Below are 57,671 nucleotides of genomic sequence, written 5' to 3'. Positions count from 1 at the left end.
GCATGTCTACGGTCCGCACATCTTCCATACGGATGACGAGGAGGTCTGGACCTACGTCAACCGGTTCCAGACGTTCATGCCCTACAAGAACCGTGTGAAGACGACGGTGGACGAGCAGGTGTTCTCCCTGCCGGTCAACCTGCACACGATCAACCAGTTCTTCGGCAAGACCTTCCGGCCGGACGAGGCCCGCGCCTTCATCGAGGAGAAGGCCGACAAGACCATTTCGGACCCGCAGACCTTCGAGGAGCAGGCGCTGCGTTTCGTCGGCCGCGAACTCTACGAGGCGTTCTTCAAGGGTTATACCGAAAAGCAGTGGGGCTGCTCCCCGACCCAGCTGCCGGCGTCGATTCTGAAGCGACTTCCGGTGCGCTTCAACTATGACGACAACTACTTCTTCCACCGTTTCCAGGGCATGCCGGAAAACGGCTACACGGACATGGTGGCCGGCATTCTCGATCATCCCGGCATCACGGTTCACCTCGGGACACGCTTCGACAAGGCGCAGAACGGTGCCTACGATCATGTCTTCTATTCGGGCCCGCTCGATGGCTATTTCAATTATGAATTCGGACGGCTCGGCTATCGCACCCTCGATTTCGAGCGCTTCACCTATGAGGGCGACTATCAGGGCTGTGCCGTCATGAATTATGGCGATGCGGATGTCCCTTACACCCGCATCACCGAGCACAAGCACTTCTCGCCATGGGAAAGCGTAGCGGGTTCGGTCTGCTACCGCGAGTTCTCGCGGCTCTGCGGCGAAGACGACGTGCCGTTCTATCCGATACGGCTGGTCGAGGAAAAGCAGCTGCTCGCATCCTATGTCGAGCGGGCCGAAGCGGAAGGCGCCGTGACCTTCGTCGGTCGCCTCGGCACATACCGCTATCTCGATATGGATGTAACGATCCGGGAGGCCCTGGATACGGCCGCACTCTACCTGAAGAAGACGGCCGATCAGGCGCCGGTTCCGGCCTTCCTGCATTCGCCGCTTTGACCTGTCCACTCACTGCCGACCGCCGCTCTGGGGCGGTCGGGAGATAAGGGTCGCCCGGCTTAGGCGCGCCCTTCGACCGCGTCCACGGGCTGGTCCTGATCGAGACGCTTCGGAACCCACAGGCAGACGGGCACGATAAGGATCGTCATCAGGAACATCACCAGGAATGTGACGTGGAGGGCTGCCTGCAGCGCCAGGCGCACCGGCGTGGCGTCGATGGCGGCGGCCGCCGTTCCGTCCAGCAGGCCGCGCAACTGTTCGGGTGTTATCGCACCCATGCCGCCGGCATGGGCGAGGCCATAGCTCAGCACGGCGCCGAGAATGGAGGCGCCGAGCGTGCTGCCGAGATTGCGGGAAAACACGTTCGAGGCCGTGGCGCTGCCGCGCTGCGACCAGCCGACGCTTTCCTGGGTGATGACCAGCGCGCAGATGTTGAGCAGCCCCATGCCGACGCCCATGATCAGCGACCCCGCCCCGGCCTGGGCCGGCGAACTGTCGGGCGTAAGCAGCAAGAGCAGCGAGGCGCCCGCGGGTATGACGAGACTTGCAACGATCATGATCGGACGCAGCCCGAAGCGGGGGAACATGCGCGAGGCGAATGTCGCGCCCGCCGGCCAGCCGATGAGAAGCATGGTCAGCGCGAAGCCGGCGACCAGCGGCGACCGATCCAGCACCGTCTGGACATACATTGGCAGAAACGTCGTCAATCCCATGATGGCCATGCTGGCAAAGAAGATTGCGATGTTCGACGCCGCGATCGGTCGGCGCAGCCAGAGGTCGGGCGCGACCATCGGGGCTTCTGCGCGACGCTCCTGCCAGAGGAACAGGCCGAGGCTCGCGACGAAGACCAGCACCGCCACGATGGTATAGACCGGCGTTGCCGCCTCCACCTCGGTCAGCGCCACCATCAGCGCGGAGATGGACACGGCGAAGAGGACCGCGCCGAGAACGTCGATGGAGGCCGTGCGCACCTGCTTTTCCTCGTGCAGGAAGCGCATGAAGCCGAAGGCGGCGAGAATGCCGACCGGAATGTTGATCCAGAAAACCCAGGCCCAGGGCAAGGCGTGGATGATGAAACTGCCGAGCAGCGGCCCCACGACCGCCGACAGCGCCCAGACGCTTGCCAGATAGCCCTGAACCTTGCCGCGCTCGCGACCGGGAAACAGATCCCCGACGATCGTCATGGCGACCGGCTGGATGGCGCCGGCGCCGACGCCCTGCAGCAGCCGGAAAGCGATCATCGACGGCATGGACCAGGCAAAGCCCGCAAGCAGCGAGGACAGCAGGAAGACGGCGATGCCGAAAAGCACGATCGGCTTGCGGCCGTAGATATCCGACAGCTTGCCGAAGACGACGGTCGTTGCCGTCTGTGTCAGCAGAAATGCGGAGAACACCCAGCTATAGAGGTTGAGCTGGCCCAGTTGCGCGGCGATCTGCGGCATGGCGGTCGAGACGATCGTCGCTTCGATCGCGATCATCGCCATGCTGGCCATGATCGCGGCAACGACGAGGCCGCGATGAACAGGTTTTACACTCATCAAATCGGTTCCGGAGCGCCTTGCCCGGCGCGATGGGAGAAAGTTCGGCGGTCGAACGGCCGTCAGTCGCACGACGCCTGCGCGGAAGTCCTTGAAGGATGCCGGCGCGTCGTCGGTCGGGATCCGATCCCGCATCCCTGAACTGGACCGATCACCTCCGGGGGTCAAGCCCGATCGTCTGTAAAACTTACGGTTTTCTCCAGGTGGTCGGTGCAGACGGTCGGTCTGGCGATTGGCTCGCGAACGGCAGGTGTGGTTTCCGCGCCACCACGCCGCGAAGGCGCGCGCCTTTGCAATCCGGCAAGGCGACATCAGGCTCAAGCAAGCCAAAGCCGGTACCCGAGGAGGCAACCGTCGCGTTCACGGAGTCCTTTCTCCTGCGCGTGCGGAGGGTGGCCTTGCCCGTTGGCAGGGCTGGGCATCGATCGAAATCGGTACCCGTCACGTGTGGGGATTGATGCCATGACGACAATTGCTTCCGGCCTGAGCGTCTCGCAGATCCGATCGATGTCGGCGCCTGCGGTTGCGGCCTGGACGACGGAAGATGTCAGCTCCCTCTCCACGCTTCAGATCCGGGCCCTGTCGTCCACGCAGATCGCCGCTCTCGACGTTGAGGATGTGGAGGTTCTCAGCACCGAGCAGCTCAACGCCATCTCGCGTGCCGCCATCGTCGGCCTGACCCTCGATCAGCTGAGCGTTCTGCACAAGGCCGGCATCGAGGCGCTCTCCTCCACACAGGTCGGCGGGATGACCTCGACACAGATCGGCGCGTTCACGGCCGAGCAGGCGGAGGCGCTGACGCCTGCGCAGATCAAGGCGATGACCAGCGATCAGCTCGCCGCCCTGAGCCAGGAGGATCTCGCCACCTTCTCGACAGCCGATATCAACGCGATCTCGAGTTCCGCCATCCGCGGCCTTCAGCTGGACGTGCTTTCGTCCCTGACGACCGATCAGATTTCGGCGCTGAACACCGGCGCCGTCGCGAGCCTCACGACCGACCAGATTGTCGCCATGAGCCGGGATCAGGTCGAAGCGCTGACCTCGCCGCAGGTCTCGGTCCTCGGCTCGCTCCAGCTGGCCTCGCTCGGAGCCGAAGATGTCGAGGCTTTGTCGCTTGAGGATATCGGCGCGATCAACACGCGGGCCATCACCGGTCTGCAGATCGCCAACCTCTCGGCCGAGCGGCTTTCCGCCCTGACGTCCGGACAGGCCGGCGCCCTGAGCGGCGCACAGCTGGCCACGCTGAGCACGGAGCAAATTGCGACCCTCTCCCCGGTCCAGATCAACGCTTTGGCCTCCCGGTCCCTCGCATCGCTGTCCGCCACTCAGGTGGCTGCCTTGAGCACGGACCAGATCGCCGCTTTGTCCTCACTGCAGGTGAAGGCCTTTACCTCGACCCAACTCGCCGCTCTCTCGTCCGACGGGCTGGGCGCCTTGTCGACCGCCGCGATTTCCGCCCTCACCGGCCAGGCATTTGGCGGCGTTCGCACGGATGCCATTCCCGGTCTGACGACCGCGCAGGTCGCGGCGCTCGGAACAAGCGTCATCAGCGCCCTCACCAGCGGGCAGATCGGGGCGCTCGACGGTGCGCAACTGACGGCCCTGACACCCGTGCAGGTCAAAGCCCTCGGCACGATCCAGCTCGCCGCGCTCGACGCCGGCGACATTGCCAATTTCTCACCGACCGACATCGCCGCCATCAACGGCCGGGCGGTGCAAGGCCTCAACACCACCGTCGTCGCAGCCCTGTCGGCGGCGCAGCTCGCCGCGCTCAGCACCGCGACCGTTTCCGTCCTGACGAGCACGCAGATCAACGCGCTGACGACCGATCACCTCGCAGCGATGCTGCCGGCACAGATCGGTGCTCTCGGCGCCGCACAGATCACCGGCTGGGGCGTCAACCAGTTCGCCGCCCTCTCCAACGCCCAGATCGCAAAGCTCGGCTCGCAGGCGCTGGGAAGTCTGACCACGCAGCAGTTCGGAAGCCTGAGCGCCGAACAGACGGCCGCCCTGACATCGAGCCAGACACGGGCGCTGACCGCGACCCAGATGGCGATCCTCGGCGAAACCACGCTCCCCTCCTTCTCCCCGTCGGCCCTGGCCGGCCTTTCGACCTCCGCGATCAAGGGCCTTCGCGCCGATGCCATCGGCTTTCTGTCCACCGATCAGATCGCGGCGCTGACGTCCGGTCAGACCGGCGCCCTGACGACGCAGCAGGTGGCGGCGCTGAGCACGGAGCAGGTCGCGGCTCTGACCGCCGTACAGATCCGCGCACTCGCCGCGGCGCAGGTCGCCGTCTTGAGCACGGACGCCGTTCTCACCTTCTCCAACGAGGACATGGCCGCGATCACCAACCGGGCGATTTCCGGTCTTCAGACGGGCACGCTTGCCGCGCTGTCTGCGGCCCAGATCGCGGCGTTGAGCACGAGCGCGGTCGCCAGTCTGACCACGTCGCAGATCAACGCGCTGCAGGCGGACCAGGTCGCTGCCTTCTCATCCGACCAGCTCAAGGCGCTCACAGCCCTTCAGCTTTCGGCCTTTGGCGCGGATGATCTCGCCGCCATCATCCCGGACAACATCGGCGCGATCTCCAAATCGTCCCTTTCGGGGCTGACGACGGAGGTTGCCGCAACGCTTTCGGCCGCGCAGATCGAAGCCTTGACGACGGCCCAGGTTTCCAGCCTGACGAAGGTGCAGCTTGCCGCAATGGGAACGGCGCAGATCGAGATCCTGTCGCCGACGCAGATGGCCGCGCTCAGTGCCGTGCAGCTTTCCGCTTTGAGCGAAGAGGCCCTGGCGACGCTCTCCACGGATGATGTCGCGGCGCTCACGACGTCCGCCGTGCAGGGCGTCAACATCGCGAACCTCTCGACCAGCCAGGTCGCGGCACTCACGACCGCGCAGGTCGCGGCTCTGCGCGCCACGCAGGTTGCGGCCTTGTCCTCCGAGCAGATCGGTGCGCTCTCCACCGCGCAGGTCAGCGCGCTCAGCGCCGGCACCATTCCCGTGCTGACGGCCGGGCAGATGACCGCACTCAGCACGGCGCAGCTTTCAGCCCTCGGCACCACGCAGGTCGCACAGTTGACCGCGCAGCAGTTCTCGGCACTCGACGCGGGCGATCTCGCAGCCTTTTCGACGACGCAGATCGCGGCCATCGGCAGCCGCGCCGTCCCCGGCATCAGTGCCGAGGTCATCGCCACGCTCGACACGGCGCAGGTCGCGGCCTTGGGAACGATAGCCGTCGTCAGCCTGACCACGGCGCAGGTCGGGGCGCTCGGCACGGCACAGGTCGAGGCACTCTCGGTCACGCAGGTGCGCGCGCTCACCTCCGCGCAGCTCGCCGCGCTCGGGGCCGACGATCTCGCGACGTTCTCGACGGCAGACATTGCCGGCATCAGCGCGACGGCCATCACCGGCCTCAGTGGCGACGTGATGGAAACGCTGACCACCGCGCAGATCCGCGCCTTGAGCACGGACGCCCTCGCCAAGCTGACCGCCACCCAAATTGCAGCGATGGGCCCCGGCCAGATCGGCGCCCTTTCCGTGTCGCAGGTCAAGGTTCTGAGCGCCGCGCAGATGGGCGCGGTGGAGGTCGAGGACATCTCGGCCTTCCCGACCGCCAACATCGCGGCTCTTGGCAGTCTGGCGCTGTCGGGCCTCAGCGGAGATGCCGTTGCCGCGCTTTCGACAGCGCAGATTGCCGCACTCGGCACGGCGACGCTTCCCGGCCTGTCGACGGCGCAGTCGTCGGCCTTGACCACCGCGCAGCTCGCCGCCCTTTCTACCGCGCAGGTCAAGCAGCTGACCGCGAGCCAGGTCGCCGTGCTCTCGGACAAGGTCTCGGCCTTCTCGACCGATCAGGTTGCGGCGATGACGGTCGCCGCGATCGGCGCTCTCAGTGCCGATCAGATTGCAGCGCTGATGGATCCGCAATTGGCAGCGCTGACCTCCGCTCAGCTCGGTGCGATGACGTCCCAGCAGATGGCCGGTCTCAGCACCGCGGATATTCATGCGCTCTCCTCGCAGCGCATCGGATCGCTGAGCAGCAGCGCGATCGGCGGGCTTTCGAACGCGCAGGTCAAGGTTCTCGAGACGGATCAGCTTACAAGCCTTTCGACGCGTCAGATCGCGGCGCTGGGATCCACCCAGATCGGCGTGCTCGCGACGTCCGCTGTCGCGGTTCTCTCGACCGCGCAGATCGCGGCGCTGTCCAGCGGGGCGGTCGCCGGATTTACCTCGCAGCAAATGGCCGTTCTGACCTCGGCCCAGGCGGAGGCGCTGACCAGTGCGCAGGTGGGGAATCTGACCTCGCGCCAGGTCTCCGTGCTCCAGTCCGACGGCATCTCGACTTTCTCCACGAAGGATATCGCGGCCATCACGTCCGGCGCCATCGCGGGGCTGACAACCGACACCATCGCGGCACTTACCACCGCCCAGATGGGGGCCTTAAGCGCCTCGAGCGTGAGTGGCCTCACCACCCGCCAGCTGGCAGCATTACGGACGGACCAGGTGGATGCCCTCACCCGCCTTCAGATCGCGGCGCTGAGCTCTGTCCAACTGGCCGCCCTCTCGTCCGATGCCATCGCGACGTTCTCGACGCGCGAGATCGCGGCGATCGATCCCGCAGCCGTCGTCGGACTGTCCACGGACACGATCGCCTCGCTCGGCACCGACAAAATCGCAGCGCTCAGCACGGCCGCCGTCGGAGCGCTCAGCTCCCGCCAGATCAACGCCTTGAGCGGTGATCAGGTTTCGGCGATGACGCGCGCGCAGCTTGGCGCCCTGACCGCACGGCAGACGGCCGTGCTCGACGCCGACGACATCCAGGCCATCGCGGCGGCCAATCTCGGCGCGCTGTCGTCCGACGCGATGTCCGGGCTCGGCTCCGACGCGGTCGCCGCTCTTTCGACCGACCAGATCGCCGCCATCAGCCCGGCCGGGATCAGCGGGCTCAGCACCCTGCTTGTCGCGCATCTCAGCAGCACGCAGGTGCAGGCGATGGGAACCGGCCAGATCGCCGCCCTGAGTTCGCGACAGGTCGCGGTCCTCGCCACCGCCGATGTCGCAACCCTGACGACGACGCAGATCGCCGCGCTCAGCGCGGCCGGCGTCGCCGGACTGACAAGCCAGCAGATCGGCGCTCTGAGCGCCGACCAGGCCGAGGCGCTGAACGCTGTCCAGATCGCCGCGCTCGGCTCGCGGCAGCTGGCCGCGCTCGCAACGAGTGGCCTTGCCCGTTTCAGTCTCAGCGATATCGCCGCCATCTCCTCGACGGCCGTCGCCGGCCTTTCCACGACGACGCTCGCGTCTCTCACGACCGATCAGATTGCAGCCTTCAGCCCCGGCAGCGTCCCCGGCCTCAGCAGCACACAAGTCGCGGCACTCACCAGCGACCAGTTGGACGTTCTCACCACCGCGCAGATCGCGGCTCTCGGGTCGAAGCAGATCGCGGCACTGACGACCGCGTCCGTTGCGCTTCTCTCGGCACGCCAGATCGCAGCCCTGAGCGCCGACGGGGTCGCCGGCCTCAGCAGCGCGCAGATCGCGGCCCTCAGTGCAGAGCAGACGGCAGCCTTCACCCCGACGCAGGTCGCGTCCCTCAGCTCCGCGCAGGCGGCGGCGCTCGCCATCGACGATCTCGACGGCTTCTCGACCGCCGATATGGCCGCGTTCGGCTCGGCGGCGATCTCCGGTCTCTCCACGACGGCGATCGCTTCGCTGTCCAACGAACAGGTCGCAGCGCTGAGCCTCTCCGGCGTGGCCGGCCTGACCACGGACCAGATTGCAACCTTGCAGAGCACCCAGATCGAAAGTCTCACGACGGCGCAGATCGGGGCGCTGTCTTCCAAGCAGGTTTCAGCCTTTGGAACGGAGGATATCGCCGTTCTCTCGCCCGCGCAGCTCAGCGGATTGTCGAGTGCCGGGATCATGGGGCTTCCGCTTGCCTCGATCGCCGGCCTGAGCGAGGATCAGGTCCTGGCCCTGACGCCGGTTCAGGTGGGCAGCCTGTCCTCGCGGCAGCTGGCGGCGCTCAGCACCGATGCTCTGGATCATCTCGGCACGGCGCAGATCGCGGCGATCGGATCCTCGGCGATCACGGGTCTCTCGACAGCGGCCATCGCGTCTCTCTCCGTCAGCCAGATCGCAGCGCTCGGCACGGCCGGCATTGCGGGGCTCGGCACCACGCAGATCGCGGCGCTTGGCGTCGATCAGGCGGAGGCGCTGACCGGCGCGCAGATTGCGGTCCTGAATTCCGCACAATTGGCCGCCCTCGGGCAGGATGACATCGACAGTTTCACCACCGGCGACATCGCATCCATCAGTTCGACGGCCGTCACCGGACTGTCCTCCTCGATGCTCGCGACGCTGACACCGCAGCAGATCGCAGCCTTGAGCACGGGGGGCATCTCCGGTCTCGCCACCACGCAGATTGCCGCTCTCACCTCCGGCCAGATCGAGGCGCTGAGCCTCGCACAGGTCGGTGCTTTGACATCCGGCCAGGTCGGTGCCCTGAAGACCGCCGATATCTCCACGCTTTCCGACAGCCAGCTCGGTGCCTTGAGCACCAAGGGGCTTGCCGGTATCAGCAGCAGCCAGGCAGGAGCGCTGAGCCCGGCGCAGATGGAACTTCTGACGACCAGCCAGATCGCGGCCCTCAGCTCGGATGCGCTGTCGGGTCTGACGACCGATAGCCTGGAAACGCTGAGGCCCGCCAAGATCTCGGCGCTGGGCTCCACGGCCGTGAAGGGCCTGCCGACCGCCTTCATTGCCGGGCTCACGCTTTCCGAGATCGCCGGCCTCGGCACGGGCACCATCGCCGGACTGACGAGTGCGCAGCTTGGCGTGCTGAGCACCGAGCAGGTGGATACGCTGACGAGCAGCCAGATTGGCGCCCTCAGCCAAAGCGGGCTTGCGGGCCTGACCACCACGCAGCTTGCGACCTTCTCGACCCAGGAGCTTGCGGCGATCGCACCGACGGCGATCAAGGGATTGGGCACGGCGCTCGTCGCCACCCTGTCTTCGGGCGAGATCGCAGCATTGACGATCAGCCAGGTCGCAGCGCTCGGCTATAGCCAGGTCAGCGCGCTGACGCCGACACAGATCGGAATGCTCTCCACCTCCCAGGTCGGCGCTTTCGGACTGATGCAGGCAGCAGCGCTTGGTTCGGAAGATCTCGTGCGGCTTTCGCCGGAGCACATCATCGCGCTCGGCAGCAGCGCCATCTCCGGCCTCAGCACCCGGGCGATTGCGGGCCTGACGGTCGCGCAGGCGGAGGCTTTCACGCCCGGCCAGATCAATGGCATGACGACGGCGCAGCTGCAGGCCCTGACGGACGTCGCGATCAACGCCCAGTCCGGCTCCCCCTCCAGCTTCAGGGTCGCCCAGGCTCCGGAGGCGTCCAGCGCGCAGACAGATCCGGCCGCGACGTCCGACGCGCCCGGCGCAGACAGTGCCTCGCTCATCATGTCCATGCTGAGCGTCTGATCCGCAAATCAGGCGGCGCTGCCGGAGGGTGGCGCAGCCACCGCGTGTCCAAAGCGATACGCGGTGTGAGACACGCTGGACACGCGGTTCCGGAACCGACATCCCGATGTTTTCATCGCGATTCTGCACGTCATGTGCCGAAGACACGCGCGCGCGTACTGACGATCCCTCACATCCTGTATCAAGCGCCTTTCCTGGCGCAACAGCGGTCTCGCGGTCTGTCCTGACAACTGCGCTTCTTCCAGATCCCAGATTGACAGTCGAGGTAAGACGTCATATCTCTTGTGTCGGACTTGCGGAACGGAATGCTGCTGGGAGGCAGCATGTGGAGGAAACGATGCATCGCATGATCAAGACCCTTTCGACGATCCTTGTCGGCTCGACGCTGCTGACGAGCCCGACTTGGGCGGAAACGCCGCCGAATATGCTGGTTGTCGGCTTTTCCATGAGCAATATCCTGACGCTGGATCCGGCTGCGATCACCGGCAAGGAGACGGTACAAGTTCTCGCCAACATATATGATAACCTTGTTGCGCTGGATGCTGTCAACCGCGCGCAGGTTGATCCGCTGCTGGCCGAAAGCTGGACGGTCAGCCCCGATCATTCGGCGATCACCTTCAAGCTCCGATCCGGAGCGACCTTCGCCTCCGGCAATCCGGTCACTTCGGCAGACGTCGTCTGGTCGCTGAAGCGGTTGATGACCCTGAACCTCGCCCAGGCTTCCTTCCTCAAAACGCACGGCTTCACTGCCGCGAATGCGGACAAGAGCTTCACCGCGCCCGATGAGCTGACCGTTGTCATCACCTTGCCGAAGAAGGTCGATCCGCAGATCATCGTCCAGACCTTGGGCATCGTCGGCCCCGGCTCGGTCCTCGACAGCAAGACCGTGATGGAGCACGACAAGGCGGGCGATCTCGGCGCCGCCTGGCTCACCAACAATTCCGCAGGGTCCGGCCCGTATGCGCTCGGCCAGTGGCGCTCCAACGAGCGCGTCATTCTCGACCGTAACGAGACCTATTGGGGCGAGAAGCCCAGCATGAAGCGCATCATGATGCGGCACCTGGCGGAGTCCCAGAGCCAGCGGCTGATGCTGGAAAAGGGCGATATCGATATCGCCTACTCCATGTCGGCCGCCGACCTGAAGGCGCTTGAGGCCAGCGAGAACGTCAAGGTCCAGACGAATGGCGGCAGCGGATTCTACTATCTCGCCGTGTCCATGAAGGATGAGAAGTTTCAGAAGCCGAAGGTCCGCGAGGCCTTGCGTCATCTGATCGACTACCAGGGTCTGAACGATACGGTCCTGCCCTATTTCGGACGCCTCCGGGATCGCCCGATCCAGACCGGCCTGTTCGGGGCCCTGCCCAATGCCGGCTACAAGCTGGACGTGGAGAAGGCGAAGGCCTTGCTGGCGGAAGCCGGATATCCCGACGGATTCTCGACGACGCTCCGGGCGATTTCCGACGCGCCTTTCATGAATGCGGCGACCGCCATCCAGGCGACGCTGGCGCAGGGCGGCATCAAGGCCGAGATCATCACCGGCAGTGGCGACCAGATCTATGGCGCGATGCGCGAGCGAAAGTACGAGCTGCTCGTCGGCCGCGGTGGCGGCGGCCAGTTGCCGCACCCCGACAGCAACCTGCGCGCCATCGTCTACAATCCCGACAATGCCGATGAGGCGAAGCTGACCAATTTCCAGGGCTGGCGCACGGCCTTCTACGACGAGAAGATCAACGGCATGGTCGATGCTGCGCTGGTCGAGCCGGACAAGGCCACGCAGGTCAAGGATTACGAGGCGATCCAGACCTACTATGCCGATGTCGTCCCGGCCATCCAGCCCTTTGCCGAGGTGGTCGACAGCGTCGGCTACCGCGCCGACATCAAGGGGCTGGCGCTCAATCCGTCCTGGTCCACGCGGCTGCGCACGGTGACGAAGGAGCGCTGAGGCGGCTCGGCGGCGTCCCGCACGTCGCGTCCGTTGTCTCACGCCCTGAACCACTTCGCATTGCCCTGAACCACTTCGCGTTGCAAGGAAGAAGCAGTCATGAACAATGCGCGCTTTTCGGCTTTCGGCAGGCAGGCGGGGACCATCCTGGTCACCCTGATCGGCCTTCTGATCCTGACCTTCTGCATCGGGCGGCTGATGCCGGTCGATCCCGTGCGTGCGATCGTCGGTGAAGAGGCGGACAGGGCGACCTACGAGATGGTCGCCGAGCGGATCGGCGCCAACCTGCCGCTCTACCAGCAATTCTTCAAATATGTGAGCGACCTGCTGCACGGCGATTTCGGCGTCTCGATCCGCACCGGCCAGCCCGTCATCAACGACATCCTGCATGTGATGCCGGCCACGATCGAGCTGGCGACCTTCGCCATCATCGTCGGGGCCGGCCTCGGCATTCCCTTGGGCATCCTCGCCGCCGTGCGTCGCAACAAGCCGGTGGATCACGTTATCCGCTTCCTGACGCTGATCGGCCACTCCATGCCGATCTTCTGGACCGGCATGATCGGTCTCATCGTCTTCTACGCCGCGCTCGATCTCGTCGGCGGCGGCGGTCGGTTGTCGGACTACTATATCGGCCTCGTGCCGGAGACGACCGGCTTCCTGTTGATCGACTCGCTTCTGGCCGGGGACTGGGACGTCTTCTGGGACGCGGTCAACCATCTGCTCCTGCCGGCCAGCATCCTCGGCTACTCCTCCATGGCCTACATCACCCGCATGACCCGCAGCTTCATGCTGGATCAGCTGAACCAGGAATATGTGACCACCGCACGGGTGAAGGGCCTCTCGAAAAGCCGCACGATCTGGCACCACGCCTTTGCCAATATCCGCGTTCAGCTCGTCACCATCGTCGCGCTCGCCTATGGCAGCCTGCTCGAAGGGGCCGTGCTCATCGAGACCGTGTTTTCCTGGCCGGGCTTCGGCCAGTACATCACCAACAACATGCTGGTGGGCGACATGAACGCTGTGATGACCTGCGTCCTGCTGGTGGGTGTCATCTTCATCGGGCTCAATCTCCTGTCCGATGCGCTCTACAAGATCTTCGACCCGAGGACGCGCTGACATGACGACGAAATCCATCGACATCGGGACCGCAGCCATGACCGCTTCGCGTGAGAAGACCTACACGGCCTGGAGCCGCCTGCTCCGTGTTCTCAGGGAATTGCTCGCCAATCCCTCCTCCGGCTTCGGCCTCGTGGTCATCGCGATCCTGCTGGTCACGGCTCTGCTGGCACCCTGGATCGCGCCTTACGAGCCGAACCTGATCAACCTCAGCCAGGCTCTCCAGCCGCCGTCGGCCGCCCATCTCTTCGGAACCGACGAACTCGGGCGCGACGTCCTCAGCCGGATCGTTCACGGCTCGCGCATCAGCCTGACGATCATCACCATCGTCTCGGTCATCGTCGGCCCGCTGGGTCTGCTGGTCGGCACCACCGCCGGCTATTTCGGCGGCTGGTATGATACGGTCATGATGCGGATTACCGACATCTTTCTGTCCTTCCCAAGCCTCATCCTGTCGCTCGCCTTCGTGGCCGCCCTGGGTGCCAGCCTCGAGAACGCGATCATCGCCATCGGCCTGACCGCCTGGCCGCCGATCGCGCGGCTGGCACGGGCGGAAACGCTCACCTTCCGCAATGCCGACTATATCTCCGCCTCCCGCATGCAGGGTGCCTCGAAGCTGCGCATCATCGTCAAGTCGATCATGCCGATGTGCCTGCCGTCGGTGCTCGTCCGCGTTACGCTCAGCATGGCGACCGTCATCCTGACGGCGGCGGGCCTCGGCTTCCTCGGCCTCGGCGCCCAGCCGCCCTTGCCGGAGTGGGGCGCGATGATCGCCACCGGTCGCCGCTACATGCTTGACAACTGGTGGCTGGTCGCGTTCCCCGGCGGCGCCATTCTCGTCGTCAGCCTCGCGTTCAATCTGCTCGGCGACGGACTGCGCGATGCGCTCGACCCGAAACAGGGCCACTAGGAGGCGATGATGGAAACGCAGATGGACAACCGAAACCCCCTCCTCCGCGTCGAAGGCCTGCGCGTCAGCTATCGCAACGGACGGACCTATACACCGGTGGTCAAGGGCGTCTCCTTCGATCTCGGACGCGAGCGCCTCGGGATCGTCGGCGAGTCCGGCTCGGGCAAATCGACCATCGGCCGCGCGCTCCTGAAGCTGCTCCCGACGGCGCGGATCGAGGCGGAGCGGATGGAGTTCGAGGGTACGGATCTCCTGGCCGCGACCGAGCGTCAGATGCTTTCGATCCGCGGCCAGCGGATGTCGATGATCCTTCAGGACCCGAAGTTTTCGCTGAACCCGGTGCACAAGGTCGGCGACCAGATCGCCGAGGCCTATCGCGTCCACAACAAGGCGTCCGCTCAAGCGGCCCGCGAGAGGACGCTCGCCATGCTTGAGGCGGTGAAGATCCGCGATCCCGAGCGGGTTTACGGTCTTTATCCGCATGAGGTGTCCGGCGGCATGGGCCAGCGCATCATGATCGCCATGATGCTGATCCCCGAGCCGCAGATCATCATCGCCGACGAGCCGACCTCCGCGCTCGACGTCACGGTGCGCATGCAGGTGTTGAACATCCTCAACGAGCTCGTCACCAACAAGGGCATCGGCCTGATCATGATCAGCCACGACCTGAACCTCGTGCGCAATTTTTGCGACCGGGTGCTGGTCATGCGCCATGGCGAGGTGGTGGAGGAGCGTGCCGCGCGCGACATGCAGAACTGCGTTCACCCCTACACCCGCGGCCTCCTGGCCGCCCAGCCGCATATCGGGGGAAGCCGTCGCCCGCTGCCCGTTCTCAACCGCGAGCCGCTTGTACGCACCACACGGGAGGCCCAGCCATGAATGCCATCGATGTCAGAAACGTCTCGATCGATCTCGGCTCGGGCGCGGCCAAGCGGCGGATTCTCGGAGATGTCGCGTTTTCGGTCAAGCCGGGCGAATCCTTCGGGCTCGTCGGCGAATCCGGCTCCGGCAAATCGACCATCCTGCGCTGCATCGCCCGGCTTCTGACGCTCTGGGACGGTGCGATCGAGATGGAGGGCACGTCGATCAAGGACATGCCCTTCACGGACTACTGCCGCATGGTGCAAATGGTGTTTCAGGATCCCTACGGCTCCCTGCATCCGCGCCAGTCGATCCGTACGGCGCTGCAGGAGCCGCTGCGCATCCACCGCATGGACCGGCAGTTGGAGCGGATGGAACGGGCGCTGACCGATGTCGGGCTCGATCCGGCCTTTCTCGCCCGCTACCCGCATGAGCTTTCCGGCGGCCAACGCCAGCGTGTGGCGATCGCGCGTGCCCTGATCCTCGAGCCGCGCATCCTGCTTCTGGACGAGCCGACCTCCGCCCTCGACGTTTCGGTGCAGGCCGAGGTGCTGAACCTGCTTGCGGATCTGCGGACACGGCGCAATCTCACCTATCTGTTCGTCAGCCACGATCTGGCGGTCATCGACCATATGTGCGAACGACTGGCGGTGATGCAACATGGGCGTGTCGTGGAAGTCATGGATCGCTCGGTGCTCTCGACGGGCAAGGCAAGCGACCCGTACGCCCGTGAATTGATCGAAGCGAGCCTTGCCTACGACCAGGCCGTCTGACGGTCGCTGCCTTTTGGAGGGACCTGAACAATGACCATGGACGCCGACAATCCCGCCTCGTTTCCTCCCGCCGCGCGCCGCCGGGAGACGTTGAGTTCCCAGGTGGTCCGCACCCTTGCGGACCGCATTCGGCAGGGCGACTATTCCCGCGGCTCGCAATTGCCGACAGAGAAGGTTCTGATCGACGAACTCGGCGTCAGCCGGACGGTGATCCGCGAGGCGATCGCCAATCTGCGAGCGAGCGGTCTCGTTTCCATCCAGCACGGGGTCGGCGCTTTCGTGCGCGACGATGCCGGCGTTCCCCCGTTCCGCCTTTCGAACGAGCGTCTGACGATGGTCGAGAACCAGCTGAAGGGCCTCGAATTGCGCATCGGCATCGAATCCGAGGCGGCGGCCCTGGCGGCCGAGCGCCGGACACAGACGGATCTCGACGCCATGACCGCGGTCTGCGACGCAATGGACAAGGCCATCGAGCACATCGCCCGCGACAGCCAGACCGATTTCGAATTCCATTGCGCCGTCGCGAAAGCCAGCCAAAACGAGCATTTCTTCGGTATTTTCAACTATCTCGGCGAGACGCTGATGCCCCGCATGCGGCTGCAGACTCACAATGTCGAGGATGCCGTGTTTCAGGCGAACCTCGCGCGGGTCAATACCGAGCATCGACTGGTGCTCGCAGCGATCGCGCGGCGCGATATCGACGGTGCGCGACTGGCGATGCGGCAGCACCTGACCGTCAGTCGCGACCGGATGATCGAACGCATGCGTCTCGGTTGATGATCGACGATGAAAATATGCCGGATCTCGCAAGGCGCCTGCGGGACAGGAACAGCTTCGCCTGGAATTTCGATCCCGACATATCCGACGTCGCGACATGGCAGAGAGAGAAGCGCGCCGCCGTGCGCCGCGCCCTCGACATCGAGACGATCGCCACACCGTCTGCAAGCGTTCTTGCCGAATGGGATGACGGCGGGCTTTCTGGCCAGCATCTGCGCATCGGTTTCTCGAACGGAGAGACGGCGGACGCCTACTGGCTGCGCCCGCAGACGCGAGGCCCGGCGCCGGGAATCCTGCTTCTCCATGATCATGGCTCCTCCTTTTCCATCGGCCGGCAGAAGCTGATCCGGCGGCCCGACGAGGAACACGATGCCGCCGTGCAGTCAGCCGACTGGGCCCGGCGCCTCTACGGCGGTCGCCACCTCGGCAATGCGCTGGCCCATCGGGGTTACAGCGTCCTTTGCGTCGATGCTCTGGGCTGGGGCGGCCGGGCGGGCACGGGTTACGAGGGACAGCAGGCTCTGGCTGCAAACCTCATGCAGTTCGGCCAGTCGCTCGCGGGTGTCTTGTTGAGGGAGGATCTGGAAGCGCTCGAACTCCTCCGGCATCTCGACGGCATCGACCCCGAGCGGGTGGCGAGTTTCGGCTTTTCGATGGGCGGCGCCCGGGCCTGGCAACTGGCAGCCCTGTCGTCCGGTGCGAAGGCCTGTGTCGCCGCCGGCTGGATGGGCACACTTTCCGGGCTGATGCAATCCGGCAGCAATCAGTTGCGCGGTCAGTCGGCGTTCTACCTGCTGCATCCGGCCATCGCAGGCCGGATCGACTATCCCCATCTCGCGGCCCTTGCCGCCCCGAAGCCGGCCTTGTTTCTCAGCGGCCGCGACGACCGGCATTTTCCCGAAACCGTGGCCACCGACGCCTTTCGCCAGATGCGCGGCATCTGGGATGCCACGCGTGCATCGGAGGCGCTCCAGACGCGGATGGTGCCGGGTGGCCATGTGTTCGATGTTCAGCCACAGGAGGACGCGATCGACTGGCTCGACCGCGTCCTTTGACCCTCAGGCGACGAGGTTGGCGTTGATGAAGTCGAAGTTGATGTCTTCGCCGAGGCCCGGCTTGTCGGAAATGTGAACATAACCGTCCGCGTCCATCGGATCGACCAGACCGTTCAAATATTCGAAGCCATCGTCGTATTCCAGGAAGGGATGCAGAAGCCCGCGCTCGTACCAGTTGGCATTCTTCGAGCAGGCGGCAACGATGAGGTTCGGCGCACCGTTCCCATGGATTTCGCAGTTCATGCCGAAGGATTCGGCCAGATGCATGCATTTCATCGCCGGGCTGATGCCGCCGACGTCGTGAACGCCGGTCCGCAGGATGTCGCAGGCCTTGGTCGCGATCCATTCCGCGCGGCTGAAATGCTTGCCGCCGGCACTTTCCGGACCGAGAACCGGAATATCGAGGTTTTCGGAGAGCCACGCGTAGGACATCGAGCTCTGCTCGTCCATCGGCTCCTCGATCCAGTCGAAGCCGAGCGCTTCGAGGCCGCGGCCAAGCTTCAGGGCGTCTGTGCGGGTGTACCAGTGGAAAGCGTCGATCATGAGATGGATATCGGGACCAACGGCTTCGCGCACGGCCGCACAGGCCTTGAGGTCCATATTCACATCCGGCGCCCAGGAGACGGGCGGCATCCATGTGTGCAGCTTGATGCCCTTGTAGCCCCGCGCGACGAGCTTTTCGCCGAACCGGCCATAATCCTCCGGCGTTGACAGGCCATTCTCCAGCTCGTCGCCGCACATGATCGATCCATAGGCGAGCATTTTCTCGCGATAGGTGCCGATCAGCTTGTGCACGGGCATGTTCAGCTTGCGCCCGGCGAGATCCCAGAGCGCGCAATCGATGATCGCCAGCGTCCGGTCGGTCAGCTGTGCGGCGCTGCCGCGCTGCCAATGCGCCAGCTCCTGCCAGAGCCGCTCGCGCGCGAACGGATCGGCGCCGATCAGCACCTTCTTCACGAATTTCTCGATGATATGCGGCCGAACGACCTCCGGCGCCGCGAAGCAATAGCCCTCACCCCCCTCGTCATCGACGATGGTCAGGAGCGCAAGGTTCACCTTGTGCGCCGGTCCCGGATGGGCGTGACCCGCTGTGTCCTGATGGCGATAGGTGGTGTGGGCAAAGATGCGCACATGAACGTCGACGATTTTCACGAAAAATTCCTCCTGGGATAAGCGTGGCGCGGTCGCTGGAACGCCGGCGTCAGGCCAGCGTGTAGGCTGTCTTGACCACGGTGAAGAATTCGGCGGCATAGCGCCCCTGCTCGCGCGGGCCGAACGACGAGGCCTTGCGCCCGCCGAACGGCACGTGGAAATCGACGCCAGCCGTGGGGAGATTGACCATGACCATCCCGGCTTCCGCATTGCGTTTGAAGTGGGTCGCGTGCTTCAGGCTGGTCGTGGCGATGCCGGCCGAAAGGCCGAAGGGGGTGTCGTTGGAGATGGCGAGCGCGTCGTCGTAATCCTTTGCCCTGATGACGCTGACCACCGGGCCGAAGATCTCCTCGCGCGAGATGCGCATCTGGTTCGTCGCCTCGGTGAAGAGCGTCGGCTGCAGATAGAAGCCGGGCGTGTCGCGTGTCAGCACCTCGCCGCCGAAGGCCAGTCGCGCGCCTTCCGTCTTGCCGATGTCGATATAGTCGGTGTCCTGCTTCAACTGCCGCTCATCGACGACAGGGCCGATATGCGTGCCGGGTTTCATGGCGTTGTCGACCGTCAGGGTCTTCAGCCGCTCGGTCAGAGCCGCGACGAAGCGGTCGTGAATGCCTTCGGTGACGATGAGCCGCGACGACGCGGTGCAGCGCTGTCCCGTCGAGAAGAAGCCGGAATTGGCAGCGGCCTCGACCGCGACCGAGAGGTCGGCATCGTCCAGCACCACCATCGGGTTCTTGCCGCCCATTTCCAACTGGAACTTGCGGTTATGCTCGATCGATGCGAGGGCCACCCGCTTGCCGGTCCCGGTGGAGCCCGTGAAGGTCAAGCCGGAGAGATCGGGGCTGTCGAGCAACGCCTGACCGACAACGGAGCCGCGCCCCATGACAAGATTGAGCACGCCCTTTGGCAGGCCTGCGCGGTTGAGGATATCCACGATCGCCCAGGCGCAGGCGGGAACGAGATCCGCGGGTTTGAAGACGACTGTATTGCCGTAGCAGAGCGCCGGCGCGATCTTCCAAGCGGGAATGGCGATCGGAAAATTCCAGGGCGTGATGATCCCGATGACGCCGAGCGGCTCGCGCGTGACCTCGACGCCGATCCCCGGCCGGGCGGACGGCACGGTCTCGCCGGCCAGCCGCAAGGCCTCGCCTGCGAAGAAATCGAAGATCTGTGCGGCGCGCGTCACCTCGCCGATGGCCTCCGGCAGGACTTTGCCCTCCTCCCGCGCCAGAAGCGCCCCGAGCTCTTCCTTGCGGGCGAGGATCTCGTCGGACGCCTTTCGCAGGATCGCATGGCGCTCCAGAATGCCGGAGCGAGCCCATGCCGGAAAGGCAGCTTTCGCGGCGGCGATGGCCTGCTTCGCATCGTCGGCATTGGCCTGGGCATAGAGCCCGACCACATCGTTGGTATCCGACGGGCTCAGGTTCTGGGAGGCTTGCGAGCCGACCCACTCGCCGGCAATCAGATTCTGGTAGATGGTCATGCTCGTCTCCTCCTGAAATCGGCTGGGGCGACGTGTTCCGCTCCCAGCCTGGGCTCGCACGCGAACGGCTAGCCGACGTCTAGTTATCATATAACTGACGTATGTCATCCTATAATGCTTTGGTGAGACGTCAATAAATTTCTTCCTGACCGCGCGCCCCATGGCCTATCTTCGTGATAAGACGAGACGAAACAGAGCGTTCGCGAAGCGGGGATTCTTGAAGAGATCGGACCACGACATCAAGGCAACGCCCGTCCGCAAGGGCCGGAACCTCGTCGCCACGGTGAGCCAGAGGCTGCGCGCGGCCATCGCCGAGGGACGGCTGAAGCCGGGTGAGAAACTGGCGAGCGAGAGCGGCCTGACGGAAGAGCATCAGGTCAGCCGAACCGTCATCCGCGAGGCCATCGCCTCTTTGCGGGCCGATGGCCTTGTTGAAGTGCGCCACGGCGTCGGCGTCTTCGTGCTCGCCCCGCAGCCCAAGGCGCCCGGTGCGTTGCAGGGCGTCGATCCGAACCGGGTCTCGTCCATCATCGAGATGCTCGAGGTTCGCGCAGCGATCGAAATCGAAGCGGCCGGTCTTGCCGCCGGCCGCTGTTCGCCCGCGCAACAGGAACTCATTTTCGAGGCGCTGCATGTCATGAATCAGCAGATCGCTTTGGGCACGGCCACCGTAGAGAGCGATCGTGCCTTTCACCTGGCGATTGCCGACAGCACCAACAATCCGCGCTTCCGGGAGCTTCTTCAGGCGATCGGGGAGCAGATGATCCCGCGCTCGCTTCTGGGCAGCGACCGGTCGGACGCGACATCGGCCGATTATCTCTCCCAGATTCAGCATGAACACGAGATCATCGCTCGCGCCATCGCCGACCGGGATGAAGCGGCCGCGCGCGATGCGATGCGCCACCATCTGAAGGGAAGCCAGCAGCGCTATCGGGCGATGATGCGCAACACACGCGGCTCGACCTGAGCATAGATCATACAAGTGTTGACAGAGATAATATCTCTTGCTAGTTTTCTCTCAGATGCAACATTTGGAGATGACTGCCCGTGTCCTTGGATCCCCTCGAGTTGAAGCAGGCGCTTGGCGCCGGCCTTCTGTCCTTCCCCGTCACGCCGTTCGGCGCCGACGGGCTCTTCAATCGCAAGGCTTATGAGGCGCATGTCGGCTGGCTCGCAGGCTTCGACGCGACGGTCCTCTTTGCTGCCGGCGGAACCGGCGAGTTCTTCTCGCTCGAGCCGTCCGAAATCCCCGACATCGTCGCTGCCGCCAAGGCGTCGGCGGGCGCGACGCCGATCGTCGCCGGCTGTGGCTACGGCACGCGCATGGCAATTTCCATCGCCAAATCTGCCGAAAAGGCTGGTGCCGACGGCATCCTTCTGTTGCCGCACTATCTGATGGATGCGAGCCAGGAAGGCCTCTACCAGCATATCAAGACCGTCTGCCAGTCGGTCTCCATCGGCGTCATGGTCTACAATCGCGACAATTCGATCCTGACCGCGGACACGCTGTCGCGCCTCTGCGACGCCTGCCCCAACCTTGTCGGCTTCAAGGATGGTTCGGGCGACATCGCACTTGTCCGCCGCATCACGGCAACGATGGGCGATCGCCTGACCTATCTCGGCGGCATGCCAACGGCCGAACTCTTTGCAGACGCCTATCTTGGCGCAGGCGTGACGACCTATTCCTCGGCCGTCTTCAACTTCGTGCCGGCGCTCGCCCAGAAATTCTACACCGCGCTTCGGGCCGGCGACCTCGAAACCACGAACCGCATCCTGATCGACTTCTTCTACCCGTTCATGGATATCCGCAACCGGCAGAAGGGCTACGCCGTCTCGGCGGTCAAGGCGGGCGTGCGGCTGATGGGCTTCGATGTCGGCCCTGTCCGCGCGCCGCTGACCGACCTGACGGCCGAAGAGGTCCGGATGATGGAAGCGCTTTGCGAGCCCTATCGCAACATGCCCGCGACGGCCCAAGCCGCGGAGTAAGCCGCGGAGTAGCCAAGATACAGTGCATGAGGGCCCCGGCAATGCCGGGGCTTTCGTGCGTTGTGGAGAAATGAGATCAGCGACGGGGCGCGTTGCGGAAGACGATGCACGCACTGCCGGCCTTGCGCACGATGGCGCAAAGGGCATCCGCCGCGCGACGGGTCTCGCGGCCGATCCGGGCTGCGTAGCGCGGACGATAGCCGAAATTGCCGCCGCGCTGGAGGACGACAAGCGCGCGTTCAGCATTGTAGGGCGCCGGCAGCCGGGCCACGGCCAGCGTGAAGAGCTTCATCGCTGTTCCGGGATTATAGTGGCCGGCCAGCTGGACACCCCACGGCGCCCAATCGGCAGAGCCTGCAAGGACGGGATCGCGGATGATGCGGCTGGTCGCAAGCGCAAGACAGGCATCCGCAAAGGGTTTGTTCGGGTCGAGAACCGGTGCGGCGGTGGCGGGCGGACTGGTTTTCCAGGTTTCGGCGGGATGGCCGGTGATGGCGAAGACATAATCCTGGGTCTCCAGCGGCAGCCGGCCCGTGGCGAGAAAGCGCGAGAGCCCGCCCTCCCCGGCATTATAGGCCGCCGCGGCAAGCCCAAGATTGCCGAACCGCAGGCGGAGTTCCTGCAGATAGGCGGACGCCGCATCGAGCGACTGGATGACGTCGAAGCTGTTGCCGAGCCCGCGCAGGCGCGCCGTGCCCGGCATGAACTGGGCGATGCCCTCGGCCCCCTTCGGACTGACGGCTTCGGGGCGGAACAGGCTTTCGCGCCAGAGCAGCCGCGCGAAATAATCCGGCGGAAGATCCGAGCGTCGGGCGAAATGCTCGATTGCGCCGCAGAGATCCGCATTGAAGCTTGCCTTGCGGATGCAGAGCGAAGGCGCGGCCGCGCCACCGTCGTAGAGGCATCCGGCGTCCCGGTCCTCCTTCGTCTGCGCGACGGCGTCCGTCCCTTGCCCGGCAGAGACAAGGGCGGCAAGCAGCAGCGCGGAAGACGCGCCTATCTTGACGCGGGCAAGCGAGGCAGCGTTTGCCCTGCGCTCCCGCCACGTCGCCCTCCCCCGCTGTGCAAGCATTGCAAGCCTCAGCGGGTCATGAGATCGTGCCAGGCAAGACCGTCGCGGGCGAGGAGATCGGCCGCGGCATCCGGGCCGAGCGAGCCGGGAACGTAAAGCTCGGGCTTGCCGCCTTCTGCCCAACGGTCGAGGAACGGCTGCACGGCACGCCAGCCGGCTTCCACCGCATCCGCGCGCTGGAACAGGGTCTGATCGCCGGTCAGGATGTCGTAGAGCAGGGTCTCGTAGCCGTTCAGACGACCGATATCGAACAAACCGGCATAACGGAAGTCCATCACCGCCGGCTCCACCGCCACGCCGATGCCCGGTCGCTTGATCAGCATATCCAGGCTGATGCCCTCGTCGGGCTGGATCTGGATCACGATCCGGTTCGGCGGCAGATGGGCGTTTCTCAGGCGGGGAAACTGTGCGAACGGCACGGGCTTGAAGGTGACGATGACCTCCGTGTCCCGCACGGACAGCGCCTTGCCGGTGCGCAGGTAGAAGGGTACGCCGGCCCAGCGCCAGGTGTCGATCATCAGTTTCAGGGCGACATAGGTCTCGGTGGCGCTGTCCGGTTTCACATCGGGGGTTTGGCTGAAGGCGGGGATCGTCCGGTCGCCGAGCGTACCGGACGTATAAGCGCCGCGCACGCTGTTTTCGGCCGCCTCCTCCGGCTCGTAAATCCGGATCGCGCGCAGCACCTTAGCCTTCTCGTCGCGCACGGCTTCCGCATCGAAGCTGATCGGCGGCTCCATCGCCACCATGGAGAGGAGCTGGAACAGATGGTTGGGCACCATGTCGCGAAGCGCGCCCGTTCCGTCGTAGAAGCTGCCGCGCGTACCGACGTCGACGGTTTCCGCCGCCGTGATCTGGATATGATCGATGCTGTCGCTGTTCCACAGCTTCTCGATCATCATATTGGCAAAGCGCAGCGTCATGATGTTCTGGACCGTCTCCTTTCCGAGGAAATGGTCGATACGGTAGACCTGTGTTTCCGAGACGCGGGCGAGGATGCGCGCATTGAGGGCTTTGGCCGAAACCGCGTCGTGGCCGAACGGCTTCTCGATCGCGATGCGGCGAAACGCGCCGTCGCTTTCCGTCGCCAGGCCGTGATCGGCAAGCTTCTCGACGATATCGCCGAAGAAGCGCGGCGGCACGGCCAGATAGAAGACCGCATTGCCGGTCAGTTCCGCGGCGAGCTCGGTGTAGATCTGGTCCGCCGTGAAGTCTCCGGCGCGGTAGTGCAGTCTCGGACGAAGGCTCTTCCAGGCATCCGCGCGCTGGGCGTCGCCCGCACCGAAATGGTCTGCGCCGAAAGTCTCCAGGCCGGTGCGCAACATCTCGTCGTCGCCGACATCCTTGCCGATGCCGAGAACGATCGTCGACGGGCTGATCAGGCCTTCCCGCTCCATGTTGATGAGCGCGGGTACGAGCAGGCGGCGGGTGAGGTCTCCTGTCGCGCCGAAGATAACCAGTGTGGCGGGCGGTGCGGGATCGAGATTGCCGAGGGCTGCGCCTGAATTGCTATCGGCGGTCTGCTGAACGCGGGCTGTCGGTGTGGTCACACGGGGTCTCCTTGACGGGTCGCAGCCGCACCGGCAACCGGCAGGCTGCTCGTACGGTCGATGCGAGAGATAGGGCGGACAAAACCGGCTTCATCGGGCGATTGGCGGGAAAGGCAGGAAAGGCAGGCGTTGACTGAATCAGTTCTATCGATATGAATTGAAAATGCATCGGGTCAGCGTGGAGTGGAATGTCGTGAGCCGTAATTTTCTGGTCGTCGATCCCGAAGAGAACCAGGCCGTGCTCAAGGGGCTGGCCTCTCCGGCCCGTGTTTCGATCCTGAAACTGTTGCAGAATAAGGGTCCGATGAACGTCAACGACATCGCCGACGTGCTGCAGTCGCCGCAGTCCAGCGTCTCGATCAACATCCAGATGCTGCAGGAAGCCGGGCTGATCCGCACCGAAACCATCAAGGCGCGCAAGGGAAACCAGAAGATCTGTCACGCACTCTATGACGAAATCCTGATCGTCCTGAAAAACGATATCAAGGAAACGGAACAGGATTCCATCGAAGTGTCGATGCCGCTCGGCCTTTATACGAGCTTCGAGGTCTCCGCGCCGTGCGGACTTTGTTCGGTGGATGGCATCATCGGACTTCTCGATGTCCCGAGCACGTTTCTGGACCCCGACCGCATGAAGGCCGGCCTGATCTGGTTCACCCGAGGCTATGTCGAATATCAGTTTCCCAACAATGCGCGCCTTGCCAATACCGAGATCCGGGAGCTGGAATTCGTTCTCGAACTCTCGTCCGAGGTTCCCGGCACGAGCGCCGACTGGCCGTCCGATATCACGCTCGCCGTCAACGGCGTCGATGTGGCAACCTGGACCTCTCCAGGGGATTTCGGAGATAAAAGAGGGGTTTACACGCCGGATTGGTGGAAACTGAAGGGCTCGCAATACGGCAAGCTCAAGAGCTTTCGCATCAATGACGAAGGCTCCTATGTCGATGGCATGCGCATTTCGGACATCCGCCTCGCCGATCTCAAGCTCGAAGTCCATCATTCGATCCGGCTTCGGATCGGCGTTCTCGATGATGCCAAGCACCCCGGCGGCATGAATATTTTCGGCCGTGGATTCGGCAACTACGATCAGGATATCCTGCTGCGTCTCCGGACAAGAAAGTAAGTTACGACTTTCGCACTGCACAACACTTTCCGCTTGACGCTCCGTCTCCGCTCCGCTTAATTCATCTCAAATCATGATACATATCATGAAATATGAATTACTCGGGAGGACGGCATGAAGGCGACGGTTATCGCCCATAGCAAATTCACGATCTCGGAGATCGACCCGCGGCTCTATGGCTCGTTCATCGAGCATCTCGGCCGCGCCGTCTATACCGGGATCTACGAGCCGGACCACCCGACGGCCGACGCCGATGGCATGCGACGGGACGTCATAGACCTCGTGAAGGAGCTGCAGGTTCCGATCGTCCGTTACCCCGGCGGCAACTTCGTTTCGGCCTACAATTGGGAAGACGGTATCGGCCCGCGCGCGGAGCGTCCCGTTCGGCTCGATCTCGCCTGGCACACCTCGGAGAGCAACCAAGTCGGCATTCACGAATTCGCAGACTGGTGCGAAACCGTGGGTACGGAGATGATGCTCGCGGTCAATCTGGGATCGCGCGGCCTCGACGAGGCCCGCAACTTCCTCGAATATGTCAATCACGAAGGCGGAAGCACCTGGAGCGACAAGCGACGCGCCAATGGCCGCGAAACGCCCTTCGACGTCCGTCTCTGGTGCCTCGGCAACGAAATGGACGGCCCCTGGCAGATCGGCCACAAGACCGCCGACGAATACGGACGTCTGGCGCATGAGACGGCAAAGGCGATGCGCGCGTTCGACAGCCGGCTCGAACTCGTCGTCTGCGGCTCGTCCAACGCCCACATGCCGACCTACCCGCAGTGGGAGGCGACCGTGCTGGAGCATACCTACAACGAAGTCGATCACATCTCGCTGCACATGTATTTCGAGAACCGGGCCAAGGATACGGCGAGCTATCTCGCCCGCAGCCTCGAACTCGACACCTATATCGGCACGGTGGCCGGTGTCATCGCCTATGTAAAGTCGAAGAAGCGGTCCAAGAAGGACGTCTATATCTCCTTTGACGAGTGGAACGTCTGGTACCACTCCAAGGAGCGGGACAAGGTGATCCTCGAAGGTCACAGCGGCTGGCCGGAAGCGCCGCCGCTGCTGGAGGACGACTACAACTTCGAAGACGTGCTGCAGGTCGGCTGCATTCTCAACACCTTCATCAACCGCGCCGACGTGGTGAAGATCGCCTGCCTCGCGCAGCTCGTGAACGTCATCGCGCCGATCATGACGGTGCCCGGAGGCCCGGCCTGGCGCCAGACGATCTTCTACCCCTATTATTACGCTTCGGTCTATGGTCGCGGCACGGCGCTGAAGCTGATGGTGGACAGCCCCACCTATGCGGTCGAGGACATCGGTGCGGTCCCCTATCTCGATGTCTCCGCCGTCCATGACGCGGCATCGGGTCATGTCACTTTCTTCCTCGTCAACCGGCATCTCACCGAGGCGCTTGATCTCGATGTCGGGCTGCTCGAATTCGGATCGCTGTCGATCGTCGAGGATCAGGTCATCGCCCATGCGAACCTCGGCATCACAAACACGGCCGAGGCGCCCGACACGGTCGTGCCGGTCAAGGGCGAAGGTGCGTCCTTTGCTGACGGCCGCCTCACGGCATCGATCGCGCCGCTCAGCTACCGGATGATCCGGCTGAAGGCCTGACGCAAGGGCAGTCCCGGACCGGAGGAGGAAACCCGGTCCGGTGACGCGAAATGACGGCAGTTTGGGTGGATGGTCGGGCGGGAACCCGCGCCGTCGCCGGGAGGACATGATGCAGACCTGTGTTTTAGACGATGCCGGCAGGAGGCTTGCATGACCGCGCAGATCGAGATCGACGGCGTCACGAAACGCTATGGCGCAATGACGGTGCTCGAAAACCTCTCGCTGTCCGTCGAGGCCAACGAATTCATGGTGTTTCTCGGCCCGTCCGGCTGTGGAAAATCGACGCTGCTGCGGATGATTGCCGGACTGGAAAGCGTTGACGAGGGCACGATCTCGATCAATGGCGAGCGGATCGACACGCTGCCGCCCGGCCAGCGCGGCATCGCGATGGTGTTCCAGTCCTATGCTCTCTATCCGCACATGACCGTCGCCGACAACATGTCCTTCGGCCTGAAGAATATCGACGTGCCGCAAGGTGTCATCGATGCACGCCTCGCGGAGGCCGCCCGCATGCTGGAAATCGGCCATCTGATGGAGCGCAAGCCCGGCCAGCTTTCCGGCGGGCAGCGCCAGCGCGTCGCCATCGGTCGCGCGATCGTCAAGGAACCGAAGGCCTTCCTGTTCGACGAGCCTCTGTCGAACCTCGATGCAGCCCTTCGCGTGCGAACCCGCGTCGAGCTCGCCCAGCTGCGCAATCGCGTGAAGTCGACCATGATCTTCGTGACCCACGACCAGATCGAGGCCATGACGCTCGCCGACCGGGTGGTGGTCATGAACAACCGCAAGATCGAGCAGATCGGTACGCCGATGGACATCTATCTTCGGCCGGAAAGCCGGTTCGTCGCGACCTTCGTCGGCTCGCCCACCATGAATTTCATGCCCGTGACGCTGTCGGAAAAAGGCGGCTTTCTGGTCGCGAGGCTTTCAGACGGCGCGGAGCTTGCCACCACGATCCGCGGCGATGGCGTGACCGCGGGCGAACAGACGCTCGGCATCCGCGCCGAAGCCGTCCGCCGCGCAGAGCCCGGCGCCATCAACACCGTCCCCGGTCGGGTCGAGGTTCTGGAACGGCTCGGCGACCGCACGCTCCTCTATGTCAGGCTGCGGGATGGCAGCATGATCGTCGCCGAAGATATCGGCATGAGCCGCGTCGCCATCGGCGACGAGATCGCGCTCTCGCTCGACGGCACGCGCACGCATCTGTTCGATGCCGAGGGCCGCGCGCGTCATGCGGAGGACATGAGCCATGGCTGATCTCGCCCTCGCCCGCAAAGCCGAGACCACGGAAGCTGCAACAGGGCGTCGGCGGGTCCAGAACGTCAACGCCCCGCTCTGGCGCAACGCGATCTTCGTCGCGCCCTATCTGGTGTTCTTCGTGCTGCTGCTCCTCGTCCCCTTGTTTTGGGGCATGTGGATGAGCCTGCACAAGGCGGATGCCTTTTCCACCGGCCGCTTCGTCGGACTTGCCAATTACACCCGGCTCTTCAACGACCGGATCTTTCTGCAGGCCATCGGCAACACCTTCTATTTCGTCCTCCTGACGGTTCCTGCGCTCGCGCTGATCGGCCTGCTTCTCGCGTTGGCACTGAACCGGCAGACGCGCACGGCAGCCGTGCTGCGAACCATCTTCTTCGCCTCGTCCGTCTTGTCCGTCACCATCGTCACGCTCATCTGGCGCATCGTGTTCGTCCCGGGCTTCGGGCTCCTGTCCACGGTCTATGGCTGGTTCGGTGCGACGAGCCCGGCCTTCCTGTCCGATCCGAAGCTCGTCATGATCGCCATCGCCATCGCCACGATCTGGTGGTGCATCGGCCTGCCGATGATGCTGTTTCTCTCCGCGCTCCAGCAGATCCCCGGCGATATCTACGAGGCTGCGGCGCTCGACAATGCCGGACGCTGGCGGACCTTCCGGTCCATCACCTTCCCCTCGATCAAGCGCACCTTCGTTCTCGTGGTCGTCATCCAGATCGTGCTGCAGTTCCAGCTCTTCGGGCAGGCGCGGCTGATGACGAATGGCGGACCCAACAACGTGTCCACGCCGCTCGTGCTGTACATCTACGACGCCGCCTTCAAGCGGTGGGATCTCGGCCTCGGCGCTGCGGCTTCCGAAGTCCTGTTCGCTCTCATCCTCATCGCCGCCATGATCCAATACGCCGTTTCACGCCGAAAAGGAGAGGACGCATGAGCGCGACGACAGCCTCCCCCGCGCCGACGACCGCTGGCGGTCCCACGGGAATGGTCGGTCGCAGCACGGGCGATCGCATCATCCTCGCGCTCACCATCGCCACGGCCGTCATCATGATGGCGCCGCTGGTTTGGGTCGTTGCTCTGTCTCTCAAGGACAACAAGGAACTGATGGCGAGCATGAACGCCGTGTTCCATGCGCCCTATACGCTGCAGAACTACCTGAACATCCTCACCACCTCTTCGGTCTTCCGGTGGATTCTCAATAGCCTCATCGTTTCCGGCGGCGTGACGCTGGGGACGCTGGTGCTCTGCTCGCTCGCCGGTTACGGCTTTGCCCGGCTCAACTTTCCCTTCCGCAACGCGCTGTTCGTGATCGTGCTCGTCGGTCTCGCCATTCCGGAACAGGCCGTGCTGATTGCGCGTCACCAGCTCTTTTCCTGGGTCAAGCTGCACAACACCTATCCGGGCCTGATCCTGCCCTGGCTGTCGGCGCCGTTCGGCGTGTTCCTGATGACGCAGTATTTTCGCGCGATCCCGAAGGAATTGGACGAGGCGGCCCTTCTCGACAATGCCAGCCGCTTCAAGATCTTCTGGAAGGTGCTGTTGCCGCTGACGGTGCCCGCCCAGGCGACGCTCGGCATCTTCACCTTCCTCAGCGTCTGGAACGACTATTTCTGGCCGCTGATCTCGGGCACGAAAAAGGAAATGTACACGCTGACCGTCGGGATCGCCTCGACGCAGACGAATTTCGCGCAATCCGAGGGCCTGGGCTTCCTGATGTCGCAGGCGGTGTTCGCCAGCGCGCCGATCCTGATCCTGTACCTGTTTTTCCAGAAGTACATCGTTACCGCCGTATCCGGTGCTGCCGTGCGGTGAAGAGACTGCCCGGCCTCGAGGATAAGAGGCCGGTAAACGCAATCATGACATGGAGGAGACACGCATGATGCATGTATGGAGGACGTCTATCCTGGCGGCGGCTTCGGCCCTTGCCGTGATGGCGGCGACGCCGTCGTTCGCAGCCACCGAGCTCAGCCTGCAGCGCTTCTTCGGCGCGTGCGATGCCGATTTCGGCAGCAATACCGATGTGGCCAAGGCCGTCGGCGAATGCGGGATCATCACCTCGATGATCAACAAGTTCAACGCCGACAATCCCGACGTCCACGTTTCTGTGACGACGGTGGAATGGCCGGGCTACGACCAGCTCACGGCGCAATTTGCGGCCGGCGATCCGCCCGATATCGTCTCCATCCACCATTCCGCCCTGTCGGACTACCAGTCCAAGGGCCTCCTGATGCCGCTCGACGAGGTTCTGGCCTCGGTCGGCGTCAAGCCGGGCGACTTTACCGATGCGGCGCGCGGCGGCGTGACCAAGGATGGCCAGATCTACGGCCTGCCGATCGACAACTGGACCATGCTCTATCACATCAACATGGACCTGTTTAAGCAGGCGGACCTCGTGAATGCCGACGGCACGCCGAAACTGCCAACCAGCGTCGACGAACAGCTGGCGCAGGCCAAGCAGTTCCGCGAAAAGACCGGCAAGCCCTACTTCGTACAGAACCTCGCCAACGAGGTGGCGCTCTATACGCGAAATTTCTACACCTACCTGTTCCAGCAGGATTCCGACTTCTTCGCCGATCCGCTGAAGGTGAAGCTGAAGACGCCGGAGGCCAAGAAGGTCCTGGACATGTACAAGGCCATTTACGACCAGGGCGACACCACCAAGGATATGGACTACGCCGCCAGCATCAACGCCTTCCTCGCCGGTGAAGGTGGCGTCCATCTCAACGGCACATGGGTGATCGGCGACTACACTGCGTCGTCGGAGACGGCGGGAACCGCGCTGAACAAGGGCGGCTATGCCGTCTATCCCTATCCGCAGCTGTTCCCCGGCAAGAAAGCGCAATATGCCGACGGCCATGCCTGGGGCATTTCGCAGAAGGATCGCTCGCCCGAAGAAGTCGCTGCCATCGGCAAGTTCCTGAAATTCTTCAAGGACAATGATTTCGAATGGTCGCGGACGGGGCATCTGCCGGCGGTCAAGGCCGTCTTTGAAATGCCGGAGTTCAAGGCTCTGCCGCACCGCGATACCGTCGCGCCGATCGCCACGCTCGGCACGGCCCTGCCGTCGACCGTCCAGCGCCAGTTCGCTATCCAGGACATCATCGGCCAGGAAATGAACGCCGCGATGACCGGCCAGAAAGACGTCGATGCCGCGCTCGGCGATATGGAGAACCGCATCAACGATCTGCTCGCCAATCTGTAGACGCCGGACGACATCCATAGACCTCGACGGCGTCACTCCCTGCCGAAGAGGTCAAGGCCCGCCGCTTTCCCTGAAGCGGCGGGTCGTTCGCATGCCGGGTGCCATTCGTCCGTAAATCGGGCATAACGCTGTGCACCCGACAGGAAGATGGAGAAACGATGGGCAGCGCGCGAGACAGGAGTAACCGGCATTGGGGTCTGCGTGTCGGCTTGTCGCTCTTCTATGCGGCCGCAGGCATCCTTCATCTCGCCTGGCCATCCCCGTTCCTGACGATCATGCCCGGCTTTGTGCCGAAGCCGGACGTGGTCATCGCGATAACGGGCATTTGCGAGCTTCTCGGCGCGATCGGCCTCTGGTTCCGCGCGACCGAGCGGCCTGCAGCAGTCGGCCTCGCGCTCTATGCCGTTTGCGTCTATCCGGCGAACATCAAGCACGCCATCGACGGCCTGACCGCGATCGATGCGGGCATATGGCCCTGGTTCTACCACGTGCCCCGCCTTGCACTGCAGCCGGTGCTCGTCTGGCTGCCGCTCTTTGCCGCGGGCATTCCGCGCTGGCCGTTTCGCGACCGAAATCAGGCGGTCTGACGGATCAGGGTTTGAGCGATGGGCTGAAGGCGAGAAGGCTCAGGATCTCGAACAGCATCTGTGCGCCGGCCTGGGCGGTGTTGGTGGTGCTGTCATATTGCGGCGCGACCTCGACGACGTCGCCACCGACGAAATTGACGCCTCTCAGGCCGCGCAGCAATTCCAATGCCTCCCGCGTCGTCAGGCCGCCGATCTCGGGCGTTCCCGTGCCGGGTGCAAAGGCCGGATCGAGACTGTCGATGTCGAAGGAGAGATAGGTCGGCCCGTCGCCGACGATCGCGCGCGCCTTATCAATAATTGCGCCGATGCCGAGACCGTTGATCTCTTCGGCGTGGATGACGGTCATGCCGGCATCATAGGAAAACTCCCAGAGATATTCGGACGAGCCGCGAATGCCGATCTGGATCACCCGCGTCGGATCGAGAACGCCGTCGAGAACCGCATTCCGGAACGGGCCGCCATGGTGAAACTTGGTGAGATCGTAGGCGCCGCCCGTGTCGCAATGGGCGTCGATATGGATCATGCCGACCGGCCGATCGCGCCCGACCGAGCGCAGAATGGGATGGGTCACTGAATGGTCGCCGCCGACCGAGAGCGGCAGGATGCCCCTGCCGACGATCCTGTCGATATGCTGCTCGATGTCTTCGTGGCTCATCTCCAGCCGGTAGCGGCTGCGAAAAGGCACGTCGCCGATATCGGCGACGCGCAGCTCGTGCACCGGCGCGACCTCAAGCACATGATTGTAGGGGCCGATCCGCTCGATGGTTCGCAATGCCCGCGGCCCGAAGCGGGAGCCTGTGCGGTTGGTGACGCCGAGATCCATGGGAATGCCGAGCAGGGCCACCTGCAGCGCGTCGAAGGCCTCGCTTTCGCCCGGCTCGACGAGAGGTGCCGACAGCAGCGTCGGGATCCCGGAATAGGGTGCGGCCCGCGTGCCGCTTTCGGAGAAGATATGCGCGGCCACGCGGCGAAAGCGGGGATCGCTGATCTCGCCACCATGCCCGGTCGCATATTTCTCGCGCAGTTCCCGCAATCTCTGTTCGGTCAAGGTCATCCCGGCGCTCCCGTGTTACAAGAGCCTGACGCTATCGTCGCGCGCCGGCAATTCAACCGAAATCGGGCGCGCGTCTGCAGGAATGCTCAGGCCGCCCGCGCATGGTGCGTGTCGTCGTCCTCCAACAGGCGGAAGCGGGCGACGAGGCCGGCGAGCATGTCGATATCCTCGGCAAGCTGGAGCGTGGCGGCATTGGTCTCTTCCACCATCGCGGCATTCTGCTGGGTCATCTGGTCGATCTGGTTGACGGAGCCATTGACGGATTCGAGCGATGTCGACTGGTCGCGGCTCGACAGAGCGAGGTGATCGACATGGCCGGCGATATCGACGATCTGGTGGGCGATCTCCATCAGGGCGCTGCCGGTCTGCTCCACGAACTGCGAGCCCGTGGCCACCTCGGCAGAGGATTTCGAGATCAGTCCACCGATTTCCTTGGCGGCCAGCGCGGAACGCTGCGCAAGGTCGCGGACCTCCTGCGCGACGACCGCGAAACCCTTGCCCGCCTCGCCTGCCCGCGCCGCCTCGACGCCGGCGTTCAGGGCGAGAAGGTTCGTCTGAAAGGCGATCGCGTCGATCGCACCGACGATCTGCCCGATCTTGTCGGAAGCCTCGCGGATGCGCATCATGGCCGAGATCGCATTCTGCACGATGCCGGAGGAGTTGTCGGCATTGCGCTTGGCGCGCTGGACGATGCCCTGGACGTCGTTGGCGCGGCCAGCGGCCGTGCGCACGGTGGACGAGACCTCATCGACCGCAGCCGAGGTTTCCTCGAGCGCTGCCGCCTGCTGCTCGGTGCGCTTGGCGAGATCGCCGACGGCATCGGCCATCTGCTGGCCATTGTGATGGATGGCACTGGAGATATGGCGGATCTCGCCGAGCGTCTCCCGCAGCCCGCCCACGGACGCGTTGAAATCGTTGCGCAGACGATCGAGATGCGCCGCGAAGGGCGTGTCGATGGTGAAGCTCATATCGCCACGCGCGAGGCGCGACAGGGCCTGCGCCAGCGTGTCTACCGCAAACTGCACCTCGCGTGCCGCGTCCTGGCGCTCCGCATCGCTGCGCAGCCGGTGGGCCTCGGTCTCGCGGCGCGTCGCCTCCGCCTGCTCTTCCATCGATACCTTGGCGAGCGCGCTGCCTTTGAAGACAGACAGCGCACGCGCCATGTCGCCGATTTCATCGGAACGGTTCTCGCCTGTGATCGACGTATCCAAAGCACCATCGGCGAGCCTGCGCATCGCCGCGGTGATCTGTCCGATCGGTCCCTTCAGCGTCATCACCAGCGCCGTTCCGGCGAGAAGCGCGATGAGGATGCCCACAAGCGTGGCGCCGAGCGAAATGGTATTGGCCTGCTCGCGCTCGGTCCCGGCGCTCTGCTTCTGGTTTTCGGCGAATTCCGTGAGCAGCGTCCATGTCCCGTCGATCTGCGCCGCCGCGGCATCGAATTCGGAGCGCTGCTTCTGCGACAGAGCGAGGAGCGCAAGGGCGTTCGCCTCCAAAGACGTCAGGGCCGGCTTCGCCTTTGCCGGAAGTTCGGCGAGGACCGTATCGCCGGGAACGGCGGTGGCAAGGCCTTCCACCTCCTTGCCATAGGCATAGAGCGCTTGCTGCACCTTCTTCACGCCGCCATCATCGGGAACGGCGGCAAGCTCGGCGAAGACGACGCGGATCTGGTTGGCATTGCCGACGATGGCGCGCAGCTTGTTGCCGACGCGGTCAGCCTTGGCGATCTCGCCTTCCGCAGCGGCAAGCGCCGAGACGGCGTTGCGAAGCGCGTCGTCGGACGCCGTCTTGATTGCGGCTCCGGCACGATCGAACGATGTCATCGCGGTGAGGAGATTGCCGGCCAGCAGCGGATCGGCACCAGCCTTTGCAGCGGTGTCGCCGAGCGCTGCGATCTCGGGCTTCACTGCATCGACGGCGGGGAGCGAGACTTTGCCGAGCGCCTTGAGCGTGGCTTCGAGTGCGGTGGCGACCGCCGGCAGGCCCGTCTTGACGATCTTGATGCGGTCGGCATCGCTGGGTGCTGCACTCGCCTGCTTCGCAAGCGCCTGGGCGGCAGAACCGAGAGCGCCGACCTGCAGCGCCGTCTTCAGATCGGTCTTTGCGGATTTCTCGATGGTCTTGGCGCCAGCCAGCAGAACGAAGGCCTGCTTGCCCGCGGCCGCCTGCACGGCAAGCAACGCCTCGGTGCTGGCGCCGACCTCGGTCGCGATCCGTTCGCGATCGGTTTGCAACCCCCACAGGGTTTCGATATTGGCGGCGATCGTGGCCGATTGGGCCAGCGCCTCATCGAGGCGGGTGACATCGGTTTCCGCGCGAAGGCCGTCCGCCATCGTCTTGAGGTCGGCGATTTCGTCGTTCAATTCTTTGCGTGCTGCATCGTGCGTTTCCGCCGAGGGCTGCAGAAGAAAGCGCGACATGGCGGAGAAGACCTGCTTGAAGCCGCTGAGCGATTGGAGGACGCTATTGGAGATTTCCATGCGGCCCTGGAGCAGGCCGGAGGTGTAGAGACCCGTCACGCCGACGGCGGTGATGCTCAGCACGAACGGCGTAAGCAGTACCAGCACCTTGGTCTGGATCCGGATCCGAGACATCAAACGATCGATCATGAAAGGCTCCCCTACCCCTGGGCTCTGACCGATGGATCGGTTTCTCCCGCGGGCATCCTCTCAGATGCAGATTAAAACATAATAAAACACTTACCATTCCGAAGCCCATTCCCGGGCCCCTTGCGCGACTGGCGGACACCGCGACGTGTTGTCCATGGAAAGGGATTTTGACATTGCGGCGCAGGGCGGTTCCTGCCATTGCGGCTGTGCCGGATGCCTTTTCTCTGCAAAGGCTTTCGCGACGGGAGGGCCAGATGGTTTCAGACGTGAGCACAAAGGGACCGCTGACCGGCATCGCGCTGGCCTCGGCCGGCTATGCCTGCTTTGCCCTGCAAGACGCCATCGTCAAATGGCTGGTGACGGATTATGCCGTGCCGCAGATCCTGTTCTTCCGCAGCCTCGTGATCGTCGCCATCACCGGCGTCCTCGTCCGCGTCCGCAAACATCCGTCCGCGCTGCAAAGCCCTTACCGCAAGACGCTGGTGCTTCGCGCCGCGCTGATGCTGGTCGCCTGGCTGCTGTTCTACAATGCCGCCCGGTCGCTCGGCCTTGCGGAACTGACGACGCTGTATTTCTCGGCGCCGATCATGGTCATGTTCCTGTCGATCCTGGTTCTGAAGGAAACGATCGGCGCGGGACGCTGGATCGCCTGTATCGGCGGCTTCATCGGGGTGGTCGTTGCGGCTAATCCCACCCATTCCCCGAACCTCGTGCCGGCCGCCATGTGCGTCGTCGCGGGCTTCTGCTGGGCCTGGAGCACCATTCTCGTGCGTCTGGTCAGCCGCAGCGAATCCACCCTGACGCAGATGTACGCGACGAGCCTTCTGTTCGGTCTCGCCTGCGCGCTCTCGCTCCCCTGGGTGTGGACGACGCCGGATGCGGCAGGCTGGGGCCTGCTGCTTGCCCTCGGCCTCATCTCGACCATCGGCCAATACCTGCTCTATGACGGGTTCCGCTACGCCCCGGCCTCGGCGATTGCCCCTGTCGAATACACGGGTCTCATGTGGGCCTTCGTCTACGGATATCTCATCTGGGCGGAGATCCCGGCGCTGAACGTCTTCATCGGTGCGCTGCTGATCGTCGCGTCAAGCGTGCTGCTCATCGTCTGGGAACGACGGGGGCAAGGCCCCCGCCGCAGGCGTTCGGCGGCCTGACCGGATCAGCCCTGGATGAAGGCGAGAAGGTCGGCGTTGAGCACGTCCGCGTTCACCGTCAGCATGCCGTGGGAGAAGCCCGGATAGGTCTTCAGCGTTCCGTTTTTCAGGAGCTTGATGGCCTTCAGGGCGGCATCGGCAATCGGCACGATCTGGTCGTCCTCGCCGTGCAGCACCAGCGTCGGCACTGAAATGGCCTTCAAGTCGTCCGTCTGGTCGGTTTCCGAGAAGGCCTTGATGCCGTCGTAGTGGGCCTTGGCGCTGCCCATCATGCCCTGGCGCCACCAGTTGCGAACCACGGCTTCCTGCACCTGAGCCCCATCGCGGTTGAAACCGTAGAAGGGACCGGCCGGCACCTCGTGGAAGAAGACGGCGCGGTTGGCAGCGAGCGCCGAGCGGAAACCGTCGAAAACCTCCAGCGGCAGGCCTTCCGGATTGCCTGCCGTCTTCAGCATCAGCGGCGGAACCGCTGACACCAACACGGCCTTGGCCACGCGTCCGGCCGGTTCGCCATGCTTGGCCACGTAGCGGGCGACTTCGCCGCCGCCCGTGGAATGGCCGATATGGACGACGTTCTTCAGATCCAGCGCCTCGACGACGGCAAAGGCGTCGGCGGCATAGTGGTCCATGTCGTGGCCGTCGGACACCTGTGCCGAACGGCCGTGGCCCCGGCGGTCATGGGCGACGACGCGAAAGCCCTTCGAGACGAAGAACAGCATCTGCGCGTCCCAATCGTCCGACGACAGCGGCCAGCCGTGGTGGAACATGATCGGCTGGGCATCCTTCTGACCCCAGTCCTTGTAGAAAATCTCTGTACCGTCCTTGGTGGTGATAAAGCCCATGGTGGTCTCTCCTTCAGATGCGCTCGGCTTGCGGGGTCCGCCGCAAGAGCGGTTTCATCAATCGGCAGCAGGCGGGCATCGTCCCGGACAATGCCCAATTGCTTTTTACGCCAGAAACGCATCTTTGAAAGCCACGGCTGACGGTTTAGATCCCGTTCTTTGCGGCAACGCACAATTTTCCCGACCCAAACACATCCGCGGAAGGCTTGCCTAACCTTTCTTGGCCAGCTGCATCAGTGCGACCTGCTGCTGCAAGCGGCGCTGTGCCTGATCGACCACGACGGCCACGATGATGACGATGCCCTTGATGACCATCTGCCAGAAGGACGAGACGCCCATCATCACGAGCCCGTCCGAAAGAATGCCGATGACGAAGGCGCCGATGATGGTGCCGCCGATCGTGCCCCGCCCGCCTGACATCGACGTGCCGCCGAGGACGGCTGCCGCGATGGCATTGAGCTCGAACGAGTTGCCGGTTGCCGGATGCGCCGCCATGAGTTCGGACGAGATGACGATCCCGACGATCGCGGCGCAGAAGCCGGAAAACATGTAGACGAACATCTTCACCCGGTTGACCCGGATGCCCGACATGCGCGCCGCCCGCTCATTGCCGCCGACGGCGAAGATCTGCCGGCCGAGCGGCACGTAACGTGCGAAATAGGCGGCCGCGAGCGCGACGACGATGAGGATCCAGATCGACACCGGCAGGCCGATGATGCGGCCCGAACCTAGGAAGCCGAAGCCTGTGGTCGCAAGCTCCGGCTTGCCGACGAGGTTCGGAAACGTCTGCCCGTCCGACGACAGCAGCGCCAGACCGCGAGCGACATAGAGCGTGCCGAGCGTGGCGATGAAGGGCGCGACGTTCAGCCGGGTGATCAGCAGCCCGTTGACCGCGCCGATCAGGATGCCGACCGCCAGCGTGATCAGGCAGACCTCGACGATATTGAAATATATCGTGTAGCCGATCTGCAGATCGATGCCGTTGAGGATGAGCCCGCCGGCCACCATGCCGCAGAGCCCGACGATGGAGCCGACCGAGAGATCGATGCCGCCGGTGATGATGACGAAGGTCATGCCCATGGCGAGAAACGCGTTCAATGCCACGTGCTTCGACATCAGGATGATGTTGGCGGTCGAGAGGAAGTTCGGCGCGAAAGCCGAGAAGAAGGCGATGACGGCGAAGAGCGCGATGAACGTCCGCAGCTTCATCAGCGTCAGGAGAAGCGAGCCGCTGTCTGCCGAGGCTGCCGGTGTGGTCGTGGTGGCCGTCGTCATGGCGCGTGGTCTCCGCTGGTCTGTGTCGATTTGTGCCCGATCGATGCCGCCTGCACGATCGCCTCCTCGCTCGCATCCGCCCGATCGAGGATGGTGGTGATGCGGCCGTTGCTCATCACGGCGATCCGGTCCGACAGCGCCATGACCTCTTCGAGGTCGGAGGTCGAAAACAGGATGGCGAGCCCCTCGCCCGCCAGCCGGCGCATGGTGCGGAAGACGTCTGCCTTCGCGCCGACATCGATGCCGCGGCTCGGCTCGTCCATCAGCAGAACTTTGGGCTTTGTCATCAACGCCTTGCCGATGACGACCTTCTGCTGGTTGCCGCCCGACATGGAAGTCACGTCGAAATCCGGATTTGGCGCCTTGATCGCGAGATCCCGGATCGCGTCCGCTATGGCGGACCGCTCGCGCTCGCCTGTGATATGGAACTTGAAGCGCACGAACCGGTCGAGGCTGGCAAGCGTCAGGTTTGCGGCGATCGACAGAACCTGCACAAGGCCTTCGCGCTGACGATCTTCCGGGATCAGCGCCAGCCCGCGCTTGATGCGCGTCGGAGTGTCGCGCGCAGCGATTTCCGCGCCATCGACGTAGATTCGGCCGGTGGCATGCGGGTGCTGTCCCATCACGCACTCGAAGAACTCGCTGCGTCCCGCACCCATCAATCCGTAGATGCCGAGCACTTCGCCGGCCCGCACGGAGATCGAGAGGTGATCGACCGCAAGGCCACCGGTTCGCCGCGCGAGCGAGATGTCTTCGGCGCGGAAGGCTTCGCGACCGAGCGTATGATCGACGGATTTGGCGAAATCCTTGGCATCCGAGCCGATCATCGAGCGCACGATCCAGCGTGTATCGATGTCCTTGACGAGCGCCTGACCGGTGATCTGCCCGTCCCGCAGCACGGTGATGTGGTCGCCGATGCGCATCAGCTCCTCCAGCCGATGCGAGATGTAGACGATCGCCACACCCTGCGCTTTCAGCTCGGCGATCACCTTGAACAGGATATCGACTTCGGCAGCCGACAAGGCCGAGGTCGGCTCGTCGAGAATGAGGATTCGTGTGTCGAGCGAAAGCGCCTTGGCGATCTCGACCAGTTGCTGCTGGCCGATCGGCAGGTCTTCCACCATCGTCTCCGCACTGATGCCGGCGTCGAGCCGGTCGAGGAAGAGATTGGCCTTCTCGATCTGGGCATTGTGATCGATGCCTAGGAACCCCCGGACGATCTCGCGCGTGGCGAAAATGTTCTCCGCAACGGACAGGTTTCCGAAGAGGTTGAGCTCCTGGAACACCATGCCGATGCCGTGTTTCTGCGCATCGGCCGGAGAATGAAACTCGACCGGTTTCGCGTCGAGGAGAATACGCCCGAGCGAGGGACGCTCGACACCGGCGATCATGCGCATCAGCGTCGATTTTCCCGCGCCGTTCTCACCGACGAGCACGTTGACCGCACCCCGACGCAAGGAGAGAGTGGCATTCTTGACGGCGACGATGCCGGAATAGACCTTCGTCACATCCTCCAGCTGGAGGATGATGTCGTCCTGAGCGTCGATGCTGGAAGGAGAGGCCATGCTGGAATGAGAGGCCATGGTCATGGGCTCAGCGTCATCGTCACGGGCGTCAGAAGCGGCAGCTGGCCTTTGGCCGGCACGGGAAAAGCGCCGACCGCCTCCACCTTCCGGCCTTCCAGCCCCTCGCGCGGCAGCGCTTTCAGCACATCCTCGTTCAGGCGGGCGTTGAAGGCCTTGCCGAATTCGGCCCACTGGATCTGGTTCTTGAACTGGTTGAAGCTGACGAAATCGAGGCTGTCGCGGATCGCCGTGCCCTTGATGACGGGGCCGATCTGGATCCGCACATCCGCCTTGCCGTCGCCGTCGATATCCGTGTCGAGATAGCCGGCGCGCGACCCGGTCTCCGCCTTGACGACGCTGCCCGAGAGCTTCGCGGCATAGGTCCAGGGGGCGTTGCCCTCCTTTTCCTTGTGACCATATTTTGCGGCGGCGGCATCGGGATCGGACCCGATCAGCGCGGCGACATCGCTGTAAGGTCCGGCTTTGGAGGTGAGATAGGGCACCACCTTCGGCGCCCAGAGTTCGGTCGCCTGCCGCTCGGGATTGAAGCCGCCGCTTGCGGCCTCCGCAGCCTCTTCGGCCGTTGGCGTCTTGATGATCTTGCAGCCGGGCAGGACCATCAGGATGGCCGAGGCAAGGCACAGCGCGGCAGCGGCGGTGAAACGCGGCATTCCGTCAACTCCGGATGTAAAAAGGTGCGGGCGGCGCGTGAGAACGAACCGCCCGCTTCAGGAAAGTGCGATCAGTTCTTGAGCGCGAAGGTCTCAAGCTTGTCGGCGTTCTCGGCGTTGATCAGCACGCAGTCCATCAGCTGCTTTTCCTCGGCGGGTCCCTTGCCGGTCTTGATGTAGGCGTCCGCCTGCTCGACGGCCATCTGGGCCTGTGCATAGGCCGGCTGCATCACGGTCGCCTTGATGCCGCCTGCCTTGATGCTGTCGCGGACATCGTTGGAGCCGTCGAAGCCGACGACGATGACGTCCTTGCGGCCGGCGGCCTGCAGCGCTGCGATCGCGCCCATCGCCATCGTGTCGTTGCCGGCGATCACGCCTTTGATTTCCGGATTGGCCTGCAGGATGGTCTCCATCTTGGAGTAGCCTTCCGTCTGGCTCCAGTTGGCGGACTGCTGCGCCACCATCTTCAGGTCCGGATATTCGTCGATGATATCGTGGTAGCCCTTGGACCGGATGCCGGCGTTCAGGTCGGCCTCGCGACCGAGCAGCTCGACGTAATTGCCCTTCTCGCCCATCAGCTTGACGAACTCTTCGGCGCCGAGCTGGGCACCCTGATAGTTGTTGGAGACGATCTGGGAGACGGCGACGCCCGTTGCATTGATTTCGCGGTCGATCAGGAAGGACGGGATCTTCGCATCCTTGGCCTTCTGCACGGCGGCGATCGAGGCTTCCGAACCGGCATTGTCGAGAATGATCGCCTTGGCGCCGCGACCGATGGCGGTATCGATCAGCTGCGACTGCTTGTTGGCGTCGTCGTCATGCACGAGCACGAGCGTCTCGTAGCCGAGTTCCTTTGCCTTGGCTTCCGCCCCGACGGCTTCGGCCTTGAAGAACGGGTTGTCGTGGCTCGGCGTGATGATCGCGATGAGATCGGCCGCGTAAGACGGCATGGCCGTTCCGAGCGCGAGAACGCCGGCGAAGGCGGCAAGGGTCAGTCTGCGTGTGAGTTTCATGTGGTCCTCCCGGTTATCGTTTGTTAAGCGGCCCCGCCTCCCTGCGGGCCCGTATTCGCTGGACGACGGTGCCGCCTTGGCGCGACACCCGTCCGTCCCGTTTCTGGCGCTTAAGTGATCCGCCGAATGCTCTCGGCGATTTCCTGCGGCTCGAAGACGTTCTTCCAGTCGTCACGCATAAGCGCGGGGATGCCGAATTCGATCGCCTTGTTGCAGGCATCCGAGAACACGCCGTCCACTTCCTTGAAGATGACGGCGCCGAGCACGTTCATGTGGCCGAGCAGGAAGTCGCGCGCCGCCTGTNATGCGCTGGAGCAGGCACTTCATGATCGGCGTCCTGCTCATGGCGGTGGCCTCGCCTTGTTGCAGGCATCCGAGAACACGCCGTCCACTTCCTTGAAGATGACGGCGCCGAGCACGTTCATGTGGCCGAGCAGGAAGTCGCGCGCCGCCTGTTCCGGCACGCCGCGCTTCACGCATTCGTCCAGCGCCTGGCTCATGACGACGAGCAGCGAGGCGCAGACCGTTTCCGACAGGCCGGGCTCGAGGATCGCCATCTGCTCGACCGTCACCCGGTGCGAGCGCATCACGGGCGCCCAGATGGTTTTCGCCACCTCTTCGCCGAGCGCATAATGCTCCTCCGGCCCCTGCATCAGCGCGGAGACGATATGCTGCTTGGCGGCGATGCCGCCGAAATGATCCTTCTTCGCCGCCATCTCCGTTTCGTCGTTGAAGATCGGGGGATGGCAGGGATGGGTGACGAAATAGGTGATGTCGNGCGCAGACGGTTTCCGACAGGCCGGGCTCGAGGATCGCCATCTGCTCGACCGTCACCCGATGCGACCGCATCACCGGCGCCCAGATGGTTTTTGCCACCTCTTCGCCGAGCGCATAATGCTCTTCCGGCCCCTGCATCAGCGCGGAGACGATATGCTGCTTGGCGGCGATGCCGCCGAAATGATCCTTCTTCGCCGCCATCTCCGTTTCGTCGTTGAAGATCGGGGGATGGCAGGGATGGGTGACGAAATAGGTGATGTCAGCCCGTTCCGGCAGATGGCCGGCAAAGGGGGCGGCGGCATCGAGCACGACGACCATGGTGCCCGGGGCGAGCCTGTCGATGATCCCCGAGGCGACCTTGCCGATGGCCGTGTCGGGAACCGCGAGAACCACGACCTCGGCACCCTCGAGCGCCTCCTCCACGGGAAGGCAGGTGAGCCCGAGATCGGCTTGCAGCCGCGCGCGCCCGGCGTCGCTCACCTCCACGGGGCGGATGTCGAAGCGCGAGCCGATGAGGTTGCGGGCAAGCCGCGTGCCCATTTTGCCGCCGGCGCCGAAAAGTGCGATCGATGTCATGTGTGTTGATCCCGTTTTGTCGCGAGGATGGCGGCGAAGATGCTGAAGGCCCGGATGTGCCCGATGAGGTTGCGGGCAAGCCGCGTGCCCATTTTGCCGCCGGCGCCGAAAAGTGCGATCGATGTCATGTGTGTTGATCCCGTTTTGTCGGAGCATCTAACGGCAACTGGTATAATGAGTCAATGATCATTTCACATGATGTCGCCTTGCAAACGGAACCGACGTTCACGCACTTACGCAGACAGGCGGATCCGGCTAAATCACGTAATGCCGGCTTTGGGCCGCACGTCATATCGGACGGATTGTCATGCTCGTCTTTCTCGACTTCGAAGCCTCGTCTCTCGGCAAGAAGAGTTATCCTGTGGAAGTTGCCTGGGTTTTCGAAGACGGGACCTCCCGCTCGCATATCCTTCGGCCCGCGCCCGACTGGACCGACTGGTCGATCAAGGCGGAACGAATCCATGGCCTGACACGCCGGCGCCTCCATGAGGAGGGCGTGCCCGTAACGGATGTTGCGAACGAAATGCTCGAAACGCTTTCGGGACATGCCCTCTATGCCAGCGCGCCCTCTTGGGATGGGAAATGGCTGAGCGTGCTGCTGCGTGCCGGCGGACTGCCACGACACGCTTTACGGCTCGCAAAATCCGACGATGTCTTTCTGGAGCACGCCCGGCAGATCATGGACGGGACGTTTACGCGACGCGAGATCGCCGATTTCGTGAAGGGCATGATCGAGCAGACCGAGCCGGAACAACCCGTACACCGGGCGCTTGCGGATGCAAGGCTGGAGCAGACGCGGTGGCGCGCCATTCGGGAAGCCGCAGCCAATGCGGTCGAGGCGCGCGGACGTCTGGCGCTTTAGCGAAGACCGTCAGGCGACTGCGCGGGCCTGTTCCGGATGCAGGTCGGACAGTCGCTCGTTCTCGGTGAAGACGCGGTTTCTTCCTGCGAGCTTGGCGCCGTAGAGCGCGCGATCGGCGCGGGCCACGACCTCATAGATGCTGAGATCGCCGAGGCGTGTTTCCGCGACACCGAAACTTGCGGTGACCGGACCCGTCTGCGACCAGTCCGCTGATCCGATCCGCGCCTTCAGAGCCTCTGCAACGTGAACGGCCGCGGCGATCGTGAGATCTGGGAGGAAGAGCACGAACTCCTCGCCACCGAACCGCGCGAGAACGGTATCCGCCGCTTGTCCGGCCGCCAAAAGGCGTGCGAGTTCGGCGATGACGTCATCGCCGGCAGCATGTCCGTGCCGGTCGTTGATCCGCTTGAAATGGTCGATGTCGCAGACGATCACCGCGCCCATGGGCGTTTTCCGCCCGGCCAGGCGGTCGAAACCGCGGCGGTTGAGAAGCCCGGTCATCGAATCCCGGTCGGCCACGTCCTTGTAGCGACCGATCACCTCCAGCGTCACGCAGCCAAGTGCCGCAAATGCCAGAAGGAGGCCGATGAGGGTGCCCGTAACCTGCATGAAGAAGGCGTAGGGCGACGCCAGAAAGGTGTCGAAATCGGCCGGATTTTGGTTGAGAAGCGTCATGACGATGTTGCGCACCAGCGCATCCAATATGACCATGAACGCCGCTGCGAGAAGCAGGCGCTCCGCGACACCGCGCGCGTGGCGCAGGACGGCAATGGCCGGCACGGCGAGGCAGAGTGAGGCGAGGAGATCGTTGGCGAGAAGCGCCAGCGTTGGGCTTTGGACGATGAGGGTCGAGACGGCGGAAGCGATGACGCCAATGACGACGATCAGCGCCCTCGGCCAGATGGGCAGAATTCGCCGAAACTGCCCCAGCAGGCCTTGCCCGTAAAAGCTGAGGGCAAGCAGGAACAGCGTATCCGCCACCAGCGCACGGAACGGCCCGGGAATGGTTTCCGGCAGAACCGGCATGATGAAGCCAAGCGCGGCAGACAGATAGCCGAAACCCCACCATGGCGCGGATCGCGGCTCATGTCGGCCGACGAACAGAAATGTCAGACCGAAGACGCAGAAAATGACCGGCAAAAGAAACGCAAAATGATCCATGCCAGCCCCATTGCCGAGTCTTCCAGGCGCGGTGGCCTCTGACAGGTCGCACGCGGACGCATGTGTGCGTTCGGGTAGACGTTAGATATCTCGCTTTAACAGCGGGTAAACATGTTCCACCACCGAAGGATTCCCCGTCAAAATGCCCCCTGGTTGAACACTTCGTCCGGACCGCAGCTGTCGACCCCTTCCAGCGCCGTCGGAGAGACAAGGGCAACAGAAAAAGGGCGAGTCCTCGCCGATCATCAGGCGCGCGGACTGGTCACGCTTTTTAAGAACACCCCTCCCTTTGAAGCCCGAACGACGTCAAGACCGATTGTCCCAAACGAAAACACCGGCCTGAACGCGCTCTAGGCCGGTGTCGATGTCTCGTCCGTTCAGCCTCGGCCGAACGCGGTCAGATCAGTCCCGACCGACGCCCAGTTTGTCGATGGTCTGCATCAGAAGATCGGCACAGGCCTTTGCAGGCTCGTCATCCGCACATTTCAGGTCGATCTTCACATCGTCCGTTTCGACGCGGTAATGCGCTGCCTTGGACGGTGGCGGAGGGCGGCGGCCTTCGGGACCGCGATGCCATTTTTCGCCCTTCATGGCCTCTTCGGGTCCGCGCGGACCCTCCGGCGGCGGCGGGGGTGGCGGGGTCATCGCATCACCGGCAGCCGGCGGGGCTGGCGGCGGCGGAGGCGTATCCTGGGCAACCGCTGCGCCCGCAGCGAGCGACAAAGTAAGGCCGGCGAGAAGAAGAAGGCGCTTCATGAGAGATCCTGTTGTTGAGTGGCCCCCGTCAACGCCTCTTCTGCCAGTTTGTTCATGGACCATATTCTGATTTAGGCATGGTTTTTATCGTGTCCTGTCCGGCATTCGCCGAACGCCGGCCCGCAACCTTGCTGCGCGCCGGCGGCAGAACGTCACGCCTGCAGCGCGCGCTCGAAAAGACGTGTCAGCCGTTCGGCAAAGGCGCGGGGATCGGCCGGTTTGTCGCCGTCGAGAACGCGTGCCTGATCGAGAAGCAGGAGCGCGGCATCCTCCTTCAAGGCCGTGCCGTCTGCCTTGGCGGCGATCGCCTTGACGAGCGGATGTGCCGGATTGATTTCGAGGATCGGCTTTGCCGAAAGCTCCAGCCGGCCGGCACCCTGGAGGATCTTCTCCATCTGCCGGTCATAGCCGCCTTCGGAGGCCACGAGGCAGACGGCACTTTCCGTCAGGCGGTCGGAGGCGCGAACATCCGAAACCTCGCCGGAAAGCTTCTCCTTGGCATAGGCAATGAAGGTCGCGACATCGGCGGATGGCGCGCTGTCGGGTGCCGCGTCCCCCTCCGGCTTGGCGAACTGCGCCAGATCGGCCGCACCCTGCGTGATCGATTTGAACGTCTTGCCCTCGAACTCGCCGGCTGTCATCACCCAGAAGCTGTCGATCTGATCCGTGAGCAGCAGGACCTCGATCCCACGTGCGCGAAAACCTTCGAGCTGCGGCGAGGCCCGCAATTGCTCGAGACTGGTGCCCGTGAGGTAGTAGATCGCCGACTGTTCCGGCTTGGCATCCGCGACATATTGCTTGAGCGAGCGGCTCTCCTCGCCGGAGTCGGTCGTCTTGAAGCGGGTGAGCGACAGGAGTTGCGTCCGTCGTTCGCCATCTTCGTAGATGCCTTCCTTCAGAACGGCGCCGAAGTTTTCCCAGACCTTGGCAAATGCCTCGGCATCGCTCTCGGCGAGCTTCTCGATCGCGGTGATGATCCGGCTCGTGACGCCCTTGCGGATGGCCGTAAGGATCGGGCTTTCCTGAATCATTTCGCGCGAGACGTTCAGCGGAAGATCGGCGGTGTCCACGAGGCCGCGAACGAACCGGAGATAACGCGGCAGAACATCGGCCTCGTCGGTGATGAAGATGCGCTTGACGTAGAGCTTCATGCGGCCCTTGCGGTCCGGATCGAACATGTCGAACGGCTGGGCGCCCGGGATATAGGCCAGCGCCGTATATTCGTGACGGCCTTCCGCGCGGAAGTGCACGGTCAAGGCCGGCTCGTCGTATTGCCCGGAGAGGCTCCGGTAGAAATCGGCATGATCTTCCTTGGAAACCTCGTTTTTCGACCGCGTCCACAGCGCCGTGCCGTCGGTGAGTTGCGCCGGTTCGGCACCGGGCGTCTCAATGATCGAAACGGGCACCGGCACATGGCCGGACTGTTCCTTGACGATCCGCTCGACCGACCAGCGGGCGGCATAGGATTTGGCATCTTCCATCAGGTTGAGCGTGATGCGGGTGCCGCGCGCCGGAGCGTCGGCAAGCTCCACCGGGCTGACGGTGTAGGCGCCCTGCCCGTCCGACGACCAGAGCCAGGCTTCCTCCGCGCCGGCCCGCCGCGAGACCACATCGACCCGATCGGCAACCATGAAGCAGGAATAGAAACCGACGCCGAACTGGCCGATCAGCTGGGCGCCCTCGCCGGCCTTGTTGGCCTCGATACGCTCCATAAAGGCGCGCGTGCCGGACCGTGCGATCGTGCCAAGCGCCTCGATCAGCTCCTCGCGGCTCATGCCGATGCCGTTGTCCTCGACGATCAGGCGGCGGTTCTCCTCGTCGAGCGTCAGCGTAATACGGCTGTCCGCATCGCTGCCCAGCAAGTTTGGCGCGGCGATCGCTTCGAATCGCAGTTTTTCGCAGGCGTCCGCGGCATTCGAGATCAACTCGCGCAGAAAAACGTCCTTATCCGAGTAGACCGAGTGCACCATCATGTGCAGAAGGCGCGACACGTCGGCTTCGAAAACATGGCTCTCGGCGGGGCGTTCCGCATCCAGGTTCGTCATATCTCATCTTCTCCGTCATGACCGAAATTCAAACGACCAGTTGGCGAAGATTGCGTGCGGATTCAAGATGCTCGCGGTCTTCCCGCGCGTGTTGGCGGCGGAAAAACACAGGGAACGGCGCCCCGGGGCGCAAACCCCGGAACGCCGTGCTCATTTCCTTTGCCGTTCTGCTGACGCGAATGTTACGGCTGCGGAGGACGCGGGGCCTCCTCACCGGCCGGGGCGGCTGCAGGTCCATCGGCCGGACCAGCGGCGGGGCCACTTGCGGGACCACGGGCAGGACCGGCATCCGCTCCCTCGTCGGGCCCAGCATCGGGCCCGGCCTCGGGCCCACCCTTCGGTCCGCCCTTCGGACCTTTCGGACCCTTCGGCCCGTGGCCATGATGCGGCGGCTTGCCGACCGGGCCGAGCGCCTCGATCTTGCCGTCGGGGTGGACGAGGAAGCTTGCATGCAGGAAGCCGTCATCGAAACGACCCTGCACGCTGATCTCCTCGTTGGCCGTCACGAGCTTGCCGTCTTCGCCGGCCGGGCCGGTTTCCACCAGGGCGCGACCGCTCGCATCCTGAAGGACGAACTTGTTGCCGAAGATCTCGGCAACCTTGCCCTTGATGGTCACGAGATCGCCGTCCGGCATCGCGGAAATGGCGACCGGCGCCATGGGGGCCATTTCGACGCTCGGCTTGGCGAGCTTCATGGCGCCGGCGCCGCCGGCCACGCCGAGGGCGAGAAGGGCGACGGCTGCGACACCGGTAAAGGCCAGCCGCGACGACCGCCTGGCATGCGGCGGGATCGGGCGATCTGCGGAAGCCGGGTGGGCGGGGCGGGCGGCGGCTTCAGCGCCGGTGTGGATTTCTTCGTTCGACATGGTGTTCTCCTGTTCGTGTTGACGAGACCTTTCTAGCAACAGCCTGCCACCGACAGCCTGAACCCCGCGGTTCAGCTTGAGTTAAGCCGATGCGCCCTATGTCCTCTTCCACGATCAGCGGGAAACGGGATGCCATGAGAGTTCTTCTTGTCGAGGACGACGCCGATCTCTCGCGCCGTATCGCCGCCAGCCTGCGGGCGGAAAGCTTCGTCGTGGATATCGCGACCAATGGCGAGGACGCCGAACATGCCGGCCTCACGGAAATCTTCGACATCGCGGTGCTCGATCTCGGCCTGCCGCGCAAGGACGGCATCTCGGTCCTGAAGGCCTGGCGGGACGCCGGCCGGCTGTTCCCGGTGATGATCCTCACGGCGCGCGACGGATGGCCGGACAAGGTCGCCGGTTTCAAGGCCGGCGCCGACGACTTCATGACCAAGCCGTTCAAGGTGGAGGAACTCGTGCTGCGGCTGCGGGCTTTGGTCCGCCGCGCCACGGGCCACGCTTCGTCGCTTGTCGCCTGCGGACCGCTCGTGTTCGACGCGCAGCTCGGCACCTTCGAGCTGGAGGGTCTGCCCTTGAAGCTGACCGCACTCGAATGGCGGGTGCTGTCCTGCCTGATCCTGCGCAAGGAGGTCATCGTCGATCGGCGCGAGCTGATCGAGCGTGTCTACGAGGGCGATGCGGACGTCGACTCGAATTCGATCGAGGTCATCATCGCCCGGCTGCGCCGCAAGATCGGCGCGGAGCGGATCGAAACCGTCCGCGGGCGCGGTTACATGCTGACGGCCGCGCCATGAAGCTCCCGTCTTTCCCGTCGCGTTCGACCATCTCGGCCCGCCTGCTCGCCTTTTCGACGCTGTTCGTCACGGCGACGCTGATCGTCGCTGCGGTTATTCTCTGGTTGATCGTGGCGGGTGTCGTGCGGGAACAGATCGACCAGCGGCTCGACACTCAGATCGAGGCGCTTCGGGGTACGCTGACGATGAACCCGGATGGGTCGATGTCGCTCGGCGCCGCGTTCGACGGCCCGCCCTTTGATCGCGTCGGGGCCGGCTGGTACTGGCAGGTGAGCGGAAACGGCGTGCCGCTGACATCGCTCTCGCTTGCCGGCCGCACGATCGACAGCCCGCCACGCCCCCTGCCCGGCCGACATCGGCCCGACAAGGAACCGGCGCCACGCCCGGAGGCGGCCAGGGACGGGGGAATGGACCTCTACGTGCGGAGCATCGAAGCCCGTATCGGCGACCGGACGCTGGAGATTGCGGCGACGGCGCCCCGATCCGCGCTGAATGATCCGGCCCGGCGGGCGCTGTTCTGGCTGGTGCCGGCCATGGTGGTCCTCGGCATCAGCCTGGTTCTCGGCACGTTGCTGCAGGTGCGCTTCGGGCTGCGCCCCTTGAAACGGCTGACCCGCGCTATCGCGGAGGTCGCGGAAGGATCGCGCGAGAGGCTGCCGGATGTGGAGGCGGAGGAGCTGCAACCGGCGGCAAACGAGATCAACAGGCTGATTGCGGCCAACGTCCAGCGCCTCAGCGACACCCGCCTGCATTTCGCCAACCTCGCGCACGGCCTGAAAACCCCGGTCGCCAGTCTGTCGCTGGCGCTCGATGACGGGAACGACCCCGATGGTGCGATGCGCCAGCTGGTGGAGCGGATCGATGCGCGCATCCGCCATCATCTGGCGCGCGCGCGCCAGACCATGTCCGGCGCAGGCATGGCCGCCGCGACCCTGCTGCAGCCTTGTGTCGCCGACCTCGTGCAAGTCCTCTCCCGCATCCATGCCGAGCGGCGCCACCATGTCACCGGCGATATCCGCGGCGATATCGCGGTTGCCTGCGCGGCAGATGATCTCGAAGAGGTCCTCGGCAACCTGATCGACAACGCCTTCAAATGGGCGCGCAGCGCCGTCCGGATCTCGGCTTCGATCGAAGGCCGCATGGTCGTCGTCTGCATCGAGGACGACGGACCGGGGATCGCGCAGGACGCATTGGCCAGCGCCTTCATGCCGGGCGTTCGGATGGACGAGACCGTTCAGGGCGACGGTTTCGGTCTGACGATCGCGCGCGAAATCGCGGAGCTTTATGGCGGCGGTATCACGCTTGCGAACCGTCCGGAAAATGGCCTTTCGGTCACGCTCCGCCTGCCGCGTGCCACACATCCGGTGGCGCAGGTGCGGTAGTCGGGCGGCTGGGTCGGCCACTGACGGCAATGCGCCGGGAGCCCTGTGGAACTTCGCTCGCAACAGTCCGTTATCGGGCATAGCGAACCGAAGGAGTGATCATGGCAAACCAGAACAACATCTCGCCGGCCGTCAGGTCGTTGCAGAACGAACAGGGCGATCGCGAGCGTCGTGGCGTGGACGGCGATCTGGACAGGGCGTTGGAAGATACCTTCCCGGCGTCCGATCCGGTTGCCGTTTCGTCCATCACAGGCGCGGAAGGCGACAGCGGACGCGGGTATGCACGCCGCCGCACGGCGTCTTCGTCCGATATCAAGGGTTCGCTCGACGGCTATCTGGCCGATATCGAAGGGCGCATCCGCGAAAAGCCGTTGGCCGCTGCTGCAATCGTCGCAGCCGTCGCCTGGCTCTATGGCCGCACTCGGTAGGCATACGTTTTTTACGATGATCGGCAGGCAGGCTCAGGCCTGCCTGTTTCGTTTCGGGCTGCCGTTGGCTGTGTGAACCGTCGCAAGGCCGACACGGTTACGGCCGTCGCGTTTGGCCTGATAAAGCGCGGCATCGGCTTCGGAGACCAGTCGCTGCACCCCGTCGAGAAGCCGCCCTGCCATGCGGGAGACGCCGATGCTGGTGGTCAGCGCGATGCGGCGCCCGTCGTCGCTGCGCAGGTCGAGCGCCATGATCTCGACGCGCATCCGCTCTGCGATATCGGTGAGCGATTTATCATCCCTCCCGGGGACGACGGCCACGAACTCTTCTCCGCCATAACGGCCGACCGACGCACCATCGTCCGCCTCGAATCGGCGCAGGACATCCGCGACCGCCACGAGACAGGCATCGCCGGCATGGTGTCCATAGGTGTCGTTGATGGCCTTGAAGTGATCGAGGTCGATCATCATCACGGCGATTTCCGGGCCACCCGATCTCGCTGTCTGAAACGTCGTGTCGAGCACGGCCTGGAGAGACCGGCGATTGGCAAGACCGGTCAGGCTGTCTCGGTCGGAGAGGATCTTCAAAAGGGCATTGGTGCGCGTGAGGTCGATGGACAATGCGCCGTAGGCCTTCACGGCATCGGCGATGGTGGCGAGTTCGTGAAAGACGGGTTTTCGCGGTGCTTCCGGCTCGGTGTTGCCACGACTGATGGCGTCCAGCCGCGCGACGGCGGACCCGATCGGCGCCATGACATGGCGACTGACGACCCAGAGCGTCAAGACGAAAAACAGGACCGGCAGCGTGAGGATGAGGGTCCAGCCGAGTTTTACCTCGCGCGCCGCGCTGCCGATGGTCGAGGCCATGCTGTCGGCCAGCGCCACCGCATCCGTCGCCAGCGTCTCGCTCAGGCGGTCCGCGGTGTTGATCGCGTGCTGATAGGCTTCCGCACTGGCCGCATCCGTCTCGTGGATCTGCGCCTCAATCTCCGGCGTGATCGCCGCCCCGTCGGAATCGCGAAGTCTCCGGGAAGCCTCACGGGTGGAGACGATCACCTTGACGGACGCGGCAATCTCGCGCGCGCCGTCGATCAGAGTCTGGTTTTCATCGAGCGTAAAACTCTGGCAGAGCGTTTGCAGCTGAAGCTGGATCTGCCGCTCGATCTTCCGGTCATGCGCAAGGTAGACCGAGCGGATGAGGGATGCGGCGCGCTCCACTTTCAGCGCATTCCTGTTCTGGGACAGGATCAGCGGGATCTGCTCCTCGCGTGCGGTCTTCGCATCCCGCTCGATGCCGTTCAGAAACTGGACGGAATAGGCGGCCGCAGCCCCGGCATAGAGGCAGACGAGCAGCAGGGCGACCCTGCCGACAAGTCGCATCGATAGGCCATGCCGAGATTTGCGCAAGGAGATCATGGCTCAATAGATGCTGAACGGGAAATAGACGTCGTTGATCCGCTCGTAGCTGCCATCCAGACGGGTCTTCTTGATGGCGGCATTGACCTGTTCCAGCAGCGCCGTATCGCTCTTGCGCGCCGTCACATGGGCGGTGCTCTGAAGAAAATCATTGGTGACGGGATCGCCGATGAATTCGAAGGCCGAGCCCTCGCCGCTTTCGAGGAAGCTCATGAGCTCGATCGCATCCCCGAGCATCAGATCCGCTTTCCCCTGTTCAAGCAGTGCCTGCGCTTCGGGCTGGTCCTCGCCAAGCACGAGCGTGCTCTTTCCATAAACCTTGGCGAGGTACTGCGCCTGCATCGTGCCTTTGCCCGCCGTGATCCGCGCGCCGGCAAGACCCTCGGGGCTGATGTCCTGATACTTCTTCGGATCGCCGATGAAAACGGCATGCGAGCGGTAATAGGGCTCCGAATAGGCGATGCGCTTGGCGCGCTCCTCGGTGTAGGCCATGCTGGAGACCATGAGATCGTATTTGTTCTGCTCCAGCCCTTCGATGATCTCCGACCAGGGCGTGGCGACGAAGGCGCAGGTCCGCCCCATCTCCTTGCAGAGCGCCTTGGCGATATCGACGTCGAATCCGGCAAGCTCCCCCTTGTCGTTGACGAAATTGAACGGAGGGTAGGCCCCCTCGGTCCCGATCCGCAGGACGGGATCGTCCGCCAGCGTCGGGCCGGCGGCGACGAGGCCTAGAAGAAGCGCGGCAAGCAGGCATCTGCGAATCATGATCGATCTCCCGTTTGGAGCGCATGATGGCTGAGGGCCGTTAAGGCGAGGTCCAGAAATTAGGTAAATTTATCCTTACGTAAGGCATTCAATGCCGACCTGCCGCCGCACGCCGACGGCGCTCAGCGAAAGGCTCAGCTATAGTCGATGCCGGTCGCATGGGCGGCTGAAAGCATGCCCTTGTAGATGCCTTCTTCCGAGCCGGCGATGACGACGGCGCCGACGGCGCGCTTGTAAAATCCCGTCGGCCCCGCGCCGCCGATGACACCATATCCGTACCCGTGGTCGGACATGGCAAGCAACGTCTTCAAGAGCAGCGCGTGACCGATGCCCTTGCCGCGCATCGCCTCGTCCACGCCGGTCGGGCCGAAAAAGCCGCGCGCCGTCGCATCGTAACAGGCAAAGCCGAGCAGTTCGCCGTCCTTGACCGCAATCAGCAGCGATACCGGCTGCCGCATCATCGCGACAGTCGCCTCGCTGACCCAGCCCTGGCCGAACCGGGGGCCGATCCAGCTGGCGATCGTGTGCAGTTCGGGGGGCAAGGCACGGCGAATGACGACGCCCTCTTGCGCCACCTTGTCGTCGAGGGCCGTATCCGGCTTGAGATCGTAGAGGTTGACGAGCATGTCCATGAGAAAATCCTATCCTTTGACCGCACCGGCCGTCAGGCCGGCCACGATGCGCCGCTGGAAGATCAGAACGACGATGATCAGCGGCAATGTAACGGTGACCGAGGCGGCCATGATCTGGCCGAACGGATATTCGTAACGCGTGGTGCCGCCGATCAGCCCGATGGCCACCGGAACCGTCTTGTTCTCGTCCGTCAGCATGAAGGTGAGCGCGAACAGGAACTCGTGCCAGCAAAGGATGAAGGCAAGAATGCCCGTGCTGGCAAGCGAAGGCCCCATCAGCGGCAACAGGATACGGGTCAAGATTCGGAAATGCGAGCAACCGTCGATCAGCGCTGCCTCTTCCAGTTCGCGGGGAAATTCGCGGATGAAGGTCGTGAGAATCCACGTCGTAAACGGCACAGTCGACAGTAGATATGTCACGACAAGGGCGCTTGGGCGATTGTAGAGGCCGAGCGTGTTGATGAGCTCGAACATGCCGGAGAGCACGGCGATCTGTGGAAAGATCGAGATCATGAGGATCGCCATCAGCATCAGGCGCTTGTGTGGAAATTCCATGCGTCCCAGCGCATAGGCCGTGATGATGCCAAGCGACAGCGACAGCATCGTCGTCGCCGTGGCAACGAAGACGGAATTGACCAGAGACCCCATGAAGACGGAATTGTTGAACAACTGGCGATAGTAGGTGAAATTGAGCGCCGGCAGAAAGACCGTTGTGTAAAGTTCCGCGCCCTGCTTGGTGGAGGAGACGATCGCCCAGTAGTAGGGAAAGAGCGTGTAGGCGAGCACGAGCAGGATGAGCACGCCGAGCATGGCCCTGCGAAGACGGCGTTGCAAACGGTAATAGGCGGAAGACCGGCGCTTCGCCCGGACGGGCGTCGATGCGGCAGTGGCTGTCGACATAATCAATTCCCCGCGGATCGGTCGAGGCGCAGTGCGCCGATCAGGATGATGGCGACGAGCGCGACAAGCAGGAAAACCCAGGTGGAAGCGGCCGAGCCGACACCGAGTTCCTGGAAGCTCACCAGGCGGTCATGCGCATAGATCGAGACCGTCATGACGTTCTGGTTGCTAGCCGCGAGCACATAGGCGAGGTCGAACATGCGGATCGCATCGAGCGCGCGGAAGAGCACGGCGACGCCGATCGCCGGTTTCAGCAGCGGCAGCGTGATCGACCAGAACCGCTTCCATGCGGGAATGCCATCGACTTCGGCGGCTTCCATCATTTCGCCCGGAATGGTCTGGAGGCCGGCCAAGATCAGGAGCACCATGAAGGGCGTCGTCATCCAGACATCGACGAAGATCACCACACCCATGATCAGCGAACTGCTGGCCGTCCAGGCAATACCGTGGTCGATGACCCCGAGCGAAATCAGGATACGGTTGAACACGCCGAACTGGTCGTTCAGCATCCACTCCCAGATTTTCGTCGCGACGACGACGGGTATCGCCCAGGGAACGAGGATCGCCGCGCGCAACAATCCCCGCCCGGGGATCGCCTCGTTGAGCAGCAAGGCGATGCCGAGGCCGAGCAGGGTTTCGATCGCGACCGAGATGAAGGCGAAGGTCAGAGTGTTCCGGACCGCGTTCCACCAGGTCGGGTCCTCGATCACCTCGATGAAGTTTGCGAAGCCGACCATGCCGTAGACGGTGGGATCGTCGAGATAGGCGTCCGTGAAGCTGAAGAAGAAGGTGCGTCCGAGCGGCCACACCGCCACCATCAACATGACGAGAACCAGCGGCGCGAGGAAGAGCCAGGCCGTGCGATGCTCCCGGCGCGCGAGCTTAGCGCTCATGGACAAGCCTCCCCTCGCCGGCGTCCGTCACAGGCGTCGGGCCTGCAGCCCGGTGCTCTATCCGCTTGCCCTCCGCGTCGAATACGAAGATGTCGGCATCGGCAAAGGACAGGCCGACAGGCTGATTGCGCCGCTCGGTCGGCGGGCGCCCGGCGACGCGCACGACCCAGATGCTCTCGTCGGACAGCCGGATATAGGCAAAGTGCTCGTGACCGAGATCCTCGACGCGCTCCAGAATGCCGCTCATGCGCCCGGCATCGGCTGCAACAATCGAGAGCGCTTCCGGCCGAACGCCGATCGAGACCGGCTGCCTGTCTCCGGACGCAGCGGCATCCGCGACAAGCCCGGCCGGCAAAACGAATGCGCCCGTCTCCGTGCCCACCGGCACCGTGCCGAAATTCATTCTGGGACTGCCGATGAAGCCCGCGACGAAGCGGTTGGCGGGCGCCTGATAGAGTTCGAGCGGAGTGCCGACCTGTTCGATCGATCCCTGATTGAGGACGACGATGCGGTCCGCGAGCGTCATCGCCTCGGCCTGGTCGTGGGTCACATAGACCATCGTGGTCTTCAGGGTCTCGTGCAGCCGCGCAATTTCGATGCGCATTTCCATGCGCAGGTCGGAATCGAGGTTCGACAACGGCTCGTCGAACAGGAAGATTTCCGGTTCGCGCACGAGCGCCCGACCGATCGCCACGCGCTGCCGCTGCCCGCCGGAAAGCTCGCGCGGACGCCGTGCGAGAAGATGATCGACC

The 57,671-nt window shown here is 64.0% G+C and carries 47 protein-coding genes and 2 pseudogenes (2 of these 49 cut by a window edge); 23 read left to right on the top strand and 26 right to left on the bottom strand.

What is annotated here, in order from left to right:
* Window positions 1-994: the 3' portion of a UDP-galactopyranose mutase gene (gene glf / locus ASG39_RS21850; protein ID WP_062597034.1), read on the top strand. The gene continues 164 nt to the left of window position 1, outside the view; 994 of the gene's 1,158 nt are visible here — the last part of the coding sequence; the start codon falls outside the window, past its left edge; the stop codon is at window positions 992-994.
* Between the two features lie 59 nt (window positions 995-1,053).
* Here the strand turns inward: glf and ASG39_RS21845 are convergent, their stop codons facing one another.
* Window positions 1,054-2,532 carry an MDR family MFS transporter gene (locus tag ASG39_RS21845; RefSeq protein ID WP_062597089.1) on the bottom strand — a complete coding sequence of 493 codons (1,479 nt, stop codon included), beginning with the start codon at window positions 2,530-2,532 and terminating at the stop codon, window positions 1,054-1,056.
* Between the two features lie 462 nt (window positions 2,533-2,994).
* On the opposite strand from ASG39_RS21845, the gene ASG39_RS21840 reads away from it, so the two are divergent.
* The 8 genes from ASG39_RS21840 (at window position 2,995) to ASG39_RS21805 (ending at window position 17,451) form a co-directional block, all read left to right on the top strand.
* Window positions 2,995-10,017 carry a hypothetical protein gene (locus ASG39_RS21840; RefSeq protein WP_062597033.1) on the top strand — a complete coding sequence of 2,341 codons (7,023 nt, stop codon included), beginning with the start codon at window positions 2,995-2,997 and terminating at the stop codon, window positions 10,015-10,017.
* A gap of 346 nt (window positions 10,018-10,363) precedes the next feature.
* Window positions 10,364-11,959: an ABC transporter substrate-binding protein gene (locus ASG39_RS21835; RefSeq protein WP_156468232.1), complete on the top strand. Its 1,596-nt coding sequence runs from the start codon at window positions 10,364-10,366 to the stop codon at window positions 11,957-11,959.
* A 99-nt stretch (window positions 11,960-12,058) separates the two neighbouring features.
* The gene (locus ASG39_RS21830) at window positions 12,059-13,075 is read left to right on the top strand and encodes an ABC transporter permease (protein ID WP_062597031.1); all 1,017 of its coding nucleotides are present in this window, start codon (window positions 12,059-12,061) and stop codon (window positions 13,073-13,075) included.
* Between the two features lie 37 nt (window positions 13,076-13,112).
* Window positions 13,113-13,985: an ABC transporter permease gene (locus tag ASG39_RS21825; RefSeq protein WP_062597088.1), complete on the top strand. Its 873-nt coding sequence runs from the start codon at window positions 13,113-13,115 to the stop codon at window positions 13,983-13,985.
* Window positions 13,986-14,006: 21 nt separating this feature from the next.
* Window positions 14,007-14,864 (top strand): ABC transporter ATP-binding protein, encoded by an 858-nt coding sequence (locus ASG39_RS21820; protein WP_062597087.1) that lies wholly within the window; start codon window positions 14,007-14,009, stop codon window positions 14,862-14,864.
* Window positions 14,861-15,619 carry an ABC transporter ATP-binding protein gene (locus ASG39_RS21815; RefSeq protein ID WP_062597030.1) on the top strand — a complete coding sequence of 253 codons (759 nt, stop codon included), beginning with the start codon at window positions 14,861-14,863 and terminating at the stop codon, window positions 15,617-15,619. The genes ASG39_RS21820 and ASG39_RS21815 overlap by 4 nt, the downstream gene beginning before the upstream one ends.
* A gap of 30 nt (window positions 15,620-15,649) precedes the next feature.
* Complete coding sequence (locus ASG39_RS21810) at window positions 15,650-16,396, top strand: FadR/GntR family transcriptional regulator (RefSeq protein WP_062597029.1); 747 nt, start codon at window positions 15,650-15,652, stop codon at window positions 16,394-16,396.
* On the top strand, window positions 16,396-17,451 hold the full coding sequence (locus ASG39_RS21805; RefSeq protein WP_062597028.1) for a dienelactone hydrolase family protein: 1,056 nt from the start codon (window positions 16,396-16,398) through the stop codon (window positions 17,449-17,451). The genes ASG39_RS21810 and ASG39_RS21805 overlap by 1 nt, the downstream gene beginning before the upstream one ends.
* A 3-nt stretch (window positions 17,452-17,454) precedes the next feature.
* On the opposite strand, the gene ASG39_RS21800 is transcribed toward ASG39_RS21805, so the two are convergent.
* Together ASG39_RS21800 and ASG39_RS21795 are read right to left on the bottom strand one after the other, a co-directional pair.
* Window positions 17,455-18,603 carry a mandelate racemase family protein gene (locus tag ASG39_RS21800; protein WP_062597027.1) on the bottom strand — a complete coding sequence of 383 codons (1,149 nt, stop codon included), beginning with the start codon at window positions 18,601-18,603 and terminating at the stop codon, window positions 17,455-17,457.
* Between the two features lie 49 nt (window positions 18,604-18,652).
* Entirely contained in the window at window positions 18,653-20,086 is a 1,434-nt protein-coding gene (locus tag ASG39_RS21795; protein ID WP_062597026.1) for an aldehyde dehydrogenase family protein, read from the bottom strand.
* Window positions 20,087-20,303: 217 nt separating this feature from the next.
* Here ASG39_RS21795 and ASG39_RS21790 point away from each other — a divergent pair, with 217 nt between their 5' ends.
* The gene (locus ASG39_RS21790; protein ID WP_244481295.1) at window positions 20,304-21,053 is read left to right on the top strand and encodes a FadR/GntR family transcriptional regulator; all 750 of its coding nucleotides are present in this window, start codon (window positions 20,304-20,306) and stop codon (window positions 21,051-21,053) included.
* Window positions 21,054-21,139: 86 nt separating this feature from the next.
* A complete protein-coding gene (gene kdgD, locus ASG39_RS21785) occupies window positions 21,140-22,072 on the top strand; it encodes a 5-dehydro-4-deoxyglucarate dehydratase (RefSeq protein WP_062597025.1) in 933 nt (310 codons plus the stop codon).
* Window positions 22,073-22,148: 76 nt separating this feature from the next.
* Here the strand turns inward: kdgD and ASG39_RS21780 are convergent, their stop codons facing one another.
* Window positions 22,149-23,144, bottom strand: coding sequence for a lytic transglycosylase domain-containing protein (locus ASG39_RS21780; RefSeq protein ID WP_082477416.1), 996 nt, complete (start codon window positions 23,142-23,144; stop codon window positions 22,149-22,151).
* A gap of 8 nt (window positions 23,145-23,152) precedes the next feature.
* The gene (zwf, locus tag ASG39_RS21775; protein ID WP_062597084.1) at window positions 23,153-24,601 is read right to left on the bottom strand and encodes a glucose-6-phosphate dehydrogenase; all 1,449 of its coding nucleotides are present in this window, start codon (window positions 24,599-24,601) and stop codon (window positions 23,153-23,155) included.
* A 283-nt stretch (window positions 24,602-24,884) separates the two neighbouring features.
* Here zwf and ASG39_RS21770 point away from each other — a divergent pair, with 283 nt between their 5' ends.
* From ASG39_RS21770 to ASG39_RS21740, 7 genes are all read left to right on the top strand, one after another.
* Window positions 24,885-25,814 (top strand): helix-turn-helix domain-containing protein, encoded by a 930-nt coding sequence (locus tag ASG39_RS21770; RefSeq protein WP_062597083.1) that lies wholly within the window; start codon window positions 24,885-24,887, stop codon window positions 25,812-25,814.
* Between the two features lie 114 nt (window positions 25,815-25,928).
* Window positions 25,929-27,440, top strand: coding sequence for an alpha-N-arabinofuranosidase (locus tag ASG39_RS21765; protein ID WP_062597024.1), 1,512 nt, complete (start codon window positions 25,929-25,931; stop codon window positions 27,438-27,440).
* Between the two features lie 150 nt (window positions 27,441-27,590).
* Complete coding sequence (gene ugpC / locus ASG39_RS21760) at window positions 27,591-28,694, top strand: sn-glycerol-3-phosphate ABC transporter ATP-binding protein UgpC (RefSeq protein ID WP_062597023.1); 1,104 nt, start codon at window positions 27,591-27,593, stop codon at window positions 28,692-28,694.
* Window positions 28,687-29,625 carry a sugar ABC transporter permease gene (locus tag ASG39_RS21755; RefSeq protein ID WP_062597022.1) on the top strand — a complete coding sequence of 313 codons (939 nt, stop codon included), beginning with the start codon at window positions 28,687-28,689 and terminating at the stop codon, window positions 29,623-29,625. Before ugpC ends, ASG39_RS21755 begins: the two co-directional genes overlap by 8 nt.
* Window positions 29,622-30,503: a carbohydrate ABC transporter permease gene (locus tag ASG39_RS21750; protein ID WP_062597021.1), complete on the top strand. Its 882-nt coding sequence runs from the start codon at window positions 29,622-29,624 to the stop codon at window positions 30,501-30,503. Before ASG39_RS21755 ends, ASG39_RS21750 begins: the two co-directional genes overlap by 4 nt.
* Before the next feature lie 64 nt (window positions 30,504-30,567).
* Window positions 30,568-31,893 (top strand): extracellular solute-binding protein, encoded by a 1,326-nt coding sequence (locus ASG39_RS21745; RefSeq protein WP_062597020.1) that lies wholly within the window; start codon window positions 30,568-30,570, stop codon window positions 31,891-31,893.
* A 158-nt stretch (window positions 31,894-32,051) separates the two neighbouring features.
* Window positions 32,052-32,480: a DoxX family protein gene (locus ASG39_RS21740; RefSeq protein ID WP_062597019.1), complete on the top strand. Its 429-nt coding sequence runs from the start codon at window positions 32,052-32,054 to the stop codon at window positions 32,478-32,480.
* 4 nt (window positions 32,481-32,484) lie between these two features.
* On the opposite strand, the gene speB is transcribed toward ASG39_RS21740, so the two are convergent.
* The gene (gene speB / locus ASG39_RS21735) at window positions 32,485-33,534 is read right to left on the bottom strand and encodes an agmatinase (RefSeq protein ID WP_062597018.1); all 1,050 of its coding nucleotides are present in this window, start codon (window positions 33,532-33,534) and stop codon (window positions 32,485-32,487) included.
* 86 nt (window positions 33,535-33,620) lie between these two features.
* On the bottom strand, window positions 33,621-36,143 hold the full coding sequence (locus tag ASG39_RS21730; protein WP_062597017.1) for a HAMP domain-containing methyl-accepting chemotaxis protein: 2,523 nt from the start codon (window positions 36,141-36,143) through the stop codon (window positions 33,621-33,623).
* 254 nt (window positions 36,144-36,397) lie between these two features.
* Here ASG39_RS21730 and ASG39_RS21725 point away from each other — a divergent pair, with 254 nt between their 5' ends.
* The gene (locus tag ASG39_RS21725) at window positions 36,398-37,297 is read left to right on the top strand and encodes a DMT family transporter (RefSeq protein ID WP_062597016.1); all 900 of its coding nucleotides are present in this window, start codon (window positions 36,398-36,400) and stop codon (window positions 37,295-37,297) included.
* 5 nt (window positions 37,298-37,302) lie between these two features.
* Here ASG39_RS21725 and ASG39_RS21720 read toward each other — a convergent pair whose 3' ends face one another.
* The 9 genes and pseudogenes from ASG39_RS21720 to ASG39_RS24735 all read right to left on the bottom strand — a co-directional run bounded on the left by ASG39_RS21720 (window position 37,303) and on the right by ASG39_RS24735 (window position 44,144).
* Window positions 37,303-38,139 (bottom strand): alpha/beta hydrolase, encoded by an 837-nt coding sequence (locus ASG39_RS21720; RefSeq protein WP_062597015.1) that lies wholly within the window; start codon window positions 38,137-38,139, stop codon window positions 37,303-37,305.
* A 210-nt stretch (window positions 38,140-38,349) separates the two neighbouring features.
* On the bottom strand, window positions 38,350-39,414 hold the full coding sequence (locus ASG39_RS21715; protein ID WP_062597014.1) for an ABC transporter permease: 1,065 nt from the start codon (window positions 39,412-39,414) through the stop codon (window positions 38,350-38,352).
* Window positions 39,411-40,997 (bottom strand): sugar ABC transporter ATP-binding protein, encoded by a 1,587-nt coding sequence (locus tag ASG39_RS21710; RefSeq protein ID WP_244481305.1) that lies wholly within the window; start codon window positions 40,995-40,997, stop codon window positions 39,411-39,413. Before ASG39_RS21710 ends, ASG39_RS21715 begins: the two co-directional genes overlap by 4 nt.
* Before the next feature lie 2 nt (window positions 40,998-40,999).
* A complete protein-coding gene (locus tag ASG39_RS21705; RefSeq protein ID WP_062597013.1) occupies window positions 41,000-41,650 on the bottom strand; it encodes a DUF2291 family protein in 651 nt (216 codons plus the stop codon).
* A gap of 71 nt (window positions 41,651-41,721) precedes the next feature.
* A complete protein-coding gene (locus ASG39_RS21700; RefSeq protein ID WP_062597012.1) occupies window positions 41,722-42,663 on the bottom strand; it encodes a D-ribose ABC transporter substrate-binding protein in 942 nt (313 codons plus the stop codon).
* Window positions 42,664-42,773: 110 nt separating this feature from the next.
* Window positions 42,774-42,966 (bottom strand): annotated as a pseudogene (locus ASG39_RS24015) (phosphogluconate dehydrogenase C-terminal domain-containing protein); the annotation flags it as partial.
* Between the two features lie 38 nt (window positions 42,967-43,004).
* Window positions 43,005-43,400 carry a phosphogluconate dehydrogenase C-terminal domain-containing protein gene (locus ASG39_RS21695; RefSeq protein ID WP_277995983.1) on the bottom strand — a complete coding sequence of 132 codons (396 nt, stop codon included), beginning with the start codon at window positions 43,398-43,400 and terminating at the stop codon, window positions 43,005-43,007.
* Between the two features lie 41 nt (window positions 43,401-43,441).
* Window positions 43,442-44,016, bottom strand: a 575-nt coding sequence (locus ASG39_RS23515; RefSeq protein ID WP_082477423.1) for a phosphogluconate dehydrogenase C-terminal domain-containing protein, incomplete at its 3' end; no start/stop codon positions are given.
* The gene (locus ASG39_RS24735; protein ID WP_277995982.1) at window positions 44,013-44,144 is read right to left on the bottom strand and encodes a hypothetical protein; all 132 of its coding nucleotides are present in this window, start codon (window positions 44,142-44,144) and stop codon (window positions 44,013-44,015) included. The genes ASG39_RS24735 and ASG39_RS23515, both read right to left, overlap by 4 nt.
* A 179-nt stretch (window positions 44,145-44,323) precedes the next feature.
* On the opposite strand from ASG39_RS24735, the gene ASG39_RS21685 reads away from it, so the two are divergent.
* Entirely contained in the window at window positions 44,324-44,878 is a 555-nt protein-coding gene (locus tag ASG39_RS21685; RefSeq protein ID WP_062597010.1) for a hypothetical protein, read from the top strand.
* 9 nt (window positions 44,879-44,887) lie between these two features.
* Here the strand turns inward: ASG39_RS21685 and ASG39_RS21680 are convergent, their stop codons facing one another.
* The 4 genes and pseudogenes from ASG39_RS21680 to ASG39_RS21665 form a co-directional block, all read right to left on the bottom strand.
* Window positions 44,888-46,039, bottom strand: a complete 1,152-nt coding sequence (locus ASG39_RS21680; protein ID WP_062597009.1) for a GGDEF domain-containing protein — start codon at window positions 46,037-46,039, stop codon at window positions 44,888-44,890.
* Between the two features lie 402 nt (window positions 46,040-46,441).
* Window positions 46,442-46,795, bottom strand: a complete 354-nt coding sequence (locus tag ASG39_RS21675) for a hypothetical protein (RefSeq protein WP_062597008.1) — start codon at window positions 46,793-46,795, stop codon at window positions 46,442-46,444.
* 152 nt (window positions 46,796-46,947) lie between these two features.
* On the bottom strand, window positions 46,948-48,840 hold the full coding sequence (gene htpG, locus ASG39_RS21670) for a molecular chaperone HtpG (RefSeq protein ID WP_062597007.1): 1,893 nt from the start codon (window positions 48,838-48,840) through the stop codon (window positions 46,948-46,950).
* Between the two features lie 383 nt (window positions 48,841-49,223).
* Window positions 49,224-49,706 (bottom strand): annotated as a pseudogene (locus tag ASG39_RS21665) (hypothetical protein); the annotation flags it as partial.
* A gap of 134 nt (window positions 49,707-49,840) precedes the next feature.
* Here ASG39_RS21665 and ASG39_RS21660 point away from each other — a divergent pair.
* From ASG39_RS21660 to ASG39_RS21650, 3 genes are all read left to right on the top strand, one after another.
* Complete coding sequence (locus tag ASG39_RS21660; protein WP_062597006.1) at window positions 49,841-50,503, top strand: response regulator transcription factor; 663 nt, start codon at window positions 49,841-49,843, stop codon at window positions 50,501-50,503.
* Window positions 50,500-51,885, top strand: coding sequence for a HAMP domain-containing sensor histidine kinase (locus ASG39_RS21655; protein WP_062597005.1), 1,386 nt, complete (start codon window positions 50,500-50,502; stop codon window positions 51,883-51,885). Before ASG39_RS21660 ends, ASG39_RS21655 begins: the two co-directional genes overlap by 4 nt.
* A gap of 101 nt (window positions 51,886-51,986) precedes the next feature.
* Window positions 51,987-52,313, top strand: coding sequence for a hypothetical protein (locus ASG39_RS21650; protein ID WP_062597004.1), 327 nt, complete (start codon window positions 51,987-51,989; stop codon window positions 52,311-52,313).
* 33 nt (window positions 52,314-52,346) lie between these two features.
* Here the strand turns inward: ASG39_RS21650 and ASG39_RS21645 are convergent, their stop codons facing one another.
* From ASG39_RS21645 to ASG39_RS21620, 6 genes are all read right to left on the bottom strand, one after another.
* Window positions 52,347-53,693 (bottom strand): GGDEF domain-containing protein, encoded by a 1,347-nt coding sequence (locus ASG39_RS21645; protein ID WP_062597003.1) that lies wholly within the window; start codon window positions 53,691-53,693, stop codon window positions 52,347-52,349.
* A 39-nt stretch (window positions 53,694-53,732) separates the two neighbouring features.
* Entirely contained in the window at window positions 53,733-54,494 is a 762-nt protein-coding gene (locus ASG39_RS21640; RefSeq protein WP_062597002.1) for a transporter substrate-binding domain-containing protein, read from the bottom strand.
* A gap of 134 nt (window positions 54,495-54,628) precedes the next feature.
* Window positions 54,629-55,126 carry a GNAT family N-acetyltransferase gene (locus tag ASG39_RS21635; RefSeq protein WP_062597001.1) on the bottom strand — a complete coding sequence of 166 codons (498 nt, stop codon included), beginning with the start codon at window positions 55,124-55,126 and terminating at the stop codon, window positions 54,629-54,631.
* 9 nt (window positions 55,127-55,135) lie between these two features.
* Window positions 55,136-56,026: a carbohydrate ABC transporter permease gene (locus tag ASG39_RS21630; RefSeq protein ID WP_062597000.1), complete on the bottom strand. Its 891-nt coding sequence runs from the start codon at window positions 56,024-56,026 to the stop codon at window positions 55,136-55,138.
* A gap of 2 nt (window positions 56,027-56,028) precedes the next feature.
* The gene (locus tag ASG39_RS21625; RefSeq protein ID WP_062596999.1) at window positions 56,029-56,919 is read right to left on the bottom strand and encodes a sugar ABC transporter permease; all 891 of its coding nucleotides are present in this window, start codon (window positions 56,917-56,919) and stop codon (window positions 56,029-56,031) included.
* Window positions 56,909-57,671, bottom strand: partial view of an ABC transporter ATP-binding protein gene (locus ASG39_RS21620; RefSeq protein WP_062597080.1) — the 3' portion only. 365 nt of this gene lie beyond the right edge of the window; 763 of the gene's 1,128 nt are visible here — the last part of the coding sequence; its start codon lies off the right edge, out of view; its stop codon occupies window positions 56,909-56,911. The genes ASG39_RS21625 and ASG39_RS21620 overlap by 11 nt, the downstream gene beginning before the upstream one ends.

The organism is Rhizobium sp. Leaf371, from assembly GCF_001424045.1.
GTDB lineage: Bacteria > Pseudomonadota > Alphaproteobacteria > Rhizobiales > Rhizobiaceae > Ferranicluibacter.
The sequence above is the reverse complement of the archived record's forward strand: the minus strand, read 5'-3'. Positions and strand labels throughout refer to the sequence as shown.

Coding starts and splice junctions, on each gene's coding strand:
- ASG39_RS21845 (WP_062597089.1), bottom strand. CDS start 2,532: ATGAGTGTAAAACCTGTTCATCGCGGCCTCGTCGTTGCCGCGATCATG.
- ASG39_RS21840 (WP_062597033.1), top strand. CDS start 2,995: ATGACGACAATTGCTTCCGGCCTGAGCGTCTCGCAGATCCGATCGATG.
- ASG39_RS21835 (WP_156468232.1), top strand. CDS start 10,364: ATGATCAAGACCCTTTCGACGATCCTTGTCGGCTCGACGCTGCTGACG.
- ASG39_RS21830 (WP_062597031.1), top strand. CDS start 12,059: ATGAACAATGCGCGCTTTTCGGCTTTCGGCAGGCAGGCGGGGACCATC.
- ASG39_RS21825 (WP_062597088.1), top strand. CDS start 13,113: ATGACCGCTTCGCGTGAGAAGACCTACACGGCCTGGAGCCGCCTGCTC.
- ASG39_RS21820 (WP_062597087.1), top strand. CDS start 14,007: ATGGACAACCGAAACCCCCTCCTCCGCGTCGAAGGCCTGCGCGTCAGC.
- ASG39_RS21815 (WP_062597030.1), top strand. CDS start 14,861: ATGAATGCCATCGATGTCAGAAACGTCTCGATCGATCTCGGCTCGGGC.
- ASG39_RS21810 (WP_062597029.1), top strand. CDS start 15,650: ATGACCATGGACGCCGACAATCCCGCCTCGTTTCCTCCCGCCGCGCGC.
- ASG39_RS21805 (WP_062597028.1), top strand. CDS start 16,396: ATGATCGACGATGAAAATATGCCGGATCTCGCAAGGCGCCTGCGGGAC.
- ASG39_RS21795 (WP_062597026.1), bottom strand. CDS start 20,086: ATGACCATCTACCAGAATCTGATTGCCGGCGAGTGGGTCGGCTCGCAA.
- ASG39_RS21780 (WP_082477416.1), bottom strand. CDS start 23,144: ATGCTTGCACAGCGGGGGAGGGCGACGTGGCGGGAGCGCAGGGCAAAC.
- ASG39_RS21765 (WP_062597024.1), top strand. CDS start 25,929: ATGAAGGCGACGGTTATCGCCCATAGCAAATTCACGATCTCGGAGATC.
- ugpC (WP_062597023.1), top strand. CDS start 27,591: ATGACCGCGCAGATCGAGATCGACGGCGTCACGAAACGCTATGGCGCA.
- ASG39_RS21755 (WP_062597022.1), top strand. CDS start 28,687: ATGGCTGATCTCGCCCTCGCCCGCAAAGCCGAGACCACGGAAGCTGCA.
- ASG39_RS21750 (WP_062597021.1), top strand. CDS start 29,622: ATGAGCGCGACGACAGCCTCCCCCGCGCCGACGACCGCTGGCGGTCCC.
- ASG39_RS21745 (WP_062597020.1), top strand. CDS start 30,568: ATGATGCATGTATGGAGGACGTCTATCCTGGCGGCGGCTTCGGCCCTT.
- ASG39_RS21740 (WP_062597019.1), top strand. CDS start 32,052: ATGGGCAGCGCGCGAGACAGGAGTAACCGGCATTGGGGTCTGCGTGTC.
- speB (WP_062597018.1), bottom strand. CDS start 33,534: ATGACCTTGACCGAACAGAGATTGCGGGAACTGCGCGAGAAATATGCG.
- ASG39_RS21730 (WP_062597017.1), bottom strand. CDS start 36,143: ATGATCGATCGTTTGATGTCTCGGATCCGGATCCAGACCAAGGTGCTG.
- ASG39_RS21725 (WP_062597016.1), top strand. CDS start 36,398: ATGGTTTCAGACGTGAGCACAAAGGGACCGCTGACCGGCATCGCGCTG.
- ASG39_RS21720 (WP_062597015.1), bottom strand. CDS start 38,139: ATGGGCTTTATCACCACCAAGGACGGTACAGAGATTTTCTACAAGGAC.
- ASG39_RS21715 (WP_062597014.1), bottom strand. CDS start 39,414: ATGACGACGGCCACCACGACCACACCGGCAGCCTCGGCAGACAGCGGC.
- ASG39_RS21710 (WP_244481305.1), bottom strand. CDS start 40,997: ATGGCCTCTCATTCCAGCATGGCCTCTCCTTCCAGCATCGACGCTCAG.
- ASG39_RS21705 (WP_062597013.1), bottom strand. CDS start 41,650: ATGCCGCGTTTCACCGCCGCTGCCGCGCTGTGCCTTGCCTCGGCCATC.
- ASG39_RS21700 (WP_062597012.1), bottom strand. CDS start 42,663: ATGAAACTCACACGCAGACTGACCCTTGCCGCCTTCGCCGGCGTTCTC.
- ASG39_RS24735 (WP_277995982.1), bottom strand. CDS start 44,144: ATGACATCGATCGCACTTTTCGGCGCCGGCGGCAAAATGGGCACGCGG.
- ASG39_RS21685 (WP_062597010.1), top strand. CDS start 44,324: ATGCTCGTCTTTCTCGACTTCGAAGCCTCGTCTCTCGGCAAGAAGAGT.
- ASG39_RS21680 (WP_062597009.1), bottom strand. CDS start 46,039: ATGGATCATTTTGCGTTTCTTTTGCCGGTCATTTTCTGCGTCTTCGGT.
- ASG39_RS21675 (WP_062597008.1), bottom strand. CDS start 46,795: ATGAAGCGCCTTCTTCTTCTCGCCGGCCTTACTTTGTCGCTCGCTGCG.
- htpG (WP_062597007.1), bottom strand. CDS start 48,840: ATGACGAACCTGGATGCGGAACGCCCCGCCGAGAGCCATGTTTTCGAA.
- ASG39_RS21660 (WP_062597006.1), top strand. CDS start 49,841: ATGAGAGTTCTTCTTGTCGAGGACGACGCCGATCTCTCGCGCCGTATC.
- ASG39_RS21655 (WP_062597005.1), top strand. CDS start 50,500: ATGAAGCTCCCGTCTTTCCCGTCGCGTTCGACCATCTCGGCCCGCCTG.
- ASG39_RS21650 (WP_062597004.1), top strand. CDS start 51,987: ATGGCAAACCAGAACAACATCTCGCCGGCCGTCAGGTCGTTGCAGAAC.
- ASG39_RS21645 (WP_062597003.1), bottom strand. CDS start 53,693: ATGCGACTTGTCGGCAGGGTCGCCCTGCTGCTCGTCTGCCTCTATGCC.
- ASG39_RS21640 (WP_062597002.1), bottom strand. CDS start 54,494: ATGATTCGCAGATGCCTGCTTGCCGCGCTTCTTCTAGGCCTCGTCGCC.
- ASG39_RS21635 (WP_062597001.1), bottom strand. CDS start 55,126: ATGGACATGCTCGTCAACCTCTACGATCTCAAGCCGGATACGGCCCTC.
- ASG39_RS21630 (WP_062597000.1), bottom strand. CDS start 56,026: ATGTCGACAGCCACTGCCGCATCGACGCCCGTCCGGGCGAAGCGCCGG.
- ASG39_RS21625 (WP_062596999.1), bottom strand. CDS start 56,919: ATGAGCGCTAAGCTCGCGCGCCGGGAGCATCGCACGGCCTGGCTCTTC.